This window comes from Arthrobacter sp. zg-Y179 (genome assembly GCF_020907345.1).
Classification (GTDB): Bacteria; Actinomycetota; Actinomycetes; order Actinomycetales; family Micrococcaceae; genus Arthrobacter_B; species Arthrobacter_B jinronghuae.
Window position 1 is genome coordinate 57,672 of the sequence record NZ_JAJJOB010000010.1, and the last position, 57,671, is coordinate 115,342.

48 protein-coding genes and 1 tRNA gene (2 of these 49 cut by a window edge) are annotated in these 57,671 nt (G+C 65.9%); 19 read left to right on the forward strand and 30 right to left on the reverse strand.

What is annotated here, in order from left to right; genetic code table 11:
* Window positions 1-889 carry the start of a transcription-repair coupling factor gene (mfd, locus tag LOC56_RS11520; protein WP_229952410.1) on the reverse strand. 2,711 nt of this gene lie to the left of the window's left edge, so only the first 889 of its 3,600 coding nucleotides appear in the window; its start codon is at window positions 887-889; its stop codon lies off the left edge, out of view.
* A gap of 278 nt (window positions 890-1,167) precedes the next feature.
* Between mfd and LOC56_RS11525 the strand changes: the two genes are divergently transcribed.
* The 4 genes from LOC56_RS11525 to nhaA all read left to right on the forward strand — a co-directional run bounded on the left by LOC56_RS11525 (window position 1,168) and on the right by nhaA (window position 4,238).
* Window positions 1,168-1,833: a hypothetical protein gene (locus LOC56_RS11525; protein WP_229952411.1), complete on the forward strand. Its 666-nt coding sequence runs from the start codon at window positions 1,168-1,170 to the stop codon at window positions 1,831-1,833.
* A gap of 128 nt (window positions 1,834-1,961) precedes the next feature.
* Complete coding sequence (locus tag LOC56_RS11530) at window positions 1,962-2,465, forward strand: DUF2505 domain-containing protein (protein WP_229952412.1); 504 nt, start codon at window positions 1,962-1,964, stop codon at window positions 2,463-2,465.
* Between the two features lie 3 nt (window positions 2,466-2,468).
* On the forward strand, window positions 2,469-2,690 hold the full coding sequence (locus LOC56_RS11535; protein WP_229952413.1) for an SCO4848 family membrane protein: 222 nt from the start codon (window positions 2,469-2,471) through the stop codon (window positions 2,688-2,690).
* Window positions 2,691-2,873: 183 nt separating this feature from the next.
* Window positions 2,874-4,238: a Na+/H+ antiporter NhaA gene (nhaA, locus tag LOC56_RS11540; RefSeq protein WP_229952414.1), complete on the forward strand. Its 1,365-nt coding sequence runs from the start codon at window positions 2,874-2,876 to the stop codon at window positions 4,236-4,238.
* Here the strand turns inward: nhaA and LOC56_RS11545 are convergent.
* The 5 genes from LOC56_RS11545 to LOC56_RS11565 all read right to left on the reverse strand — a co-directional run bounded on the left by LOC56_RS11545 (window position 4,235) and on the right by LOC56_RS11565 (window position 7,698).
* Window positions 4,235-4,831: a hypothetical protein gene (locus LOC56_RS11545; protein ID WP_229952415.1), complete on the reverse strand. Its 597-nt coding sequence runs from the start codon at window positions 4,829-4,831 to the stop codon at window positions 4,235-4,237. The two genes, nhaA and LOC56_RS11545, sit on opposite strands and share 4 nt — an antisense overlap.
* Window positions 4,828-5,787: a hypothetical protein gene (locus LOC56_RS11550; RefSeq protein ID WP_229952416.1), complete on the reverse strand. Its 960-nt coding sequence runs from the start codon at window positions 5,785-5,787 to the stop codon at window positions 4,828-4,830. Before LOC56_RS11550 ends, LOC56_RS11545 begins: the two co-directional genes overlap by 4 nt.
* Entirely contained in the window at window positions 5,787-6,530 is a 744-nt protein-coding gene (locus LOC56_RS11555) for a signal peptidase I (RefSeq protein ID WP_229952417.1), read from the reverse strand. The genes LOC56_RS11550 and LOC56_RS11555 overlap by 1 nt, the downstream gene beginning before the upstream one ends.
* 17 nt (window positions 6,531-6,547) lie before the next feature.
* Window positions 6,548-7,099: a hypothetical protein gene (locus LOC56_RS11560; RefSeq protein WP_229952418.1), complete on the reverse strand. Its 552-nt coding sequence runs from the start codon at window positions 7,097-7,099 to the stop codon at window positions 6,548-6,550.
* A gap of 86 nt (window positions 7,100-7,185) precedes the next feature.
* Window positions 7,186-7,698: an alternate-type signal peptide domain-containing protein gene (locus LOC56_RS11565; RefSeq protein WP_229952773.1), complete on the reverse strand. Its 513-nt coding sequence runs from the start codon at window positions 7,696-7,698 to the stop codon at window positions 7,186-7,188.
* 219 nt (window positions 7,699-7,917) lie between these two features.
* On the opposite strand from LOC56_RS11565, the gene LOC56_RS11570 reads away from it, so the two are divergent.
* From LOC56_RS11570 to LOC56_RS11585, 4 genes are all read left to right on the forward strand, one after another.
* Entirely contained in the window at window positions 7,918-8,496 is a 579-nt protein-coding gene (locus LOC56_RS11570) for an arsenate reductase/protein-tyrosine-phosphatase family protein (protein ID WP_229952419.1), read from the forward strand.
* Window positions 8,493-8,927, forward strand: coding sequence for a VanZ family protein (locus tag LOC56_RS11575; protein WP_229952420.1), 435 nt, complete (start codon window positions 8,493-8,495; stop codon window positions 8,925-8,927). Before LOC56_RS11570 ends, LOC56_RS11575 begins: the two co-directional genes overlap by 4 nt.
* A 148-nt stretch (window positions 8,928-9,075) precedes the next feature.
* Entirely contained in the window at window positions 9,076-9,570 is a 495-nt protein-coding gene (locus LOC56_RS11580) for an Hpt domain-containing protein (RefSeq protein ID WP_229952421.1), read from the forward strand.
* Window positions 9,571-9,678: 108 nt separating this feature from the next.
* Window positions 9,679-11,367, forward strand: a complete 1,689-nt coding sequence (locus tag LOC56_RS11585) for a sensor histidine kinase (RefSeq protein WP_229952422.1) — start codon at window positions 9,679-9,681, stop codon at window positions 11,365-11,367.
* Window positions 11,368-11,450: 83 nt separating this feature from the next.
* Here the strand turns inward: LOC56_RS11585 and LOC56_RS11590 are convergent, their stop codons facing one another.
* Entirely contained in the window at window positions 11,451-12,263 is an 813-nt protein-coding gene (locus LOC56_RS11590; RefSeq protein ID WP_229952423.1) for a response regulator transcription factor, read from the reverse strand.
* Between the two features lie 181 nt (window positions 12,264-12,444).
* Between LOC56_RS11590 and LOC56_RS11595 the strand changes: the two genes are divergently transcribed.
* Together LOC56_RS11595 and LOC56_RS11600 are read left to right on the forward strand one after the other, a co-directional pair.
* Window positions 12,445-14,058, forward strand: coding sequence for a sensor histidine kinase (locus LOC56_RS11595; RefSeq protein ID WP_229952424.1), 1,614 nt, complete (start codon window positions 12,445-12,447; stop codon window positions 14,056-14,058).
* Between the two features lie 67 nt (window positions 14,059-14,125).
* Complete coding sequence (locus LOC56_RS11600; protein ID WP_229952775.1) at window positions 14,126-15,439, forward strand: UDP-glucose dehydrogenase family protein; 1,314 nt, start codon at window positions 14,126-14,128, stop codon at window positions 15,437-15,439.
* 15 nt (window positions 15,440-15,454) lie between these two features.
* Here the strand turns inward: LOC56_RS11600 and LOC56_RS11605 are convergent, their stop codons facing one another.
* The 4 genes from LOC56_RS11605 to LOC56_RS11620 form a co-directional block, all read right to left on the reverse strand.
* Window positions 15,455-16,321, reverse strand: a complete 867-nt coding sequence (locus tag LOC56_RS11605) for a hypothetical protein (RefSeq protein ID WP_229952425.1) — start codon at window positions 16,319-16,321, stop codon at window positions 15,455-15,457.
* Window positions 16,321-17,397: a hypothetical protein gene (locus LOC56_RS11610; protein WP_229952426.1), complete on the reverse strand. Its 1,077-nt coding sequence runs from the start codon at window positions 17,395-17,397 to the stop codon at window positions 16,321-16,323. The genes LOC56_RS11605 and LOC56_RS11610 overlap by 1 nt, the downstream gene beginning before the upstream one ends.
* A gap of 63 nt (window positions 17,398-17,460) precedes the next feature.
* The gene (sufU, locus tag LOC56_RS11615) at window positions 17,461-17,910 is read right to left on the reverse strand and encodes a Fe-S cluster assembly sulfur transfer protein SufU (RefSeq protein ID WP_229952427.1); all 450 of its coding nucleotides are present in this window, start codon (window positions 17,908-17,910) and stop codon (window positions 17,461-17,463) included.
* Entirely contained in the window at window positions 17,911-19,227 is a 1,317-nt protein-coding gene (locus tag LOC56_RS11620) for a cysteine desulfurase (RefSeq protein ID WP_331460937.1), read from the reverse strand.
* A gap of 372 nt (window positions 19,228-19,599) precedes the next feature.
* Here LOC56_RS11620 and LOC56_RS11625 point away from each other — a divergent pair, with 372 nt between their 5' ends.
* Genes LOC56_RS11625 through LOC56_RS11650 form a run of 6 tightly spaced genes read left to right on the forward strand, consistent with a single transcriptional unit; the run spans window position 19,600 to window position 27,674 of the window.
* Window positions 19,600-20,280: a hypothetical protein gene (locus LOC56_RS11625; RefSeq protein ID WP_229952428.1), complete on the forward strand. Its 681-nt coding sequence runs from the start codon at window positions 19,600-19,602 to the stop codon at window positions 20,278-20,280.
* Between the two features lie 23 nt (window positions 20,281-20,303).
* Complete coding sequence (locus LOC56_RS11630) at window positions 20,304-23,138, forward strand: fibrinogen-like YCDxxxxGGGW domain-containing protein (RefSeq protein ID WP_229952429.1); 2,835 nt, start codon at window positions 20,304-20,306, stop codon at window positions 23,136-23,138.
* A 16-nt stretch (window positions 23,139-23,154) separates the two neighbouring features.
* A complete protein-coding gene (locus LOC56_RS11635) occupies window positions 23,155-23,901 on the forward strand; it encodes a CDP-alcohol phosphatidyltransferase family protein (RefSeq protein WP_229952430.1) in 747 nt (248 codons plus the stop codon).
* A 13-nt stretch (window positions 23,902-23,914) separates the two neighbouring features.
* Window positions 23,915-24,838: a glycosyltransferase family 2 protein gene (locus LOC56_RS11640; RefSeq protein WP_229952431.1), complete on the forward strand. Its 924-nt coding sequence runs from the start codon at window positions 23,915-23,917 to the stop codon at window positions 24,836-24,838.
* Window positions 24,835-26,115: an O-antigen ligase family protein gene (locus LOC56_RS11645; protein ID WP_229952432.1), complete on the forward strand. Its 1,281-nt coding sequence runs from the start codon at window positions 24,835-24,837 to the stop codon at window positions 26,113-26,115. Before LOC56_RS11640 ends, LOC56_RS11645 begins: the two co-directional genes overlap by 4 nt.
* Window positions 26,112-27,674: an oligosaccharide flippase family protein gene (locus LOC56_RS11650; RefSeq protein ID WP_229952433.1), complete on the forward strand. Its 1,563-nt coding sequence runs from the start codon at window positions 26,112-26,114 to the stop codon at window positions 27,672-27,674. The genes LOC56_RS11645 and LOC56_RS11650 overlap by 4 nt, the downstream gene beginning before the upstream one ends.
* Here LOC56_RS11650 and LOC56_RS11655 read toward each other — a convergent pair.
* Genes LOC56_RS11655 through LOC56_RS11665 form a run of 3 tightly spaced genes read right to left on the reverse strand, consistent with a single transcriptional unit; the run spans window position 27,615 to window position 29,554 of the window.
* Complete coding sequence (locus LOC56_RS11655; RefSeq protein ID WP_229952434.1) at window positions 27,615-28,181, reverse strand: glycosyltransferase; 567 nt, start codon at window positions 28,179-28,181, stop codon at window positions 27,615-27,617. The two genes, LOC56_RS11650 and LOC56_RS11655, sit on opposite strands and share 60 nt — an antisense overlap.
* Window positions 28,178-28,627, reverse strand: coding sequence for a PssD/Cps14F family polysaccharide biosynthesis glycosyltransferase (pssD, locus tag LOC56_RS11660; RefSeq protein WP_229952435.1), 450 nt, complete (start codon window positions 28,625-28,627; stop codon window positions 28,178-28,180). The genes LOC56_RS11655 and pssD overlap by 4 nt, the downstream gene beginning before the upstream one ends.
* Before the next feature lie 36 nt (window positions 28,628-28,663).
* Window positions 28,664-29,554, reverse strand: coding sequence for a YveK family protein (locus LOC56_RS11665; RefSeq protein WP_229952436.1), 891 nt, complete (start codon window positions 29,552-29,554; stop codon window positions 28,664-28,666).
* 249 nt (window positions 29,555-29,803) lie between these two features.
* On the opposite strand from LOC56_RS11665, the gene LOC56_RS11670 reads away from it, so the two are divergent.
* A complete protein-coding gene (locus LOC56_RS11670; protein WP_229952437.1) occupies window positions 29,804-30,700 on the forward strand; it encodes a glycoside hydrolase family 16 protein in 897 nt (298 codons plus the stop codon).
* Here LOC56_RS11670 and LOC56_RS11675 read toward each other — a convergent pair.
* From LOC56_RS11675 to LOC56_RS11730, 12 genes are all read right to left on the reverse strand, one after another.
* Window positions 30,670-31,122, reverse strand: a complete 453-nt coding sequence (locus LOC56_RS11675; protein WP_229952438.1) for an adenylyltransferase/cytidyltransferase family protein — start codon at window positions 31,120-31,122, stop codon at window positions 30,670-30,672. The genes LOC56_RS11670 and LOC56_RS11675 overlap by 31 nt on opposite strands.
* A 24-nt stretch (window positions 31,123-31,146) precedes the next feature.
* The gene (locus tag LOC56_RS11680) at window positions 31,147-32,661 is read right to left on the reverse strand and encodes a sugar transferase (RefSeq protein WP_229952439.1); all 1,515 of its coding nucleotides are present in this window, start codon (window positions 32,659-32,661) and stop codon (window positions 31,147-31,149) included.
* A 232-nt stretch (window positions 32,662-32,893) separates the two neighbouring features.
* A complete protein-coding gene (locus tag LOC56_RS11685; protein ID WP_229952440.1) occupies window positions 32,894-35,647 on the reverse strand; it encodes a helix-turn-helix transcriptional regulator in 2,754 nt (917 codons plus the stop codon).
* On the reverse strand, window positions 35,644-38,391 hold the full coding sequence (locus LOC56_RS16295; protein WP_229952441.1) for a helix-turn-helix transcriptional regulator: 2,748 nt from the start codon (window positions 38,389-38,391) through the stop codon (window positions 35,644-35,646). Before LOC56_RS16295 ends, LOC56_RS11685 begins: the two co-directional genes overlap by 4 nt.
* Before the next feature lie 305 nt (window positions 38,392-38,696).
* The gene (locus LOC56_RS11695) at window positions 38,697-40,940 is read right to left on the reverse strand and encodes a helix-turn-helix transcriptional regulator (protein ID WP_229952442.1); all 2,244 of its coding nucleotides are present in this window, start codon (window positions 40,938-40,940) and stop codon (window positions 38,697-38,699) included.
* A gap of 294 nt (window positions 40,941-41,234) precedes the next feature.
* Window positions 41,235-43,931 carry a helix-turn-helix transcriptional regulator gene (locus LOC56_RS11700; RefSeq protein WP_229952443.1) on the reverse strand — a complete coding sequence of 899 codons (2,697 nt, stop codon included), beginning with the start codon at window positions 43,929-43,931 and terminating at the stop codon, window positions 41,235-41,237.
* A gap of 27 nt (window positions 43,932-43,958) precedes the next feature.
* Window positions 43,959-46,565 (reverse strand): helix-turn-helix transcriptional regulator, encoded by a 2,607-nt coding sequence (locus LOC56_RS11705; protein WP_229952444.1) that lies wholly within the window; start codon window positions 46,563-46,565, stop codon window positions 43,959-43,961.
* 410 nt (window positions 46,566-46,975) lie between these two features.
* On the reverse strand, window positions 46,976-47,563 hold the full coding sequence (pth, locus tag LOC56_RS11710; protein ID WP_229952445.1) for an aminoacyl-tRNA hydrolase: 588 nt from the start codon (window positions 47,561-47,563) through the stop codon (window positions 46,976-46,978).
* A gap of 66 nt (window positions 47,564-47,629) precedes the next feature.
* Entirely contained in the window at window positions 47,630-48,238 is a 609-nt protein-coding gene (locus LOC56_RS11715) for a 50S ribosomal protein L25/general stress protein Ctc (protein WP_229952446.1), read from the reverse strand.
* Between the two features lie 251 nt (window positions 48,239-48,489).
* The gene (locus LOC56_RS11720; protein WP_104104432.1) at window positions 48,490-49,473 is read right to left on the reverse strand and encodes a ribose-phosphate diphosphokinase; all 984 of its coding nucleotides are present in this window, start codon (window positions 49,471-49,473) and stop codon (window positions 48,490-48,492) included.
* On the reverse strand, window positions 49,473-50,984 hold the full coding sequence (gene glmU, locus LOC56_RS11725) for a bifunctional UDP-N-acetylglucosamine diphosphorylase/glucosamine-1-phosphate N-acetyltransferase GlmU (protein WP_331460938.1): 1,512 nt from the start codon (window positions 50,982-50,984) through the stop codon (window positions 49,473-49,475). Before glmU ends, LOC56_RS11720 begins: the two co-directional genes overlap by 1 nt.
* A 76-nt stretch (window positions 50,985-51,060) precedes the next feature.
* Window positions 51,061-51,132, reverse strand: a tRNA-Gln gene (locus LOC56_RS11730).
* Window positions 51,133-51,258: 126 nt separating this feature from the next.
* On the opposite strand from LOC56_RS11730, the gene LOC56_RS16300 reads away from it, so the two are divergent.
* Window positions 51,259-52,338: a TetR family transcriptional regulator gene (locus tag LOC56_RS16300; RefSeq protein WP_331460939.1), complete on the forward strand. Its 1,080-nt coding sequence runs from the start codon at window positions 51,259-51,261 to the stop codon at window positions 52,336-52,338.
* A 23-nt stretch (window positions 52,339-52,361) separates the two neighbouring features.
* Here the strand turns inward: LOC56_RS16300 and LOC56_RS11745 are convergent, their stop codons facing one another.
* Genes LOC56_RS11745 through rsmA form a run of 3 tightly spaced genes read right to left on the reverse strand, consistent with a single transcriptional unit; the run spans window position 52,362 to window position 56,118 of the window.
* Window positions 52,362-54,257 (reverse strand): ABC-F family ATP-binding cassette domain-containing protein, encoded by a 1,896-nt coding sequence (locus LOC56_RS11745; protein WP_229952447.1) that lies wholly within the window; start codon window positions 54,255-54,257, stop codon window positions 52,362-52,364.
* A 6-nt stretch (window positions 54,258-54,263) separates the two neighbouring features.
* Entirely contained in the window at window positions 54,264-55,220 is a 957-nt protein-coding gene (locus LOC56_RS11750; protein WP_229952448.1) for a 4-(cytidine 5'-diphospho)-2-C-methyl-D-erythritol kinase, read from the reverse strand.
* A gap of 13 nt (window positions 55,221-55,233) precedes the next feature.
* Window positions 55,234-56,118, reverse strand: a complete 885-nt coding sequence (rsmA, locus tag LOC56_RS11755; protein WP_229952449.1) for a 16S rRNA (adenine(1518)-N(6)/adenine(1519)-N(6))-dimethyltransferase RsmA — start codon at window positions 56,116-56,118, stop codon at window positions 55,234-55,236.
* Between the two features lie 248 nt (window positions 56,119-56,366).
* Here rsmA and LOC56_RS11760 point away from each other — a divergent pair, with 248 nt between their 5' ends.
* On the forward strand, window positions 56,367-57,581 hold the full coding sequence (locus LOC56_RS11760; RefSeq protein ID WP_229952450.1) for a helix-turn-helix transcriptional regulator: 1,215 nt from the start codon (window positions 56,367-56,369) through the stop codon (window positions 57,579-57,581).
* Window positions 57,582-57,631: 50 nt separating this feature from the next.
* Here LOC56_RS11760 and LOC56_RS16210 read toward each other — a convergent pair whose 3' ends face one another.
* A protein-coding gene (locus LOC56_RS16210; RefSeq protein ID WP_269437983.1) for a resuscitation-promoting factor crosses the window boundary here: on the reverse strand, window positions 57,632-57,671 show its final stretch. Its footprint extends 1,058 nt past the window's final position; only the last 40 of its 1,098 coding nucleotides appear in the window; the start codon falls outside the window, past its right edge — the gene reads right to left on this strand; the stop codon is at window positions 57,632-57,634.

Sequence of the window (57,671 nt, forward strand, 5' to 3'; positions counted from 1 at the left end):
TGGAGTCCACCAGCACCGGAGCGAGGGATTCCATGCCTTCCACGGCAATGCCGCCGGCAATCTTTTCCAGCATGTCCGAGGCGGCCGGCATCTGGTCCTTGAGCTTGGCGGCGCGGCTCATGACCGACGGCGTGATCAGGATTTCCCGGCAGGGCGGGGCGTAGAGCTCGGAGGGGTGGGTGATGTGCTCCCCGGTAAGGGTCCGCTGGTCTGCGACCGCGAACCAGCGCATGGAATCCACTTCGTCGCCGAAGAAGTCGATGCGGATGGGGTGGTCCTCGGTGGGCGGGAAAACGTCAAGAATGCCGCCTCGAACGGCGAATTCGCCGCGGTGGGAGACCATATCCACCCGCGCATAGGCGGCCTCTGCCAGCGCCTGCACCACAGAGTCGAAGGGCTGCTCCTGGCCGACCTTCAGCGCCACCGGCTTGAGTTCGCCCAGTCCGGCAACCAGCGGCTGGACCACGGCGCGCACCGGGGCAACCACAATCTGCACCGGAGCGGTTTCGGGATGCGCCAGTCTGCGCAGCACCGACAGGCGCCGTCCGACGGTATCCGAGCGCGGGGACAGCCGCTCGTGCGGCAGGGTCTCCCAGCTGGGGAACTCTTCGATGCCTGCCAGGGGAAGATAGCTGCGCAGGGCTGCGGCCAGGTCCTCCGCCTCGCGGCCCGTCGCCGTCACGGCCAGCACCACCGGCGGAATGCCGTCGCTGGTTCCCGCCGCCGCCAGCCCGTCCACGACTTCAGCCAGCAGGGCGGCGCGCATGCCCTGCGGAGCCCCGATCTGCAGGTCTTCGCTGCGGCCTGCGGGTGGCCGGGAGGAAAGGGTCCGCACCCTTGCGTACGAGGGGTCCTCAGCGAGGGCGGCACGCAGTCCGTTCAGGCTCATGGGGTGTTTTCTCCTTCACGACGGCAACGCAAATACCCGAAGTCCACAAAACGGAACCCCGGGGTTTTCTTCCACATTACCTGCTGCCGGGACAGCGGTCCGGCGCTCGCGCTGAGAGCGGAATACATACGAAAACGGGAAGCCGTTACACCCGCCTGCAGCGCCGTTGGATCTGGATTTTCCCCGGGGCGCCTGCCACGCTGGAAAAGCACGGGCCACCCGAAGACGGCTGTCTCCCATTCGCCGGACTCGCCTTTCGACAACGTAAGGACTGCCCCATGGCACGCAAAGCGACTCTCCTGGGCACGGGATGTACGGTCTTCGCGCTGGCCTTCACCGGCTGCGCGGGCAACCCCGACGGCGACGGCTACAACGATCCCGAAGGTTCGGCTTCGTCTTCTTCGTCTTCCGGCCCTTCGCCCTGCGGCACCGATTCCCCGAACGCCAGCGGAGAAAACTGCCAGGCCGCCGGCGTTCCCGGCACCACTGCCAACCCCGACCGCTGCGGAAAATTCACTGCGTCCCCGACACCGGGCGGGATCATCGAGGGGACTTTCGGCCCGTACTGCGACGACGCCGTCGCGACCACCTACAGCACTGCCCTGATCCCGGATGAATCCGTCGCCATTGTCACCGTGGAGGAGAGCCCGGAGGACACCACTGTGCAGCTCCAGGCGCAGAGCTTCGCCGCCAACACGACGTACAGCGCCCGGCTGCATGAGGACGGTTGCGGAGCAGATCCAGCGGACTCCGGCGCGGAGTACCAGAGCGGCCAGGGCGGCCTCCCCCTGGACTTCACCACCGATGCGGCGGGCAATGCCACCGCGAGCACCACGGTTACATGGACGCTGCCCGACGACGACGCCGAGTCCCTCCTCATCCTCGATGCGGGGCAGGGCGGGGCCGCGGGAAGCCCGGTGGGTTGCATCAATCTGGTGCCCTGACCCGGTCCGGGACTCCCCGGCCCCGGTTTCGGGGCAGCTGGACGTGCGGTTTAGGATGAGGGTTGGCCGGCCGGCGGGCTGTACGAGCCCGCGGAATCCGGCATTACCGCTCACCTTACGGAGGACCTATGGCCCTGAACGCATCAACTATCCTGCCCTACGACGTACGGACCGTGACGGACACGTTCGCTGACGAGGGGTTCCTGCGCAGCATGAGCGAGCACGTGGGCGGCTCCCTGGTTTCCGCTTCCGTGGACGGTGACACCGCCGGGGCATTTGTCCTCACCGCTGTGCGGACGATGCCCACAGACCGGTTGCCGGACATGGCGAAGAAGTTTGTAGGTGCCACCCTGACCGTGACCCAGAAAGAGCAGTGGGCCGCACCGGCTGCCGACGGATCCCGGGAAGCTGCCGTGGAACTGTCCGTGGGCGGGGTGCCGCTGAAGGTCAACGCCGTGCAGCGACTGGTCAGCACCCCCGAGGGCACCCGCGTCGATGTTGACGGCAAGGTGGCGTCCAGCATTCCGTTCCTGGGCGACAAGATCGCCAAAGCCGCTGAACCGATGATCGGCAAGGCCCTCACGATCCAGGCAGGCCAGGCCGGCAAGTGGATTGAAAGCCGGAAGAGCTAACCCATGGTCCTCTCCACTCCCCTCGCACTGGTCCTGGTGATCGCCGGTCTCTGGTCCCTCATCGTCTGGCCGCCCTACCTGCGGGACGTCCTGAAGTCCCCGCAGGCGCGGGACGCCAACGGTGCGCCGACCCGGTACATGACCACGAACCTGATGAAGATCAGCTCGGCCATGGTCTTCGGCCTGGCAACCCTCGTCATCGGTGTCCGCGGCCTGCTCGGCTGAATTTTCCCGGTGACGCACGCCCCGGCAGCTTTCCTGCCGGGGCGTTTTGCTGCCGCGACGGTCTGCTCCCGGGGCGGCCTGCATCACACGCTGCCCACCTGATGTAGTTAGACTGGTACACGGTGCGCCGGGAAGTCTGGTCGGCAATAGTTTTGCCGTACCCGAATTTGATAGGAACCCTTCATGGCCTCTGATCCCTCCTCCCCCAAGCCCAGCGGCGCACGCACTGTCCTGGGCAGGGGCAGCTACAGCGAAACGCTTCGCATCAGCGAGATTCTCCGCAAGGAAACCGTCGGCGGCGTTTTACTGCTGATCGCTACCGTGGCTGCACTTATTTGGGCCAACTCTCCGGCTGCAGACACTTACTTTGCCGTGCGCGACTTTGAATTCGGTTACGCGCCGTGGCACCTCAAGCTGAGCATCGGCGCCTGGGCGGCCGATGGCCTGCTGGCCATCTTCTTCTTCCTTGTCGGCCTGGAGCTGAAGAAGGAATTCATCGCCGGTGACCTGAGGGACCTGAGGCAGGCGATCGTCCCGATCGCGGCGGCGGTGGGCGGTGTCATTGTCCCCGCCCTGGTCTACGTAGCCGTCAACCTTATTGCCGGTTCGGACGGCCTGCGCGGCTGGGCCATCCCCACCGCCACCGATATTGCCTTCGCCCTGGCAGTCCTGGCGGTCATCAGTTCCCACCTGCCCAGCGCACTGCGGATTTTCCTGCTGACCCTCGCCGTGGTGGATGACCTCATCGCCATCGCCATCATTGCCTTCTTCTACTCCGAAGACGTGCACCCGGGCTACCTGCTGTGGATGCTGCTGCCGCTGGCCGCGTTCACGCTGCTGGTCCAGCGTGTCCCGCGTTTCTTCGGCACCCGCCGCTGGGCCGCCTGGGTGATCCTGCTGCCCCTTGGTATCGCCGTTTGGGCGCTGATGCATGCCTCCGGCGTCCACGCCACCGTGGCGGGGGTGCTGCTGGGCTTTGCCGTTCCGGTGCTGCGCCGCGGTCCGGACCGGCAGAAACTGCCAGCCAACCCGGAAGCCCCCGGCCTCTCGGAAATCTTTGAGCACCGTTTCCGGCCTGTCTCCACGGGTTTGGCCGTTCCGATCTTCGCCTTCTTTTCCGCCGGCGTGGCCTTGGGCGGCTGGAGCGGTATGGGTAATGCGGTTACGGACCCGGTGGCGATCGGAATTATCCTGGGCCTCGTTGCCGGTAAGCCTATCGGCATCCTGCTCACCACCTGGGCAGTGACCACGGGCACACGCGCAAAGCTTGATGCGGATGTGCGCTGGATTGATCTGGCGGGCATCGGCATCTTGGGCGGGATCGGCTTCACCGTATCCCTGCTGGTCAATGACCTGAGCTTCGAGGTCGGTTCGCTGCACAACGACGACGCGAAGGTCGGCATCCTCGTGGCGTCAGTGTTGTCGGCCTTGCTGGCTTCAGCCCTGTTGACCGTCAGGAACCGGCGCTACCGGCTGATCGAGGCGGAAGACCGCCGAGACGATGACCAGGACGGCATTCCGGACGTGTACGAGGACCGGGAGAACTAGCGCGAGCAGGGGTAGCCCAGCAGGCCCGGCGGCGCGTAATAGAACATCTGCAGTGTGGCCGGTTGGGAAGCAGCCAGGACGTCGCTCTCGCTGATGGCGGTGACTACTGACGGGACCTTTTTGACCGTGGCGGTCCGCAGAGTGACCGCCATGGGCACGTTCTCATAGGGGGTCCTGCCCAGTGCCTCGTTCAGACCGCTCAGGTATAAGGGCTTGACCATAGTAGTGGTGCGCGGAACCGCATAGGTCTTGGTGCGCCCGTTCACGGTGAAGGACAGTACATAGACCACATCCGAGTCCACGTCCGATACGCCGGTCCAGCTGATCTGGTTGGGAAGCGTCCGCGCGTTGCATCCGGGCGCGGAGGGAGTTTCCACCTTGGCGGTCGGGAGACCCGAGATTGTCACAGCAGTCGACTGGCTCCAGTACGCATACGCGGCGGGGCCGCCCAGGCCCAGAACCACCGTCAGCACAAAGACCACTGCAGCCGTCCGGAAACCCGGCTGGGCACGAAGCCGCTTCAACGGGCCCGGACGGGTCTCCGTTACGGTGTCGGCGCCCACCGCAGCCCCCTGCTGCGTTTTCCTGCTCATCGGCTCCTGCTTCGTAGTCGGATTCCGGCGGCGGCGAAGAACGCGACCGACAGTACTATCAGGAGCGTACCGGAGAGCGAGCGGATGATGGGTTCGACGGTGCTTTCGAACGACGCCGGCGAAGACGCTTCCAGGCGTCCGGCTTCCACCGGCGGGACCTGGGTGTTGAAGCCCGGGTCCTGTGCCTGAGCGGGGGCAGCCGGGAAAGCGGCCAGCGCCGCTGAGCCGTCGGTTGGCGCAGTGCCTTGATCCGTACCAAGACCCGGCCGCGCCTGGCTAGCCTGCCGGCCTGTGGCCCCGGCGTTCCGGGTGTCCCCGGAGGCGTTGCCGGTTCCGCGCCCTTCGGCATCAGGTGTCCCCGGATCCGGTGTTCCCGGATCCGACGGCGGTGTGTGGCCATTATTGCCCAGTGCCTCGCAGGCGCTGGGGCCGGTGCCTGCACCGTCCGTGGACTGCAGGTAAAAAACGACGTCGAACCGGGCACTGCGGTTCATCGCAGCGTTGGGAGCTTCCGTGGCAAGACCTGCCGTGAGCTGGACGAGGACGGCGTCACCGGGGCCCAGTTCCCATCCCCGGTAAAGGTCGCTGCAGGCACCGGCAGCACCGAGGTACGCCGGCACGCCGCCTGCGGCACCGGCGGATCCGCTCACGCTGACCAGGCCCGACAGCTCCGGGTCCATCGCGGCGCTGACGGCGCCGGCGGAAAGATAGGCTGCCTCGGCGCCGTCGTTCCGGACCCACACGCTGCCGTCCGTGGATGTTCCCGGGACCAGCGTAACCGCCTGCCTAAAGACAGGCTGGGCCAGTGTTGGACTAAAGCCGACGCCGTCGGGGCTGAAGCTGAGGTAGCTGCCGGATGCGGAAGCGGCAGGGATGCCGGCGAGGGTGATGGTCGCCGCGGCCCCTCCCACGGCACCGACTGTCAGCCAGTGCCTCACCGGTTTGGAAATCCGCATTAGACGGTTACGGGCTTCCGCCGGCTGCGGACGTGCGGCTGTGCACTGTCGTGGTTGCAGTGCTCGCACTCTTCCAGGACGGCATCGTCATGCTCCAGCGGGCCCTGGGTGCTGAAGGCGAAGAACGGGGCCGCGCCGTCGTCGGAGGAATCATTATCCGGATCGTCGTTGCCTGCCTGCGGGGTTTCCCCGTCACCGCGTTTCTTGGCCAGCGCGCCGCGGACCATGGAGATGATCCCGTAGCCCAGGAGGGCGACGGCACCCCACTGGAGTGCGGCTCCGCGGTCCGAGTTGCCCAGGGCATTGGCGGCAAAGCCAACGAAGGGTACTGCGTAGAAGAGTTTGCCGCGGACCTGGACTTCGCGCACGGGCTCAGCGTCGGCAACGTCATTGTTGTCGCCCTTGGTGATCAGGGTGCGTTCGCCGTCCTGCGCGGTGCCCACGGACGTGATCCGGTGGGTGATGACGGCAGAGCTGCCGGACTCGATCTGGTAGGTGATCACATCGCCTACGCGCAGTTCCTCGAACGGGGTGGGCTTGACGACCAGGAAGGTGCCGGGGGCGTAGTGCGGGGCCATGGAGCTGGTGAGGACGCTGAACGTCTGCGAGCCGGTCAGAAGGGGAATGACTACGAGGACCAGGGCAACGAGGGCCGTGGCGCACAGGGCGATGTAGCTCAGACCGGCTCCGATGAAGCGCAGCGGGCTGGCGGGCTTCTCTGCTGTCCTACGGCCACTCGACATGGTTTTCCTATCCATCACTAAGCTGCCGGCGCGAGCTGCGCCACGCTGAGGTTTACCGGGATGTTGATCGGCGTTCCGAGCTGGTTTGCCGGGGTGTTCTGCTTGACTTCGACCTTGAAGCAAATGGTTTGGGTGGTTCCGGTGGCCAGCACCGGAAGGACCGGGGTTCCGGCCTGGTAGGCCAGGTTGGCGTCGCAGGTCGCCGATCCCTGTACAACTGCGGTGTGCACAGTCAGGTTTCCGTTGAGCAGGCTGCCGGGTACCGGTACCGAAACGGCGGGCTGCAGGACCAGCGGGGACTGCGCGGTGACGTTGGTGTTGTTGGTCAGCTTCACCGCGGTGATCGCAGGTACTCCGCGGTTCAGTTCACGAACGTCCAACGACAAGGCGGGCGTGTGGGCCATGTTGGCTTCATTTACCAAGATGTTGAAATCAGCGGCCTGAACGGTGCCGGCGTTCTGCGCTACTGCGGCGTTCCACAGGGCGTAGCTTCCCTGGACCGTCATCAGACCGAGTACCACAGCGGCCAGAATCAGGCCGGCTGCCTTCAGTACTCGGGAGCTCTTCACGGATTTTTTCCTCCAGGGGAACGGTTGTGCGCGGGACATGTGTTCCGCGCACAACCGGGGTTAGAACAAGGGGCTTGAGGGGAATGCTACTGGGCGACCTGGGTCAGGACGTAGCCCACGCGAGTGAGGTCCAGCTTGGCGTTGGTGTCCGTGCGGGCGCCCGTGTCCTTGTTGAAGACGAAGACGGCCTTGGCGGTGACCACTCCGGCCCTGTCGACGTCGTTTGCGGCGGTCAGGTTTGCCGCGTTCAGGGTCTTGCCGCCCTGGGTCAGGGTGGGTACCGGCTTGGCGCTGCCCGTGAAGCCGTTGGTGGCGTCCTCGTTGATAACCAGCTTCGCCTTCATCTGGTCACCGTCGAGCTGCAGGCTGACTTCCTGGGTGAAGGTCAGCTCATCGCCCGGTACAACCATGTACTTGGTGATGTCGATTTCGGCACCGGCCTTGTTGGTCCACGTTCCCGGCGCGGCGGTCACGTCAAGGTCACCGGCGACGATGGTGCCGGCGTTTGCCTTCTCGGAATCGTTCCAGACGGCGAGCGTTCCGCCGCCGCCGAGCAGCATTGCCGAGCCGATACCGATTGCCAGTGCACCCTTAGCCATCTTGTTCACGATGTTCCCCTTGTTCGAAAGTCTTGGCTCGGAAGGCTTTCCTCGCCGCTGGGTATTACTTTGCCGCCCTCCCCTCAAGAAACAACGCCGCCCAAACACAGGGTTCGTGAAACATTCCGGCAAACCTCAAGCGGCACACAAGGTACCCTCAACACCAGCGCAACCGGCCGCACCCGGGCCCCAAACCAGCCCTATCCGAAGCCTGAGGACATGAGAACCACCATCGCTCCGTTCCGAATCCTGACCGTCTGCACCGGCAACATCTGCCGCTCCCCGATGGCCGAGCGCCTGCTTCAAGCCGGGCTGGACAACGTTGCCCCCGGCGAATTCGAAGTCACCAGTGCAGGCACCGGCGCCCTGGTCGGATCCGGCATCGAACCGCACGTGGCCGGTTTCGTGAACATTTTCGGCGGTGACTCCTCCGGCTTCGTCTCCCGGCAGCTCACTGCCGGGATTCTCCAGGGCCAGGACCTCGTGCTGGCCATGACCCGGGACCACCGGAGCAGGATCGTGGACCTCGACCCGGCGTTGCTGCGGCGCACCTTCACGCTGCGCGAACTGGCCCGCCTGCTCCCGCTGGTCGACGCGGACCCCGGCGCCGCGGCCGCCGAACGGTGGCAGGCCGCAATGGCCCGGGCGCTGCGGCTCCGCAGCGCCCACCCGGCGGGACCGGAAGAAGACGACGTAGTGGACCCCTACCGCCGCAGCGACGCCGTCTACCAACGGATGGTCCGCGAGCTCACCCCCGCGGTGGATGAGCTGCTCGCCTGGGAACGCCGCTACCGATGAACCTGACCGTTCCGGGAACACAACGACGACGCCGGCTGGCCGGTCTGTTCCTGCTCTATATAGGTATCCTGGCTCTCATCGCGTTCTGGCCCTCCCCGGTGGATGCCGGACCGGCCGGCACCCTGCGCGCTATCCTGGCTGCCCTGAACGGCCACGGTATGCCCGGATGGATCAACTACACCCTCGTGGAGTCCGTCGCGAACGTGGCCCTGTTTGTTCCCTTCGGTGTCCTGGCCGCCGCTTACCTCAGCGACCGTTTTGCCTGGTTAGCCGCCGTCGTCGGCATGGCTGCCTCCTGCGCCATCGAAGCCGGGCAGCATCTGTTCCTGCCGGCCCGCTACGCCACTGTCCACGATGTCCTCGCCAATTCCCTGGGCGCGGCACTCGGCACGTTGGTGGTCTATGCCGTCCGCAACCGGAAGGACCGCTAACCCCGGGCTGCAATATTGCTTCGATCTTGAGCGTTGCAGGCAACTTTTCCTGAGGTTCGGGTGAGACCGTGGGACATCAGCCGGGAGTAATCGGCTGGCTTCCATCAGGCACCGAACGCCCGACGGCGACCCCACTCCGAAGGATATTTTGTTTGTCTCCCACTCCCCCGCAGCCCCCACCGGTCTGGCCAACGAGCCCGCCCGCCGCTGCACAGGCAAGGCCGCGGACGCAGAACGCCGCTGCCCGTCACCGCAGGAGCCCCAGCTGATGACGCCTCAGGAAGAACTCGAGGCGAGGCTGATCTCCATGGACAGGCTGCGGGAACTAAGCGACCAGGTTGGCGTGGAATCCTGTCGCCGGTTCGTCTCCAACTTCACTTCCATGTGGGAAGGCCGGTTCACCCGCCTTCACCATGCGGTGCAGGGCCGGGACTTCGACGCCGCCATGGATGTGGTCCTCAGTATCAAGATTTCCAGCCACATGGCCGGGGCCGAACGGCTATCCGCCCTGGGCGCCGCGGCACAGGACCTCGTAGCACGCCGCGATGTGCGCGGCCTCGAGGAAATGGTGACCGCTGTCCGCGCCTGCGGTGCCGAAACCATGGCCTATTTGAACGAGTTGGACCTCTTTTCGGCCGCATAAGTCCCGGCCTTCCCAACCGTCCGCCGGTGCTCCATCGTGAGCGCGGTCACGGTTGGGGCATACCGCCGGTATCGTTAGACCCTGTTGCGTTTTACGAGGGGGTCACGCGTGTCGCGGTTGTCGCAGTCGACGCTGAAGTTTTTCGGCATTTCGTCCCAATTCCATGAGCTGCCGCTGCGGTACCGGACTGCCGTGAGCCAGGCACCGCTGGTCGTCGTGGTGGCGCTGATCTGCGCTGTTGCCGCCTGGCAGTTGCCGGAGGTCTTCCAGCGCCGGGAATTCGTGGCCGGCCTGGTCACGCTGGCCGTTGTCACCGCCGTGTGCATCGCCCTTCCCTGGAACCGGCTCTGGTATCCGTCCTACTGGATCATCCCGCTGCTTGATTTTGTGGCCATCGCCCAGCTCCAGCACGGCAGCGCCGGCATCCTTAACGGGCTGAGCCTGCTCCACGTGTTCCCCGTGTTTTGGATGTCCTGGTCCCGCGTCTCCCCGCCGGCCGCCCGGTACCTGAGCTTTTTCTGCCCCCTGCTGTCCGTATGGCACCCTTTCATCCTCGGCACGTCCGGTCCGGTCAGCGGCGCGGACCTCTCCGCTCCCCTGCTCGTTCCACTGGTGAGCCTGGGCGTCGCGATCACCGTGTCCGTGCTGCGCGAAGACATCCGTTCCCAGCGCGAGACGCTGGAGAATAAGGACCGGCTGCTCGAGGCCGCGCTGGCGGAGAGCAAGCGGCAATCCCAGCAGCTCGACGGGGTGTTGAACGCCATCAACGTCGGCGTCCTCCTGGTGGACGAGGACGGCGTGCCGCGGCATATGAACCGGCGCCAGCGCATGCTGCAGGAACGGGCACTGCCCCCGGACGCGGTCAACCCGCATGAACGCGATCTGTTCCTCTACACAGGTGACCGCACTACCCCCGTACCCTTCGAACAGCGTCCCGTGGCCCGCGCCCTGCGCGGCTCAGACTTCAGCGACGTACAACTGTGGCTGGGACCGCCCGGCAGCCAGATCGCCATGAACGTCTCCGGGGCCGTGCTGCGCAATGAGGGCGGTAGCTTCAACGGTGCGGTGATCGTTTTCTCCGATGTCACGGCCATGGTCAGTGCACTGGCTGCAAAGGACGACTTCGTGGCAAGCGTCTCGCACGAACTGCGCACCCCGCTGACGTCGATCATGGGTTATCTGGACCTGGCCCTGGACGAGGCAGAAGAGACCGGGTTGCAGGGCTCCATTCCGGGCTCACTGCGGGTCGCGCTGCGCAACAGCGAGCGGCTGCTCCGCCTGGTGTCGGACCTGCTCACCGCAGCCTCGGGCACCGTCCAGCTGGAATCCCGGCCCATGTGCCTGGCCGAGATCATCCGCACCAGCCTCCGCACAGCGGAGACCAGGGCCCGGGAGGCCGGCGTCGACCTGGTCAACGATGCCCCGGCGGAGCTGCCGATGTTCGCGGACCCGCACCGTATCGCGCAGGTCCTGGACAACCTGCTTTCCAACGCCGTCAAATACTCCCCCGACGGCGGCACGGTGACGGTCAGCGCGTGGCGCGATGGAGACCGTGCGGTGTTTCGTGTGGCAGATACCGGCATGGGTATGTCCGCGGAAGACGTGGATGATGTCTTCGAAAAGTTCTTCCGCACCGGCACGGTTCGGCAGGCGGGCATCCCCGGCGTCGGCCTCGGCATGGCCATCAGCAGGGACATCGCCGAGGCGCACGGGGGCAGCATCCGGGTGGAGAGCACACTGGGCCGCGGCACCAGCTTTACCGTCGAACTCCCCGCCGGCGTGCCCGCGGGCGTTTAGCGGCGCACCCGGCACTCACGCGGCCAAGGGGCCGGGGACTCAGGGGCCCTTGGCCGGGAGGATCGAGCGCCGGGGCCGGCGGGTCAGGCCTGCGGAGCCAGACGGTAGCCGACGCCGCGTACGGTTTCGAGCCAGCGCGGTGCCTTCGAATCGTCCCCGAGTTTGCGGCGCAGGTTACCCACGTGCACTTCCACGGTCCGCTCATCGGCGTCGCTGATGAAGGATCCGGTGTCGTATTCCTCGCCGCGCAGCCGCCGGACCAGGTCCGTCTTGGTCCGCACCAGGCGGCCGCCCTCCAGGAGGGCCTGCAGCAGGTCAAACTCGGTGCGGGTCAGTTCTACGCCCTTGCCGTGGATTTCAGTGGTGCGCGTACCCGGGTTCAGGGTCAGACCGTTGTGGGCAAGCGTGCCCGGGGCGGCTGCGGGGGCCGGTGCCGGTGCCGGTGCCGCGGGGGCCGCGGTTCCCTGGCCGGGGGCTGAAGGAGCATCAACGGAAACGGTCGTCTCGGTGTCGCTGGCTGACTCCCCGCGGGGACGGCGGAGCATGGCTGAAATCCTGGCCCGCAGTTCCCGGGGCCGGAAGGGCTTGGTGATGTAGTCGTCCGCGCCGGCTTCAAGCCCCATAAGGGTGTCAAGCTCCTCGGCGCGGGCGGTGAGCATCACGATGTAGGCATCACTGAACTGCCGCAGCTGCCGGATCACCTCGAACCCGTCAATGTCCGGAAGGCCCAGATCCAACGTGACCACGGTGGGGTTGTGCAGCCGCACTGCTTCAACACCTTCGGAGCCGTTCGGGGCAGTAAAGACGTTGAAACCTGACTGCTGCAGAACTGCGTTGAGAAGATCGCGGATATCTGCGTCGTCTTCGATGATGACGGCTACACGTTGAATTTCCATGTTTTTACTTTTTCCTGTCCTGCGAGACCTTCTGAATCCCCGCTCCCCTTGCTCGGTATCCTACAGGAGCACCCCTATACTCTGAGCTACCACTACAGGAATCCGGGGGTTCCCTTTTTTCATGTCCAGTCTCAAAGACCGAGTGGCCACGCTTCCTGTTATCAAATCGCAGTTTAATGAATTGAGTCTTCGGCGCCGGCTGCTGGTGAGCCAGCAGCCGCTGCTGATATCGGTTGCCATAGCGATCGTGATTACCGCGGTGGTGGCCCCGACTCTACTTCACAGCCATAGTTTTCAATTCGCGCTGGTACTTCTTGCCGCATTGACACTGGCATGCGTAGTGGTTCCGTGGGAACGGTATTCACCATTGGCTTATTGGTGCATCCCGGTGCTGGATTTCGCGGTTGTGGGCGGCCTCTATTACGAAGGCCGCAATTCGGTGATCGGGCTTAGTCTTCTGGCGGTCTTCCCCGTTTTCTGGATGGCCTGGTCCGGTGCTGCACCGCGCCTGGCGTGGATACTCAGCTATCTCTGCACCACGTTGCTGCTTTGGGCTCCGCTGTTTATGCAGGCGGGCGGTTTCCCCAACCGCGAGGATCTGGTGGCCCCCCTCCTCGTCCCGTTCATCATGTTTGCCATGGGTGTGGTGATTTCGACGATGGAATCGGATACCACCTCCCAGCAGAAACGGCTTGTGGCGATTGAAACCGAACTGCAGGCCAGTCTGCAGGAGACCCGTCGACGCTCACAGCTGCTGGACGCCGTGCTGGAAACGGTCGATGTGGGCGTGATGGCGGTGGACGCTCAAGGCCGGACCATCCTGATGAACAGCCGCCAGCGGATCAACCATGCGCTGGCCGGCCTCACTGATGGAGCAGACACGGGCAGCGACGCCCGGATTTACGGTCTGGACCAGCTCACCCCCGTGACCCAGGCGCAAAGGCCTTCCCAGCGGGCCATGCGCGAGGAGTCTTTTTCGGACGTCATTGTCTGGGTTGGAACCGGGGAACGGCAGCGTGCCCTCGCCGTCTGTGCCCGCGCCATGCACGAACAGGGCGAATTCGCCGGGTCTGTGCTGGCCTACAGCGATGTCACGGAGATGGTTAACGCACTCAATGCCCGGGAGGACTTTGTCTCGAGTGTCTCCCACGAGCTGCGGACCCCGCTGACCTCGATCATCGGCTACCTCGACCTCGTGATCGACGACGAAGAGACCTCGGGCCTTCCGGGGCACCTCGTGAACGCCCTGGAGGTAGCCCAGCGCAACGCCGAACGGCTGCTGCTGCTGGTGGCGGATCTGCTGACCACGGCCTCCGGAACGATGCACCTGCAACGCTCCGAAACCGATGTGGCCGAGCTGGTGCGCGTAGCCCTGGATTCCGCCCGCCCCCGAGCCACCGCCATCGGCGTGGACCTGGGCTGCGACTGCGAAGCGGAGCTGCATGCGTTGGTGGATCCGGGCCGGATCTCCCAGGTACTGGACAACCTGCTCAGCAACGCCATTAAATACTCCCCCGACGGCGGCAAGGTCACCGTCCGCTCCCGGATGGAGGAAGGGAACCTGATGCTGGAGGTGGAGGACAGCGGTATCGGCATGAGCGAGGCCGACCAGCGGGACGTGTTCACCAAGTTCTTCCGCACGGGCCAGGTGAAGAAGGCGGCCATTCCCGGCGTGGGCCTGGGTCTGGTCATCACCAAGTCGATAGTGGAAGCCCACGGCGGGCGGATCTCGTTCAGCTCGGAGCTTGGTGTGGGGAGTACATTCCAGGTGGAGCTGCCTGTGACGGTGCCCTGATTCGATAGGCACCGCATGAAGGATAAGGTTGTTGGCGGTAAAACAACCGTGAGGAACTAGGGTGACAGTGCGTATTTCCGTTATTGGCTGCGGCTACCTGGGGGCCGTACACGCGGTTTCCATGGCCAAGCTTGAACATGATGTTGTAGGGATCGACGTCGACGCCGCCCGGATCGAAGACCTCGCCGCCGGCCGCGCCCCGTTCTTCGAACCCCGCCTGCCCGAGCTTCTTGCCGAAGCGTTGGAGAGCGGCCGCCTGAAGTTCAGCACCGACCTGGCAGACGCCGCCGGCGCTGACGTCCACTTCGTCTGCGTGGGAACGCCCCAGCGGAAAGGCGAGTACGCAGCGGACATGCGGTATGTGGATGCGGCCGTCGCCGGCCTCGCGCAGTACCTGTTGCCGGGCAACATAGTGGTTGGCAAGTCCACCGTCCCGGTGGGCTCCGCGGCACGCCTGGCCGATCAGCTGACCGAAACCGCGCCGGAAGCGGTCCTGGCCTGGAACCCGGAATTCCTGCGCGAGGGTCACGCAGTGCAGGACACGTTAACCCCTGACCGCTTTGTCTACGGCGTGCCCGACGGCGCTGCCGGAGCCGCCGCCGTCGCCGCACTGGATGAGGTGTATTCCGTTCCTTTATCCACCGGAACCCCTCGCATGGTGGTCGACTACGCCACGGCCGAACTGGTCAAGACCGCAGCCAATTCCTTCCTGGCCACCAAGATCAGCTTCATCAACGCCATGGCGGAGGTCTGCGAGGCGTCGGGTGCGGACGTCACGGCCCTGGCCGACGCCATCGGCATGGACGAGCGCATCGGGCGGAGCTTCCTGAACGCCGGCGTCGGCTTCGGCGGCGGCTGCCTGCCCAAGGACATCCGTGCGTTCATGGCACGGGCCGGGGAACTGGGCGCCGACCAGGCCTTGACCTTCCTGCGTGAGGTGGACGCCATCAACATGCGCCGCCGCTCCAAGGTTGTGGAAATGACACGCGAAATCTGCGGCGGCTCCCTGCTGGGCAAGCGGGTGACCATCCTGGGTGCCGCCTTCAAGCCGGAGAGCGATGACGTCCGCGACTCCCCTGCCCTGAGCGCCGCGGCCCAGATGCAGCTCCAGGGCGCCACCGTCACCGTGGCCGACCCCCAGGCCCTGCAGAACGCCAAGGGCCGCTTCCCCGAACTGAACTACGAACCGGACACCGCGAACGCGCTGCTGGGTGCCCATGCCGTGGTGCTGTTAACGGAGTGGAAGGAATACCGGTCCCTTGACCCGGTGCCGGTCAGCGCCCTGGTTGCGGATAAAAACATTATCGACGGCCGCAATGTCCTCGACCCGACCGCATGGCGGGCCGCCGGTTGGAACTACCGCGGCATGGGCCGGCCCTGACACTACGCCCGGGACTCAGGCCTTCACCGTCGACGCAGGATGGTGGTACCGGGTTGCGGCAACCATCTCGGCGGTCTCGTCCTCATCCTCGTCGCCGGTTTCCAGGTCCTCCACAACCACCCGCGGCTTGAACTTCGTGGGCGTGAAGCTGAACCGCACGGCATAGCCGGGGCGGACCCGGGTCTTGGCCAGTGCCTCCAGATCAGGAAGGCTCTGGATCCAGGCGGCAACCGCACGCCGGGCTTCCTGCCGCTTCTCCTCGAGGGACACCGGTGCAGCACCGTCTTCCGGTTCGTCCAAGGCCACGGAGTAGCTGATTTCCGGTTCCTCGGCTGTCCCGCCGATAGTCATTTCGACCTCGGACATCGGCCAGCGCTCCAGTTCCGCGGCCAGCATGTCCTCCCACCAGGTGACCAGGCGGCGGGCGGCGGGCACGGCGTCGTCGCGCGCCACCCCGCTGACGGTGAACCCTCCGTAGGAGCCGTCCACCAGCACCGACGCCCTCGGGAACCCTGCCAGCAACTCCTCATGCATCCGCACGAGGAAGGCGAGCACGTCCGCGTCCCTATGTTGCCCGATAATCAGCAACGAGGAAAAAGGGGCATCGGGAGCAGCCGACTCCTCGATCCGCACCTCCAGATCATCGGTGCGGCCCAACCCGTGGATCGCCCCGTTCAGCCGGGACACCAGGATGGGCAGCTCCCGGCGGGAACCGGTAACCGCTGCGGTGTACGTCGTGGTGCCAACACCCCAGGAACGCGCCGACACCGTCGCATCCTTGGGAAGAGCAGCGGTTAGGTCAGCCACCAGTGCCTCCGTGGCTGCTGCCGCCGAGGCTTTGGCGGCACGCTTGGTACCGTCCAGGAAATCGAGAAAACCCATTAGATCAGTCCGTTCAGTGGTCCGGTAAGGAGCAAACGCGCCAGCACGAGGACGGCGAAACCGGCCAAGGTCCAGATCAGTGCGGGGGTAAGGGTGCGGCGTTTAAGCGTGCGGCCTTCCGGAGGCACCGTTTGCGCGGCGCCACTGGCGAACCGCTGCGCGGACACCGGGCCGTTCGCCATTCCCACCAGTGCCGCACCGGGCCCGAAGATGACCTGCGAGAGCCGTTCCCAGGTTCCTTGGCTGCCCAGATCAAGTTCCCCGCGGGTGAAGAAGACGATGGAATCGTCCACGGTTTCGACGTCGAACCCCGGCGCTTCCGCGAGCAACCGGCGCAGGACCTCCGGCGTGAAGACGGCCAGGGCCGCTGCTTCGTGCCCCTCCGGGGCGTACAGGGTGAAGTGGCGGTCCAGGTCCTCCGGCAGTGGAACCTGCTGCGACTTCGCGAGGCTGACCGGCACGCTGGAGCCAAACCAGGGGTCGTTTCCCTTGGCATCGAGCAGCATCCGGGGCAGCCGCCGTTCCGCGGTGACCGCGGCGTAGGTCCAGGTTATGACCGAGGGCCGGTCGTTCCGGTTCCGGGACCGCGAGCCCGTCCGGTAGGAGAAATGCGCGACCTCGAACGGAAAAGGATGGGCAGGTCCGTTGCGGAACCGCTTCGAGGACTGCGGATGGTGGCCCTCTCCGAAGATGGTGGCATCAATCCTGGGAAGCTTGGGGTCCTCCTTGTAGGACAACCCGTTCCGCTGTACGAACCGGCTCAGCTTTGCGGCCGTGATCCGCGGATCCTCTTTCGCGCCTTGGAGCAGGAAACCGACCGCGGCGGCCAGGAGTCCGGCCAGGAAGATCCCCGATCCCACATTGACCGCTGACGCGTCCAGATTAAAGGAGTCCACCGCTGCTTCAGCAATACCCATCGAGCAGACCAGCCATACTGCCAGGCAGGCGGCTGCGAAACCCGCCAGGAACAGCCTGGACCCCGCAACCAGTCCGGCAATACCGGTGGGCCGCTGGGCTGCAATCTCCTCTGCGGGCACGGGGTCGCGGAAGACGGAGGTATCCAGTTGGCTGGTCATGCCGCCACCCTACGGACCCAACTCCTCGCCCGACGTCGGCGACACGCCGCCGCACGCGGAGCGTCAGTTTGCCGCCAGCAGCGCTTCCTCCAAAGCAACCCAGGCGAGCATGGCGCACTTGACCCGCGCCGGGTAGCGGGCCACGCCCGCAAAGGCCGCGGCGTCGCCGAGCACTTCCTCATCCGGTTCAATGCTGCCCCGCGAACGCATCAACGTGCGGAATTCGTCCACCAAGTGGAGTACGTCGTCCCGTTCCAGACCGGCCGCAAGTTCGGTCAGCACAGAAGCAGACGCCATTGAGATGGAGCAGCCCTGTCCTTCCCAGCTGATGCCGTCCACGGTGGAACCGTCGACGGCGGCCCGCAGGGTGATCTCATCGCCGCAGGTGGGGTTCAACTGGTGGGACTCCCCCGAAGCAACCCCGTCCGGGGCCGTTGCCAGGCCGTCGCCGCGGCGCCGCTTGGCGTGTTCCAGGATGATCTGCTGGTAGAGCTGCTGCAGGTCCGAACTCATTTACTTCACTCCAAAGAACGGACGGACGCCGGCCACTGCGGCAAGGAACGCGTCAACGTCGTCCGTGGTGTTGTAGAGGTACGTACTGGCACGGGTGGTGGAGACCAGCCCCAGCCGGCGGTGCAGCGGCTGGGCGCAGTGGTGTCCCACGCGCACGGCAATCCCCTGGTCGTCCAGGAACTGGCCGACGTCGTGGGAGTGGACGCCGTCGACGTCGAACGCCGCCAGGCCGATCCGCTCCTCGCCGGCCTTCGGACCCAGCACGCGGATCCCGTCAATCTGCTCCAGGCCCTGTACCAGGCGCTGGCCGAGCGTGGCTTCCCAGGCGTGGATGCGGTCCATCCCTGTCTCGGTGAGGTAGTTCGCTGCCGTGCCCAGGGCCGTTGCCTGCGAGATCCGCTGGGTTCCGGCCTCGAAACGCTGGGGTGCCGGCAGGTAGGCGGCCTTTTCCATCGTCACCGTGGTGATCATGGACCCGCCGGTGAGGAACACCGGCATGGCATCCAGCAGTTCGGCCTTGCCGTAAAGGGCGCCGATGCCGGTGGGCCCGAGCATCTTGTGCCCGGAGAAGACCAGGAAGTCGACGTCGAGCGCCTTCACATCAACCGGCAGGTGCGGCACGGACTGGCATGCGTCCAGCACCACCAGGGCGCCGTGGCGGTGCGCCATGGCCACCAGGGTCTCCACCGGGTTGATGGTGCCGAGCACGTTGGAGGCATGGCTGAACGCCAGGATCCTGGTGCGCGGCCCGATGATGTGCTCGGCCTCCTCGAGCCGGAGCGCGCCGTCGTCGTCCACCGGGATGAACCGCAGAGTTGCTCCGGTGCGGGCCGCGAGCTCCTGCCACGGGATCAGGTTGGCGTGGTGCTCCATTTCGGTGACGACTATTTCGTCTCCGGGCTTCAACGCGAACCGGGCTGCCGCTTCTCCCCCGCGGCCCAGGGAAGCGTTGGAAAACGAGTAGGCCAGGAGGTTCAGGCCTTCGGTGGCGTTGGAGGTCCATACCAGCTCATTGGGGCGGGCGTTGATGAAGGCCGCCACCGTTTCGCGGGCCTGTTCGTAGACGTCGGTGGCCGCGACGGCAAGGGTGTGCGCGCCGCGGTGGACCGCGGAATTGCGCTGCTCGTAGAACTCCTGCTCGGCTTCGATGACGCTCAGCGGGTTCTGGGAGGTGGCGCCGGAGTCAAGGTAGACAAGCCGGTGCCCGTTGACCTCCTGGTCGAGGATCGGAAAGTCGTTGCGGATCCTCTCCACCTCGGCATTGTCCAGGGGACCGCCGACGCGGCGGAGGCTGGCGGGAGTGGAAACAACAGGCACGAAAGAATCTCCTCAGCTAGAGACCGACCAACACCCTGCGGGCATTACGCAAAACAAGTCTGCGCTAATCATTCCACGGTGTGAACACCAGCCGCACCTGAGTCCAGCCTTAGTTCGACGGACCTGCTCCGGGCGCGCGCATCCCCGGTTACTTGTGAGTACGCTCCGGCACCGTCCGAAATGCTCAGAACTACGTGCGTGGATAGCCGTACTTCACCCGTTTTTTTCGATCCGACTCTTGACCTGCACGAAAACCCTTCCCCGACTGCGGCTGCCTCCCTATGGTCACCCCTAGGTCTCACAGATTTCGAGGTACACATGCGTAATCCTCCTCCCCGTACCGCTAGCGGGGGCACTACCCGGGCGTCCCGAATGAGAACCGTCTACGTCCTGGCGGCAACAGTCGTGGTCGGCCTGCTCAGTTTCGGGGCCTGGACTGCCGTTCCACACGCTCCCGGCCAAAGTGCGGATCCCCGCGACGCGTCGGGATCCACTCCCGTTGCTGAAAAACCGCCTGCAACGGGCGGACCTGCGGAAGCAGTCACCGGGACCGACAACGAGGGCCCCGAAACCGACGGCGGTGCCACCCCCGTGCCGGAGGGCACCGAGTCCCCGGCCTTGTGGGAACTGCCGGAACCCGCCCGCGAGGCTTTGCTGGGCTTCATCGAGACGGCGTCCGCCATGCGGGTGGAGCCGAACGAAAACGAACGCGGTACCCCACCCGACTACTCCCGGATCGCGGACGGATCCGCGCTCGGCGAGCTCACGGGACAGTTCGAGGAATTCCAGGACAACGGATGGATCCAATCCGGTCCCGCCGAAGTGTTGTCCGTGCAGGCAGTAGAGGACCTGGAAGCTGAGGGCGGACCGATCCGCAGGCTGTCCATCTGCATCGACTCCAGCGCCATGGAATTGAAGGACCAGGACGGACAAGTGCTGCTGGCGGCAACGGAACCCGGCAGCCGAAAATCCCTCAATTACTACGACCTCCAGGAACGCGACGGCACCTGGAAAGTCGTATCCCACAGTTTTCCAGACGACCCTGCCTGCTGACCCACCTGCCCAAAGGACCAACAATGAAAAACCTGCCCCGCCCCAGGAGATCCGCCGCATTGTGTGCGGCCCTGGCTGCGCTCGCAACCACCGCCACACTGGCTACCGCCCTTCCGGCCAGCACGGCGGAACCGGCCGCGGTCGACGGGGCATCTTCGGCATCGGCGGCTGCCTCCTGCTGGGAGATCAAACAGACCAGCCCGTCCGCGCCGTCGGGTGTGTACTGGCTGCTCACACCAGCCATGGCCGCACCGGAGCAGTTTTACTGCGACCAAACCACCGACGGCGGCGGCTGGGTGCTGATCGGACGCGGCCGCGAGGGATGGAAGGAACTCTACGAAGGCGTCGGCACACCTGCCCAGGTACGCGGGACGGTGACCGGCACGGGCGCCTTCACCCCACGCCAGTTGCCGTCAGACCTGGTGGACGGGCTGCTCAACGGACAGGCGCCCGACGAGCTTGAGGACGGCGTCCGGCTGCGGCGGGCCTTGGATAAGACCGGCAGCGAATGGCAGGAAGTACGCTACCGCACCGATAACCAGCCCCGCTGGTCCTGGGCACTGGGATCCGCCACACCGGTCACCTCCGGCAGCTTCGGGACCACCGCCTTTACCGGCGGCCGGACCGCCAGTTTCGGTACGGATCAAACCTATTCACGCGTGGTGACCTCCGAAGCCGAAGCGCAGGCCTGGACGCAGGGCTTCGCTTACGGCAGCCAGGCCCGCGGCGAGAACTCGGCTTCAACCTATATCTGGTCGAATACCGCCACCGCCGGCAACCCGCGTCCGTTCACCCAGATTTATCTGCGGCCCAAGCTGACGCAGGCGAACGCGGGGTTCACTGCTCTCCCGGCATCGGGTACGCCCGGCAACACCCAGCAGGCCCGCCCGGAGACCGGCGCCGTACCGACGTCGTGGGGAGTTACCGGGCTGGCCAACGGATCCGGTGAGTTGAACTCCGAGGTGCAGGCCTTCGCACAGATCGGCAACACCGTCTACGTGGCGGGGAACTTCCGCTATGTCCAGAAGGACTCCGCCGGCACCGGGCGCGTGGAACAGTCCTACCTCGCCGGTTTCGACGTAAACACGGGCGAATGGATTTCGGGTTTCCGGCCCAACCTCAACGGCCAGGTCAAGGCCCTGGCCGTACTCCCCAACGGAACCCTTGCCATCGGAGGCACCTTCAGCACCCTGAACGGTCAGCCTGCCGGTGCGGTCACCGCAATAGATCCCGTCAGCGGTGCCGCCGCCCCGGGGTGGCGGCTTGGCGTCGAAAACCGGGTCAGCGGCGGCGCGGTGCAGATCCGCAGCCTCGAGGTCAGGGAGGGCTGGCTGTACGTCGGCGGCGCCTTCACACACCTCACCGGCGCCACCGGCAACCCCGTCTACGCACGGTCCGCTGCAAGGGTGGCCGCAGCCACCGGCCAGCCGGACGGCACCTGGAACCCGGCCTTCAACGGGACAGTCGTGGATGTGGACCCCTCAGCAGACGGCCAGCGCCTCTACGCGGCCGGCTATTTCTCCACCTCGAACACGGCCAACACTTACCGTGCCGCCGCCATCGGCACCGGAGCCGGCGCCTCGGTGGTGCCCTGGGACTTCGTCCCCAGCTCGGGTGACCGAGCGGGATACCAGCAGGGTATTGAAGAAGTGGGCAACCGCGTATGGGTCGGCGGTGCGGAGCACTCCCTCTTCAGCTTCGACACCGCTACCCTCACCCGCCAGTCCACGAACATCACGTTGTCCGGCGGAGATTTCCAGGATGTCAGCGCAGCCAACGGCATTGTCTACGGCTCCTGCCACTGCGGGCACTGGAACTACAGCGGGGCGTCCACCTGGCCCAGCGTCGGATCGAATTTCCAGATGGCGGACAAAATCAACCTGATCGGCGCTTGGGACGCCGGCACCGGTGAGTACATTCCGGGATTCAACCCGGTGATGAAGGGACGGGCCGGGTACGGAATCTGGTCCGCATTTGTGGACAGCCGCGGCATCCTGTGGGCGGGCGGAGACCTGGTCTCCTCCGTATCCTCCGCCGGCAGAAACCAGTGGTCGGGCGGCTACGCACGGTTCGCCCCCGCCGATGCCACGGCCCCTTCCACCCCGGACGGGTTCACTGTCAGCAGCGCCGGTGGAAACGACACGCTTCGCTGGTCCGCTGCAGCGGGCTCTCCCGCTCTCTACCATGTGCTGCGCAACGACCGCGTGGTAGCCACCACCACGGCCACCACATTCTCACTGCCCGCCGTCGCCGGGGCCCGTTACTACGTCCGCGCTGCGGACGCCGCCGGCAATTTCTCGGCGACGACGGCGGCGGCCGGGTCGACGGGCGTTGTTCCCCCTGCTCCGCAGGCACTGATTCCAGCCGGCAGCCAGTGGAAGTACCGGTTCAGCGGGGAAGCGCCTCCAACGGGATGGACCGGCACCGCCTTCAATGACGCCGGCTGGAGCACCGGAACTGCTGCGCTCGGCTGGGGCACCACGAATCTGGGCACAACCCTGACGGCCAGCGGCACCAAACCGCTTTCCAGCCACTACCGCAAAACCGTGCAGGTTCCCGACCCGTCGCAATTAGCCTCGGTAACCCTGACCACCAGGGCCGACGACGGCGTGGTGGTCTATGTGAACGGCGTGGAAGTAGCGCGCGCCAATATGCCTGCGGGAACACCCAACCACAACACCTACGCCACTGCAGCCCCCAGTACGGCCGCAGCGGTGGCCGCACCCGTGGTGGTTACCGTGCCCGGAAGCGCTTTTACCGCCGGCACCAACGTGATCAGCGCGGAGGTCCACTCCAACTACCGCTCCACCCCGAGCGCCAGTTTCGATCTCACCGCGTCCATGAACCTGCACCGATGAAATGCGGGGTCGGGAGTTGAACAGGGCACCTGCCGCCGAGCGGGATAGGACCGGCGGGGTATCCTTCCGCGACTGCCTGGCGCAGCTGGACGAGGCGCAGAAGCCGGGAGCAGGCGTCCCTGCCTATACCCGTTGGATCAACCGCAGGCTCGCGCGCTATGCCGCCGCTGCTGCCGTCGCCCTGCGGATTTCTCCCAACATGGTGACGGCGGCGAGCGCAGCAGTGTCCCTGTGCGGGCTCCTGCTGCTGCTCCTGCGGCCGCCCGGGGTCATCACAGGTATGGCTGCCGCCGTGCTGCTCGCGGCAGGCTACGTGCTGGATTCCGCTGACGGCCAAGTGGCACGGGTGACCGGGCGCGGCGGCCCGGCCGGAGAGTGGCTGGACCACGTGGTGGATTCCGTCCGGACCCCGGCCGTCCATCTGGCTGTATTAGGCGGATGGGCGCTCCACACAGATGCCTCCCGCCTGATGCTGGCGCTGCCGGTGCTGTACTGCCTCCTGTCGACCGGGCACTTCATGAGCCAGATCCTGGCGGAGCAATTAGTCCGCCGGCACCGGCAGGCCGGCCGCCCGGAGCCGGCGCCGTCACGGCTGCGTTCCTTCCTGCTGCTTCCCTCCGATGCAGGCGTCCTGTGCTGGGTGTTTGCCTGCTGGGGTAACCAGGGTGGGTTCCTCATCGCCTATGGCTGCCTGTTCCTGCTCAACCTCTTGGCCGGTGCTGCCTCAATGCGCCGCAAGTACCGCTCCTTGGTCTCGTTGTGAAAGGAATCCTGCCGTGAACAACTCCAGCTCTCCGACCGTGAGCGTGGTGATCACTACGGTGGACCGTCGGGTCCTCCTGCGCCATGCCGTACGTGCCGCCCTGGCACAGGACTACACCGGGGAGGTCGAGGTCCTCGTAGTCTTCGATCGAGTGTCCGCGGATCCGCTCGACGATGTTCAAGTCCCGCCGGGCAGGACACTGACCGTAATGACCAACCACCGCTCCCCCGGACTTGCCGGCGCCCGCAATACCGGCATCCTCGCTGCCGGGGGTGTGTATGTGGGCTTCTGCGACGACGACGACGCGTGGGAACGAACCAAGCTAAGCCGCCAGCTTGCCGCCTGGAGCCTGGACACGGCAGCGGTGGCCATCGGCGCCGGCCTTCGGCTGATTTCGGATACCTCCATGGCCGTCCGCACCCCTCCATCCAGGGTCGGATTCCGGGACCTGCTCCGCTCGCGGGTTACCGCCGTCCATTCCTCGTCCCTGCTCTACCGGCGGGCCGATCTCACTGGACGGATCGGGCTCGTTGACGAAACACTGCCCGCCTCCTACGGGGAGGATTATGACCTGCTCCTGCGGGCCACCCGCTTCGGTCACGTCCGCTGCGTGCAGGAACCCCTGGTGCTGGTGCGCTGGGGCGAACACTCGATGTACGCCGGAAAATGGGAGATGCTCGTCGCCGGCCTGACGTATCTGCTGCGGAAGTTTCCCGAGTTCTCCACCAGCGCTGTGGGGACGGCCCGGATTGCCGGGCAGGTAGCCTTTGCGCACGCCGCGTTGGGGCACCGGAGCGAGGCCTGGAGGTGGGCCCGCAGCGCCCTGCGACGCGATCCTGCCCAGGTCCGGGCCTATGCCGCAGTCCTCGTGGCAACGGGTGCCGTCTCCGCGGACACCCTCCTGGCGTTTGTGCAGAAGAGGGGGCGAGGGGTTTGAGCGCCACTGCGCTGACGCGGCGGGACCTGAACTTTTCGTCTCCGGCAGCCGAGCTGGTCCGGCAACCGCTTCCAGCCTGGCCTTTGATGCTGTTGCTGGTTGGCTTCCCCCTTTGGTGGGCCCTGGGGGCAGCAGCCTTTATGCCGTTGATCCTGGCGGGAGTCATGGCTGTACTGATGCTGGCCCGCGGAGGCACGCTGCTGGTCCCGGGGATCCTGCCGTGGGCCGCTTTCCTGGTCTGGGTAGCGGCAGCCGGCATCAACCTGCTCTCCGGAGCTTCACTGCTGGCCTACGGACAGCGCAGCGGGATCCTGTTGGCAGTGGGAATTTTCCTGCTGTACGTCATCAATGCCCGGGATAGCCTGCCGGTGCGCAAGGTGGTTTACGCTCTGCTGGCGATGTGGCTGGCGATTGTGCTTCTCGGGATCACCGCCATCTACTTCCCCGACTACCGCCTCACCACTCCCGTGGGGCTGATTCTTCCGGATGCCCTGCTCGAAAACCCCCTGGTGCGGAACCTGGTTCTGCCTCCCCTTGCCGAGGTCCAACACCCCGGAGGCGCCCCGGAAGCCTTCAACCGCCCCGCAGCACCGTTTCCCTACGCCAACAGCTGGGGCGTTATGTTTGCGGTCCTGACCCCGGTAGCCTGCGCCGCCGTCGCCCTGGTCCGATCGCCGCTCGCCAAGGCCCTGCTGGTGCTGGGCATGGCGGTGTCCTTCTGGCCGGCGCTGGCAACCAGCAACCGGGGAATGCTCGTGGGCCTGGGCGCCGCCGTGGTCTACGTGGTCATCCGTCTGGCCTTCCGGGGACGGATTGCAGCGGCAGCCCTGGGCCTTGCCGGGGTGCTGCTGGCCGGCGGAACGATCGTGGCAACTGGCTCTCTGCAGGAGATCCTCGACCGCCAGCTGTACAGCGACAGCACCTCGGGTCGCCTGAGCCTGTACCGGCAGACATGGCAGGCAACCTTGGAACGGCCGCTGCTTGGCTACGGCACCCCGCAGTTGGAAGAGACCATCGGGGTTTCCCTGGGTACGCAGGGGTATCTCTGGATGCTGATGTTCTCCTACGGTCTGGTGGGATTGGGCCTGTTCCTGTATTTTCTGGCCGGCGCCGTACTGCGCACCTGGCATACTCCGTCCACCGTCGGACTGTGGCTGCACAGCGTTCCAGTGGCAGCGCTCGTGATGGTCCCCTTTTACGGATTTGACGTTATGCAGCTGACTGCAGTGTTCGTGGTCCTGGCACTGCTCCTGCGCGGCCGCTACGGAGCGGAGTGAGTGCCGCCGGGCAGCCGGGCGGAGGTCCGGCCCGGCCCCCGGGCGGCACACTGGCCCGCACGGGGACGGTTTCGCTGCTCCTGGTTCTCTCGGGATCCGCTCTGGCCTTCGGCACTACGCTCCTGGTGAGCAATAGGCTGGGCGCCGAAGGGGCAGGCGTCTTTTTCCAAATCAGTGCTTCCTTCGCAATCCTCACCACCCTGTGTACGTTTGGTGCAGATACCGGGCTGGTGCGGTTCCTCTCCGCCGGCCGGGCGATGGGCCGGGAGCATGAGGCTGCTTCCCTGTTGTCCACGGCGCTGGTACCGGTTGCGGTTGCCGCTACCTCAGTAGCTGTTGCCCTGTGGGTGGCGGCTCCTGCCGTAGCGGACCTCTGGGGTGCCGATGTGGAAGCAGGCATCCGTTCCGCTGCCCCGTTCATCATTATCGGAAGCCTGATGACGGTCTTGTTCGGCGCGCTGCGCGGCAGCGGAGAAATCATCCGGTTTGCAGCGCTCCAGAATCTGGCCCTGCCGTTGCTTCGGCTGGCAGGGCTCTGTGCGGCCATCGGGATAGGTGCCGGCATCGGCGCCCTTTCCGCCGCTTGGTCCGTCCCGGTACTAATCGTCTGTCTTGCGGCGGCCCTGCTTCTGCGGCGCACGCTCAGGATCCACCGTACTGCCCCAGAACCACAACAGCCACGGACCGGTTCCGGCGCCCCGTCCCGGCGCACGTTCTGGTCTTTTTCCGGTGCACGTGGAGCGAGCTCCGGAGTGGAGATCCTGCTCGAATGGGTGGATGTATTGGCCGTGGCGGTTTTCCTCGGTCCAGCAGCTGCCGGCGTCTACGGGGTGGTCAACCGGTGCATCAGGCTGGGAAGCATGCTGGACCATACCGCACGGATTGTTTCCGGCCCCTCACTCAGCGCGGCCCTCGCGGTGGGAGACGTGGCTTCGGCTGCCCGGCTCTTCAATTCCGTCACCCGGTTGCTGATCCTGGGGGCCTGGCCGCTGTACCTTGTCTACCTTCTTTTCGGTGCTCCGGTGCTGCGCATCTTCGGCGAGGGGTTCGATGTAGCTTCCGGCGCGTTCACCGTTATTGCCGCCACCATGCTCCTGGTGGTTTCCGCGGGCGGAGTCCAGAGCGTGCTGCTGATGTCCGGACGCAGCCGTTGGCAGCTCCTGAATAAAATCGCGGCCCTTGCCGTGGCTCTCATTCTGAACCTGTTCCTGGTTCCCGCCCTGGGCCTGTACGGAGCTGTGATTGCCTGGTCCTCTGCGGCCCTGGTGGACACAGGCCTGGCCGCTTTCCAGGTCCGGGTCTTCCTGGGTATCGGACTGCGGCTCAACGTAGTGGCGCTCCCGGCGGCTTTGGCGTTTTCCGTTTTCGGTCTCGGTGGCTGGTTGCTGCGCTGGGCAACGGGTCCAACCTTCCACGGACTGCTGCTTCTCCTCGTGTGCGGCGGCACCCTTTACGCGGTGTTGCTGGCCGCCCTGCGGCGTCCTTTGGGCCTGGCTGCGCTAGCGGCGAAGCCACACCTGCCGCAACCGTCGGAGGGTATGCCGCTGGGGCGGCGTTGAAACGAGGTCGGTGACAGCCCGGCCCAGTACCCCGGCTGCTTCCGCCCCGCCAGGGGGCCGCGGCACTGTTCGTGCCTGTCCCGGGCTCCGCAGCACCGCCTCCCCCAGCAGGATCAACTCTTCCAACCGGGTGGCCATCACTGCCTCCCCCCGTTCCTGCATGGCCTTGGTGAAGGCGAGCTGGTGCGCGTCGACCACCTCATCAAGCTGCGGTAGCCGAGGGACAGCTACCGGAATATGGCCCGCTTCCCTGGCATCAAGAATCGAACCGGGACCGCCCTGCACCACCACCAGGTCAGCGTCCCGGTAGAGGTCCAGAAGTTCGGAACGGGGCATGCGGTCTATGCCCTTCGCCAGCTGCGGGGCGATGCTGGAACCGTGCTGCACCAGACAGGACGGCGGTTCCGCGAACAGACCGAGCCAATGGTCGATCCAATGCACCAGCCGGTCAAACCGGTGATAGTCAGTACCGAGGGACACAATAATCCGATATTCCGGGGAATTCACAGCAGGGGCCCTATATTGACTGCATCCGGATAAAATTCTCTCTGCTCTTCCCACTGAATACAAAAAACGTCAGACAGCGGATAACAGATCCGCCCGCTCAGTGTCGGTAATGTGATCCGATCAAAGCATTCGATATATACGGTGCGAATTCCCAGAATTTTTCCCATGATAAAGAACGGAACGCTGACGCCGGCGCCCGCGGAGACGAGGATATCGGGCCGAAAGTTCCTGAGGGTGGGCCAGGAAAGAAACAGGTTTCGCAACGCATTCGGAACGCTCCGGGTGGTGGGAAAGTGCGCCCAGACCACGCTCTCGCCGGACAACGTGTTTTCCACTTCGCTTTGGCGAACGGAAACCCATCGCCGCTCCTGCTTTCCCCACCATGGACGCAGGGGCAGTAGTTGGGCCAGATGCCCGCCGCCGGAACTAACTAATAGGATCCTCATACCGTTCCTCCCCCGTAGATTCCGGCGCTGCCGGCCCTAGACCTGGACCCGGTTGCCCGTTGCTTCGCGGCCTGGATTATCGGCCGGACCGGCAGGCCTGTCCGCGCCGGTGCGATGTGCTCCGACGGCTCCCCCGCCATCGCGCACATCAGCGGGCAGGGAATCGGAATGACGCTTACCGCGCTCCCCGGACGTGCTCCTTCGGCTACTCCTGGCGCCCGCCAGCGCCAACGTGCAGCCCACGAGCAGGCCGAGCGCCACCCCGGCCGTCGTGTAAACCATGACCCCCGGGGAAGCCGGGGCAGTTGGAACGGCGGCGGAGGAAATAACGCGGCCTGGAATTTCACCGACAAGGCTGAGCTCGGTCAACTGCTCGTGCAGCGCGGACAGCTCATCCCTTTCCGCTTCCGACAGGGAATCGGCGGACGTCAACTCCGCGACCTGCTGATTCAGCAGTTCGATCTGCCCTGCGGCGATTTCACCGGCGCCAGCCCTTCGGAAATCGAGGTAGGCCTGGGCCAGTGCATTGGCCCGGTCAGCAGCCGTTCGCGCGTCTGCATCCCGCACACTCACCTTCAAGACCTGCGAACCCGTGGGCGCTGCGACGGAAGTCTGTTCCATCAGCTCATCCACAGTCACATCGTCCAGGCTCTCAGCTGCAGTTTGGGCAACTTCCCTCGAGGCCATCACTTCGCGCTCGGTGGCCATGTTCACCTGCTGCGGCGCCGAGGAGGCGAACGGTGAGGTAGTGAGCGGTGCAACGGTCAGCGATGCGCCGGCTGAGTAGGTCACGGGCACGGCTACTCCGAGGACAAGCCCTGCCGCCCCAAAGAGCAGCGCCATTGTCACTATCAGAAGCCATCGGCGCATGATTACCCCCACAATAACTCTCAATTCAATGACTGAGACGAATGAATTTTTACCCATGCTGTTTTCCCCCAGCGAAGCAGTGGCGCGTTGATACAATTCATCCTAGAGTTGGCAGGGAGGCGCCGCACGAGTAAAAATAACCGTTCTGGAAATGCGATGCTCATCTTTATACCCGGGCGCCGCGGTTCGCCCCCCAAATTTACCCGAGTAGTACCGCAATAGATACAAATAGGCACCGCGGGGGACGATGTGGATTTAAGGGCCGAAATAACAAAATTGACCCCGCCGCCGATCAGGGCGGCGACGATGCTGCTGGTACCCGGTTTGTTCCTGATTGCGTTCCTGCTTGTTGCGCTGCCTTCTGGCGGGGACGCCGGACGGGAAAGCCGCACCAGCGATTTAGTCCTTGATCGTGCGCTTGGCGCGGACGAGGCTTACCTGCCCGAGTGGGGCATTCCCGTCCACCGGGACGAGTTCGACTCGGGCCTGGAGCGGTGGACGGTTCGAGACCGGTCCACGCACGGCTCCCTCAGCTATGACCGTGCCCTGATCGCCAGTAGCCAGGTGGCCGTCCGAAACGGGATGCTCACCATCACCGGTCAGCGCCTTGAGGCGCCGATCCCAGGCAACGAAGACCGTCCGTTTGTCACGGGATATGTGGACAGCGCCGGTATTTTTTCGCAGGAGTTCGGTCGGTGGGAAATCCGTGCAAGGCTGCCGCTGCCTCCGGGCTCGTCCCAAGGCATCTGGCCCGCCTTCTGGCTCCGTCCCGACAACAGCGCCACCGAAGGAGAAATCGACATCATGGAGGCGTACGGGACCGCGGCATCCTCCCCGTATAGTTTCTCAACCCGCAGCCGGACGCAGGCGTCACTGCATTTCGACCAGTCCGGACAGAACAAGACCAGCGGGTGGACGCCGGCAATCCCGGGGCTGGACACCGAGTTCCATGTCTGGGCCTTCGAATGGACGCCCACGGGCATGGCGTGGTACATCGACGGACTGCTCTATAAGAAGGTCCTGCGGGAAGATTATCCGGCCTACGACGTTGCGTTTGGAACGGGAGCGAAGTTCCACATGCGCTTGAACCTTCAGTACGGCTCGAAGTATTGGGGCTATCCGGATCCGGTTGATCCCTCGGTCACCGTGGATCGCGCTCCCTTCGAAATCGACTACGTCAGGGTCTGGGAACTCCCCCGCTGACCGGTGGACAGTACTTCAAGTGCCCGCCGCAGCACCGTGCTCGAGGTGTGGACCGTATAGGGGAAATACACCACTTCCACGCCGACGGCGGCGAAGCTGCGCTCAATGGCCCTGCCCTTTGCGGTGTCCTTCCAGTCGTCTCCCTTGAAGAAGACATTGAATCCCACTTCCTGCCAGATCCGCAGGCGGTCCGGCGACGTCTCGCTGACAACCCTGTCCACCAGGTCGATGTGCCGCAGTATCTCCATGCGTTCGTTCAGGGGAACCACGGGGAGCCGGCCTTTGGTGGCCAGGCAGAGTTCGTCCGAGACGGCACCCGCGACGAGGACGTCGCAATGCGTGCGGGCCTGACGAAGGATGTTGAGGTGGCCTACGTGGAACAGGTCAAACGCGCCGGCGGCATAGCCTATTCGAATGCCCATGGTTTCTCCTTCGTAGGACGTGGGTTAGTAGGATCCAAGCGGCTTGAACATCTGGACCACGGTGCGCCAGAGGATGATCAGGTCCCCTGTCAGGGACCAGTTCTCGACGTAATAGAGGTCCAGGCGCACGCTGTCCTGCCAGCTAAGGTCAGAGCGGCCGTTGGTCTGCCACATGCCCGTGATGCCGGGCTTGATATAGAGGCGGCGGTGCACCCGGCTGGGGTAGCCGTCCACTTCGCGCTGCAGGGGTGGCCGAGGGCCCACCAGTGACATGTCCCCGATGAGGACATTCCAGAACTGCGGCAGCTCGTCCAGGGAGTAACGACGCATCCAGGCACCCACTTTCGTGACCCTGGGGTCTGCACGGATCTTGAACATCAGCCCGGCGCCTTCATTGCGGTCCAAGAGGCCGGCCAGATCATCCTCGGCCGTTTCCACCATGGAACGGAACTTCAGCATCAGGAATTTGCGTCCTCCGCGTCCCACCCGTTCCTGCCGGAACAGGGCCGGGCCGGGACTGTCGCGTGTGACCAGCATGCCGAGCAGCACCATAAACGGGAGCAGAAGAACGAGTGCAACACCCGAGACGGCAATATCGAAAATCCGTTTGACGGCGTGCCGCGCCCCGGAGTACTGCGGCAGTTCCACATGCATCAGGGGCAGGCCCTCGACGGGGCGGGAATGGATCCGAGGGCCGGCGACATTGGTCAGGCCCGTTGTCAGGATCAGTTCGGTTGCCGATTCTTCCAACTCCCACCCCAGTTCCTGGACGTATTGGCTGCCGCCCTTGGTAGGCCCCGCAACAATGACGGCATCGGCACCCACGCGGCGGACGGCGTCGACCACTGACCGCTCGTCCGAAACCACCGGCAGCGATTCACCGTCCACGTCGAAGAAACTGCGCGGCTTCCCGGTCAGCGCCACTCCCACAACCTGGTACGCGGACTTCCGGGCAATCTGGTGAACCACGTATCGCACGTCCCGTGCCCGTCCCAGAACCACCACCTTCGAGAGATAATCCCCCTGCCGCCGCTGGGCCCAGAGCCATCTCCGCAGCAACCAGCGGCTACTGATCAACCCGGCGGCGCCCGCAGGCAGGACGAAGCCGAAGTAACCCCGGGCGATGTCCACATCGAAGACCACGGCCGTGAACGCCAGGCTTCCCGCCAGGGTGACTGTCGCATTGACGACGCGCTTGTATTCGTCAGTGCCGATGCCGGTGATCCTCGCATCCCGGCTGCGGTAGATATGCAGCGCCAACATCCAGGCCGCGCTGATAAAAAGGGAGACCCACAGGTACGTGAACGGCCCCACCCGCGCACCGGCTGGTTCGGGGCCGAACCGCCAGAGGTATCCGGCCAGTACGGCAACGGACACCACGACGGCATCAGAGGCCGCGAGGATACGGCGGTACCGCCGTCTCCACGCAGCTGCTGTGGGTTGCCCGGCCCTGCCAAAGATCCCCTTGGTGGTGAAGCTCGGAAAGGTGTAGCCCGGAGCCTGCCGGACCTCAGCCGCTGGTTCTTGTACCGCCGTCATCATTCGTCCCCCGTGAACCACCCGAAAAAGACCTGTTTGATACTGGATCGGGCCAAGCCTAGGAGCTGGGAAATCAGTTGGCACGAGTACCGGATACCCGGCCATGGGCCACAAACTTGTGCCACGTGCAGCCAACTACCCAATTTGGGAGATGAAACTCTTGGGCCGCGGCGTTCCGCATAACCGACGGGAATTCCGGCCCCCGTATTGCCCGCTGCCCGGACAGCAGCCGCTAGAGCAGGGAACTGCTGCGGGGGCCTGGTTCCAGGGCACGGTAGGCAGATTCCAGATCCGCCCGCCGGCTGATCCCCAGCTTGACGTAAATCCGGTATACATGCCCCTCCACGGTCCGTTGGGACAGCGTGAAGTGGCCTGCAATGTCCTTGGTGGTGGCCCCGGACAGCAGCAGGGCCACAATCTCGTGTTCCCGCCGGGTGAGGCGGACGAGATGCAGCGAGGGACTCAGGTACGAGACGGTCACTCCCGCCAGTTCCTCCCTTCGCCGCCGCAGCTGCTGGATAAGCGCGCGCTGACGGCGCAGGTTTCCGTGGTTACCGTAGAAGCGGATGGCATGGCCGATGCTCTCCACAGCCACCAGGTACTTTTGTGCTCCGATCGCGTCCTCGGCGGCGGCAACCATACGGTCGGGGTTGCCGGAGGCAACCGCCGCAGCGTAGGTGTGCAGGGCCTGGGCTTCTGCGCCCTCGAAGTCCGCCGTCAGCTCGGCCAGCCGTCCCACCTGGGTCAGGTCCCCCACGGCAAGGCACAGTTCCAGGATGTCCTTTTCGCTGCTGCGCAGCCCGGCCGCCCGTGCCTCGGCGGCAAGCACCGCCAGCCTGCCGGAAGTGGGCCCCTCGGTGGACTGGGAGGCTTCAGCAGCCGCCGCATAAGCCTGGGCGGTAAGCCACAAATGCCGCGGACCCGGGTAGCCTGCGGCGGACACCTGAGTGCCGAACCCGGCGGCAGGAGTTCCGTCTCCGACGACCGTCGAAGCGTAGCCGGCCAGGCCGAGGGCGTAGGGAAGCATCAGCTCGGGATCGTTGTCGCGGAGCGCTTCCACGGCCGGACGCAGCCGCTGCAGTCCCTCCTGCAACCGCCCCCGGTGGATTTCGAGGGCAGCCTCGAAAACGCCCATTGTTCCTCCCAGCACGGTCAGCAGGTGCTGGGGTCCGGTGTGCATCTTGGCAATCAGCTGTTCCAGTTGGGCAAACCGGCCGCCGTGGAGCAGGGCGAAGGCATGGCGCACAAAAACGAACCCGGAATAGCTCCGGAACCGGCCGGCGCTGCCCGCGAGGATGTTCGCGGCGGCCTGCGCCTGCTGCAGTGCCGGTCCCACCTCGCCGCACGCTCCCAGCACTTCCGCATAAAGTCCATGGATGATCAGGGCCCGCTCGACGTCGTCGGCAGACTGCGGTTCTGCCTCGTCGCCTGCGATGGCGGCCAGCCGCGTGCGGGCTTCGGCGTAGTCCCCCTTGAACACCAGTGCGGCGGCCGCAAGCATTCCCGCCCCCGCGGTAACACCGGGCGGCGTGCCGGCGGAAGCCATCTCCCTTACGGCAGCCCCTGTTGCCACGTCGGTCCAGCGTTGCGCCAGGGCAATCATTTCCTCGGCGTCCGCGTTGCTCTGGCGGAGCATCAGCGCACTTGTGAAGGCAGCCCGCTGCAGGCTCCGCTGATCCCAGGTGCCGATCTCCCCCGGGCCCGTCTTGAGTGCTTCGAGATGGGTCCGAGCCCGTGCGTAGCTGCCCTGTTTGGCACAGGAAACTGCGAGCTCCACTTCTGCGGCCCTCCGGAAGGCCGGCAGGTGAACGGCGGCAGCGAAACGCTGGCCGCGTACTGCGTCCCCCATTCCGTTTGCCGCACGTGCCGCCGCCAGCAGCTCCTCGGGGGAAAGCCGTTCGCCGCAGTCGAGAGCCCACTCCGCATATCTAAGCGGGGTATCCAAGAAAGCCGGTTGCACCGTGTCCAGCAGCGATCCGGGCTCGTAGCGCCCCAGGATCCGAGCGCGGATCTCGGCACTGCGGGCAGCCGGAACCAGGCTCCGGATGATCTGCTCGTGCAGCGGCTGCACCAGATGCACGGATTCATCCCGGTCCGGCAGGATTTCCAGGATCCCGTCGATCAAGAGCGAGCGGACGGCATCGTCGTCGGACACCGCCGACAGAACGGACCGCGGCAGCCGTTCGGCGAGCGCGACCGTCTCCAGGACATTTCGTTCTGCGGGATTGCGCGAAGCCAGCATGCCCTTGACCAGATCCACCAGGGAGGTGTCGAGGCTGTCAGGCTCTTTCCCCAGATACCAGGCGCCGTTCATTTCCAGGAGCCGCTGCTGCCGCTGGGCCCGGGTCAACAGTTCCTTCACATACAGCGGGTTGCCGCCGGACATCCGGCTCAACAGTGTGCTGGAGGCTTGGAGCACCGGTCCTCCGAGGACGCTGACGCAGAACTCGTGGACGGCGTGCCGGGACAGCGGTCCCAGGTCTATCCGGGCCAGCAGGCCGTCCCGTGCCAGTGAGAGCAGCTCATGGATCCTCGGTGCACGGGCACGGGAAATGACCATCAGACGCAGTTCTCCGGACATGGCCAGCTGGGTAAGCAGGTGCGCGCTGGCTTCGTCTATGTGCTGGGCGTTGTCCACCACCAGCAGGGTCTGCATCCCGCTGGTTTCCGCCAGCCGCTGGAAGTGCGCCCGCACCGTCCGCAGGACCGCAAGCGGGGACTCCATTTCTGCAGCCGTGGCGGATCCCAGGTAAGTGGACAGGATGCCGTACTGCATCCGGGACAGCACCGGGGACCCGCAGACATAATACGGAACCATGATGGAGCTCAGGCGCTCAGCCGCCAGCTCGGCGAGGGAGGACTTGCCGATCCCCTCGGCTCCCAGCAGGACCACGCCGCGCAGTCCCGGGTCCAAGAGCCGGCTGGTCACCTCTGCAAGTTCGCGTTCGCGGCCGAACAGTTGGCGGCCCTGTCCCCAGTGCGTCATTTCTTCGCCCCTGACTGCTCGGCAATAGTTCGGGCCAGTTCCCGCCGGCTTCCCACATGGAGTTTGGAGTACACCTGATAAAGATGTCCTTCGACCGTCCGGACGGAGATACCCAGTTCCTCTGCGATCTTTTTGTTGCTGGTGCCCGCCACGGCCTTCCGGGCAATGGAGCGTTCCCTGGCGGTAAGTGCGCCAAGGAACTCGTCGGCGGCTTCGGCCGGAGAATCGGGAGCTGCCACACGGCGGCTGCGGTGGATAAAGCGGACGGTGGCGCGGTCCCCGGCCCCCGAGGCGATGCTCAAGGCATGTTCCGAGATTTCCCGGGCCAGCAGCACATGCCCGATTCCGGCGGCTGTCTCCGACGCCCGGAGCAGTACTTGGGAGTCCCCGTTGCCCAGCCCCTTGGCATACAGCTCGCACAAGGACGCGAAGTCCCCTTCCTGGTGGGCCGCAACGGAGAGGACGTCATCCAGGCTTTCCTCGTCGCCCAGCCGCATGGCGGTCAGCCGGGCCAACAGTTCATAGGCGTAGGCCCCCCGCCTGTGGTCCTGCGCCGCGAGTGACGCAAAGCGGGAACTGCCGGTCTCCGATCCCAGTGCTGCCTCGGTCAGGGCCGCGAAGTGCCGGGTACCGCGGCGAGCCGTCCAGGGGCCGCCGTCGGCCGCCGAACGCTGCACCTGCAGGTATCGGCGCGCCTCCTCACTCCGCCCCTCCACCGCGTGGCAGTACGCTGCCGCGGCAGCAGCGAGCGGAAGGAACGCCGCGGGTCCGCTAACCGTCAGCTGGTTGACCCCGGGGGTCAGTGCGGCGAGCGCCGGTTCCGGCCTGCCGGCGAAGGCATGCAGCAATCCTTCAGCCAATTCCGCGTACGTGCCCTCCATGCCCTCGGCAGCGGACCGCTCAAGCAACCGCTCGCAGGCGGGCAGTGCCCCGGTGAGCGCGTAGGTGTGCAGCAGCCTGCTGACCACGCGGGCACGGGTACCGGCAGTGAGCTCAGCTCCCTGAAGGAGCCGCTCCACCTTTCCCGCCAGCTCGACGGCGTCATCCTGGCGGTTGGTCATGCTCCACGCCTCGGCCTGCCAGGCGGCCCGCAGTATCCTGAAGCCTGCATCGGGGATGTCCAGGTCAGCCAGGTAGGTGGCATTGGCCAGGAACCGGCCATGGGCGGAGTGGCATTCTGCGCGGGCCAAAGCAAGTTCCCGGACCAGATCGGCGGTATCTCCCCCGGTCCCGTCACGGAGGTCTGCGATTTCCCGTTCCGCCTGCTCAAAGAGATCCGTATGCCGCATCCTGGCCGGCTCCGCGGGGACTTCCGCGGAGCGGGGATCACGCAGTCCGGTCGCCTCGATGCACATCACCTTGCCCTCGGCGAGCAGCAGCCGGATCCGGTCCTGCCCGGACGGCACCGATTCGCTGCCGCGGAAACGCGCCAGCACTCCCATTGCGGCTCCGTATTCGCCCTGGGCTGTGCGTGCACGTGCGAGTTCGACGACGGTCCCTGCGTTTTCCTCGCCGTCGATGACCCCGGAAAGCAACCGGACGGCGGTCTCCGGCTGCCCCGAGGCGGTGGCAAGACGTGCGGCCCGGAGCACCAGTTCCAAGGCCGGCTCTTCGCCGATGGCACTCAGCCAGCTGGCCAGGACGAGCGGATCCAGGACCAGTCCGGTGTTCAGCGCCGGCGCAAGTTCCTCGAAGAGCTGCCGCTGCCGCGCCGGGGTAAGGCCGGCCCGCACGGACCGTGCCACTACGGGACTGGAGATCAGCACATCAACAACTGGACGGGCAGCGAGGGTCACGATTCCCTTTTCCTGCAGCGCGTCCAGATCCGCGTTGTCCAACCGGGAAAGGACCACAGGCAGCGGGAGCGACTGTGCCATCGACAGCAGCTGGAGCAGTTTAATCTGGGCGGGCGGCAGGTCGGCGAGGTTGCCCATGACTGCTGAAGCGACCCGCCCTCCGCGGATTTCATCGCCCGGGGCAAGGATCCAGCTTCCGTTATGCAGCTTCAGCCGGCCGGCATCCTGGAAGTCTGTCCGCGCCAGCGCCAGCAGATGCGGGTTGCCTCCGGCGTGGTCGTGGATGGCGGCTGCTGCTGCCCTCGAGACCGTCCCGCCCAGGAGCGCACCGAGGTAGGCAGCTGTTTCGGGGACGCTCAACGGCTCAAGATCCACCCGCGCCAGGATGCCGTCCCGCCACAGTCCGGCAAATTCCGCCGGGGCGGAACTGAAATCCCGGAACGCCACGAGCATACCGGCGCTGCGGTTAAGCACCATCTGGGTCAGCACCATGGCTGAAAACTCGTCCAGCTCCTCTGCGTTGTCCACGGACAGGAGCACGGGCCGTCCTCCGGAACGTTCCGACACCAGCTGTGTGAGCCCGCGCAGGATCATCACCGGATGGTTGGAAAACTCCGGGTCCAGGTCCGAGAGCAGGAACGTCAATGCACCAAACGGCGTCCGCCCCGCAAACTCCGAGCCGCGCACCTGCACAATGTACGTGTCTTCCTGCAGGTTCCGGAGCACGTGCTGCATCACGGCGGTCTTGCCGATACCGGCCTCCCCCACAAGCAGGCAGCCGGTTCCCTGTGCACCCCCGGACAGGCTCCGCAGTATTTCTTCCAGCACCTGTTCCCGGCCGACGACGACGGGCTGGGCCTGCTGCCGGGCTTCTGTGCCCGCTGCGGCATCCGGCGTGTCTGCGGCGGTTAGAAGGGGGAAGGTTGGTTGATCATCATGAAGCTGCACTTTGAGACCCGTTTTCTGTCGGCTAACGTTCTTCGGTTCAGGTACAAGCGGTTCTGGAACAGGTTCGGCAAGGGAGCTGCCGCCCCCAGGCGCCGTCGGCGTGCAGGTTCCGCGGGACTGGAGGCTCTGCTGCCTTGCACCAGAGTAGAAAGGGAGCGTCTGCGCTACACGAGTAGCGCTCCCTAGTAACACCACCTGGGCTACTTGGTAATGAAGTGCCGGTACGGCCCGTGTCTACGTGGTTTCTCCGTACCAACCACCTGCAACGCCGCCAACAACGCCGCCGCCGAGGGAAATGCGCCGCATCAGCTACGCGGGCGCTCCGACTCGAGGCACTCCCTCAGTTCTGTGCGCCCCGAAACGCGTAGTTTCTGAAAGATGCGGCCGAGGTGCCAGTCCACTGTCCTTGGTGAGAGGTGCAGGCCACCCGCCAGTTGTGAACTGCTCTTCCCTGCTGCAGCCCCGAGTGCCAGCTCCCGCTCAAAGTCCGACAATTCCGGTAACCGGTCGGCCACCGAGTTTGCCGCCCGCAGCAAGCGGTAACTGGCATTCTCGATTCGCCGCGCAGCACGCAGCCGCGCGCGGTCGGACTGCTCGCGTGCCAGGCGGACTGCCCCGCCGGCTGCCCCGTAGGCCGTCAGGTACTGACCCAAGCTGTGCGCCGTTTCCGCTGCCCTGAGCAGGCTGGCGGGTCGGCGCGCCGTGAGCCCCTCGGCCAGCTCCAGGTACATCTGCGCGGAATCCCCGCTGCAGCCGGCCGCTGCCTCCCGCAGTTCCTCCGCTGCCCCCTGCCTGCCGTGCAGAGCCGCAGCGGCCAACACAAGCATGGACATAGAAAGGTCCTGTGGGGCGCCGCTGGCGGCGGCTTCAGTAAACCCCGCGTTGTCCTCGGGGACCGTTACCCCGTGAACGGCGCACAACCCGGAAAAGCTACGGGTGAGGGCGGTTTCCCAGTCGGAGGTCCGTGCGCCGGTGTCCGTGGAAGAAGCATTGGCACCGCCCCTACGCTGCCGGGTACCGCGGCCGGCCGCCGAAAGGTAGCTGCGGGCAGCATCGCCGTCGTCAAGCAGGACGCATGCATAAGCCGCAGCCGTTCCGGCCAGGGGAACCAGGTCCCCTGTTCCTTCTTCCTCGAACTGGGCAAGCGCCCGCTGCAGGGAGTCCAAGGCACGGTCAGCGCGGCCGCCCAGGACCTGCACAATGCCCTCGCACAGATCGTTGCCGCCTCGAAGTTCCATTCCCTCGACTGCCTCATCTGTTTGGGCCAGGACATCGGCGGCATGGCGCAGCTCGCCGCAGCGCAGGAACACACAGAACAACTCCGACAGGAGGTCCCGCCGCTGGCCGCCGGTTATTCCACACCTGTCTGCCAGCTCCAGCCCGGCCCGTGCCGCTGCGCCGGCTTCCGTCCACCGGCCGTAGCGGGACAAGTCGCCTGCTTCCTGCACTGCTGCCCGTGCAGCAGCTATGTCCGCGGCATGCGGGGGGTTCCCGGTGTATTCGGCATGCTGCCGGCTCCGGACCGCGTCAAGCCGGGCCCGGATGTCTGCGGCGCGGCCCGGCGGGACCAGTGCTGCCGCGGTCTCGGCGAGCAGCGGATCCTTGAACCGGAGGGTACCGGCCGATCCGGAGGAGACCAGCAGATCCTGTTCAAGCCGTTCCACAGCCGGTGGATCGGCAATCTGCAGAAGCAAAAGAACGGGCAGGGCACCGCAGACCGCGAGCACGTCTGCAGCGAACCGTTCCGCGGTGGACAGCCCGCCGGTCTCCGCCTCCACCCGCTCGGTCAGGGCGCCGGAATATGACACCGACCCCGTCCATACCCATGTTCCCCGCCGGCGGACCACTGTCCCGGCGTCCATTTGTTCCTGTAGGAACACTGCAGAAAGCAGCGGGTTGCCCCGGCTCCGCGCCTGTACCTGGACCACCAACCGGTTGGAAACCGTTGCCCCGGCCAGTCCTTCCAGCAACACCCGGGTTCCGCCGGGATGCAACGGCTCCAGGCCTTCCCTGTGCACTGACCCTTCGGACCACCATCGGACGAACTCGCCGGTGCAGGCGGAGAGGTCCCGGACAGTTGCCAGCACCAGGGCACTGCCTGTCCTGCACAGTTGGAGAAGAACCGCGACGGTTGCCTCGTCCATGTCTTCCACGTTTTCGATTGCCAGTACAAGACGCCGTCCGGCTGCCTTGTCTTTCAAGACCCGCCGGAGGAACTGGAGCACGTAAACCGGATCGGACAGCGTCTCAGGCGGCAGCTCACTGAGCAGCCAGAACAGCCCTGCGAAAGGCCTTCCGGCCCATGAAGCCGCGCCGCGCAGCTGCAGCACCGAATAGCTGTCGCCGAGGCCGGCCAGGATCCCGGCCATCGCGGTGGTCTTACCTGTTCCCGCTGCCCCCGTCACCACCACGCTCCGGTCTTCGGACAGTGCTTCGAGGGCTCCTGCCACCGCGTTTTCCACCTGCGCCAGCAGGGGTTGGTGGGTGCCGGTTTTCCTTCCGGGGTCCGGGCTGCCGCTGAGAGTCCGGCTGCGTCCGGCAACTTCCATCGAACGGCTCCTTCACCGGCGTCGTGCAAACCTGGCGTCACGCCCGTAGTGCGGGGGTCTTGCTGCGGGCGCATGGAATGCACCCGGGAAGGAGCCGACGGCGGCTGGGGGGACGCCCCGGTCTCAGAGGGCATCGACGCCGCCGGCTCCGTATGTGGGACCCGAGGTACCGGTGCGGCAGAAGCGGATGGAAACCCGCTGCCGTAACCGTGTTGACCTTGAGTAACATGCACAAGGCTACGAACCCCGGAATGGCAGCGCCCGAGTAAAACCTACTGGTGTTCCCGGCGGAAATTACTCGGCCGGAGCAGGCCGGTTCCAGCCTCCGGCGGGGCGGTCAAGCAGGGGAAACCGTTCCCTCAGTTCTTCCCGCCGGCTGATCCCCAGTTTCTCGTACGTCCGGTAGATATGTCCTTCGACAGTACGGACGGAGAGGTTCAGCGTTCTGGCGATTTCCGCGTTGCGCTTCCCGTCGGCGACCAGGGCAGCAACGTCTCGCTCCCGCCGGGTCAACTCCGGAAGCATGCCGCGGTTCCCGCCGCCGTGCCGTCCCGTCAGCCGATGGATCCGGTTCAACAAGGCACGGTCGTTGTTCCTGCGTGCCAGCCGCTGGGCTTCGAGCAGGCATTGCCGGGCCAGCTGCAGGTCGAGTTCCGGCTCCGGGTCCGAGCCCAGTGCCACCAACGCCGCACTGTCCTGGTCAACGAAGGCCCTGGTCACCCGGTTCAGCACGAGGGCCTGCGGTCCTTCGAAACCCTCTGTCACCTTCAGCAGGCGGCCGGCCTCGGAAAAGTCCCCCAGCCGCAGGGACAGAGTGCGCAGGGTGAATTCCACCGCCGTGAAGGAGCGCTCCTGCGCCGCAGCGGCCGTGTCGCGCAGCTTTTGAAGGTAAGAACCATCGGAATCCAGTGCGAACCGTCCCCCGGCGAGGATGCCCTCAGCCAGAAGCCGGTATTGTTCCGGTCCGCGCGGCGGAGTCCTTCCAGCGGAGGCAAGCAGCCGCCCGGCAGCTTCCCGCTGACCAAGGCTCGCGGCGGCAAAGGCAGCCAATGCCAGGGACAGCGGAAGAATCCCTTCGGGATCATTGCGGGTTGCTGCTTCCACTGCAGCGGAAAAGTCCTTCACGGCCTCGTGCAGGTTGCTGGAACGCAGGTGGCTCAGGCCCATCGCAAAATCCGCCACTCCGCCGGAATGCAACAGCGCGCGTTGAACAGGCGAATCCGCGGAGGCAACGGACCGCTGCAGCTGTTCCCATTCCCCTAGCCAGAGCAGCGCGGTGAGATGCCGGTGGAGGACAAACGGGGCGAGAAGCGGTGCACCGGCAGTGGTTTCAGGTAATAGGTCCATGGCGGCCGTGCTGTGTTCAAGCGCGGTTTGTGCCCTCCCTGTCGCAATTTGGACCTCAGCCGTCATCGCTTCGGCAAACAGGATTGCTTCGGTGTCGGCGCTTTCACGTGCTTTGCGGAGTACCTCAGCCAGTTCCAGTTCCGCATGGGCGTATTCACCCGCCCAAACCCGGGACAGGAGACGGAGCATCTCTGCCCCGCAGCGGGCCGGCTCAACCGCTTCCGCCGGCTGGCTCCCGGACAAGCGGTCTATTGCCCGTTTCCACTGCCTGGCCAAGGGAACCTCCCAGCCGGTCCCGGCTGTGGACTGCTGCGCCAGCTGGACGTGCACCATCATCGCCTGCTTCACGGTGCGCAGGTCTGCTGCCTGCTCGAGTGTGCCCTCCAACGTTGCCGTTGCCTGGTCTGCTTCGCCGAGCAGCAGCAATGCGCGCGCCTCCTGGATGCGTGCCGGTATGCGCAGCGCCCCTCTTCCTGCAGCAGCGGCAGCCCTCAGTGCCAGCCGGGGATCGGATCGGTTGTTTGCCGTTTCCGCGGCATACAGCAGCTCCTGCTCCGGAACCGGCGCCCCGAGCGCCAAGGACCACGAGACAAGGTGGAGCTGCCCTTCCTCCCCCATGTCCACGCCTGCCAGCACGGCCTGCAGCTGTTTATGCAGCCGCGCACTGCGGGCAGCCGGAACCATCCCCCGGACAACTTCTCCATAGATCGGGTGCAGCGGACGCACAACCTGTCCGGCGTCGGACGTGCCCGAAACCGTCGCCAGGAGGAGATTCGCCAGACGGTCCACCGAGGCATGCAGTCCCAGCCGGAAGGCAAGCCGCAGCGGCAGCGGTTCAGCAAGCGAAATGATCTCCAGCGCCGTGCGGTCCGCCGGGTCCAGACCCCGGACCTGGGCTTTGACGAGGTCTCCCACGCGTCCTCCGACGGGCGTCTCGCTGTCTGTAGTTCCCCAGATGCCCTGCCGCTGGACCAGGAAGCCGGTGCGCACCGCCTCGTCGAGCAAAGCAAGCAGGTACATGGGATTTCCACCGGTGAGGCGGGCCAGCTCAACCGCGGCAGTGGTGCTGACCTGGCCCTGGAGCTCCTGCTGGCACAGCTGAAGGACCTCCCGTTCGTCCAGCGGCAGCAGCTGGTGGCGGGTTACCTGCCCGTCCCACATTTGCGGCAGCACCCGTGAAATGTCCTGGAAGGTCCTGGTCAGGACGAGCAGCCTGATGTGGCGGGCGTCAAGGAGCTGGACGAGTAGATCGAGGCTGGGGTCGTCAATGTCGTGCGCATCGTCGACAACCACCAACGGTGCGCTGCCCGGCCGGCCTGCGTGCGCTCCGCCCTCCGGTGCCCGGGGAATGATGCGAGCCATCAAGGCACGCATCACTGCAAGGGCAGACCCCGTCTGTCCCGGCGCGAGGTCCGGCAGTAGCGCAGCCAGTGCACCGTACGGCACGGTCTTCAGGGCGGGACTGGAGTACACCCAGTAGACGGGCATCTCGGCGTGCATTTCCTGGGCGGCTGCCGTTGCTATGGCAGTCTTGCCCAGTCCGGCTTCCGCAGCCACGGCGGCACCGTGTCCAGCGGGGCGGCGCAGGCTCTCGAGCACGGAGGCAAGGACGATATCCCTGCCCGTCAGCAACCGTGCGTTCAACCCGTGCATCCCATCCCCCGTCGGTCCCTAGGCCAGGATCTCGGACAGCTCGGTGCGGCCGGAGACGTGGAGCTTCGCGAAAATCTTTCCCAGATGCCACTCGATGGTTCGGGGAGAGAGGTTCAGATCCCCGGCTATCTGCGTGGTGGTGGCTATCGTAACCGCCCTACGCGCAAGATCTGCCTCAAATTCGCTCAGTTCTGCCAGTGTTTCTGCGCGGTCACCGGAGTGCTGCATACGACGCATGCTTGCATTTGCCACTTCACGGGCCGCTCGTGCCAGTGTTTTCCGCTCACCTGCGGTGCAGTTGGTCAGACGGTGCTCAGCAGCCCGGGCGGCATCCCGGGACAGCAGGTACTGACCGCACTCAATGAATCCCTTTGCCGCGGCAACCAGCCGGGCAGGATCATCGTTGAGCAATCCGGCAGCGAAGTCCGCCATCAGCCCGCTGAACCTTCCGCTCACGTCCTTGGACACCCTAATGACATCCTCGGCGGCGTCCTTGTCACCGGCCCGGACAGCTGCCGACAGGAACAGCAGTGCCGGTGCCGCGTACCCTGCCGCATGGGCGGACGCAGCTTCTCCGCGGAGGCGCCCGGAGCGGATTCCGTCGTCGGCATCTTCGGACAGGATCGCGAAATAGCGGAGGAGGAACCCTCGGAAGTAGCCGTAATATTGCCTTCCGGCGCGTGCCTGCCGAAGCATCTCGGCGGCTTCGGGGCGCCGCTCGCGATGGATATAGGCAGTGAGGGTCCGGGCAAGGGGAAGCATATCCTGCGGGTCATGGATGAGGAGCTGCCCGATAGCGCCGGTCAGCGCATCCCGGGTTCCCCGCTCCTGCCCTTGCCAGGCCGCCAGGACGGCCACGGCCAGCTCACCTGCGCTGCCTTGGTAGGAGGGCCGGACCCCGGCCTCATCGAAGGCCCGAACGAATTCGGCGGCCCGGGCCAGCTCTCCCGAAAGGACATAGGTATCGAATATGCGGGTGCAGACTTCCCCGGCATTCGCGGCATTGAGAGCGTAGTTCTCCGGCTGGCCCAGCTGGTCGAGGATGTGCAGTGCTTCGCCGGTCCGCCCGGCCAGGGCGAGGACATGGGCGGACAACGCCGCTGCCTGCATCCGAGTGGCCTGCCCCAGTTTTCCGTCCCCGGCGAGGCTCGTGAGGCGGTCCGGGACCAACGGAAGCCGGCCCCCGTCTGCAGCCAGTGCGGTGCGGGCAATGACCAGCGCGGCTTCCAATTCCGGTGAATCCCCCTCTGCCGGGCATGACTCCTCAATTGCGGCAAGGGCCTGTTGGGGGTCTCCTGATCCGGGAACACGGGCCAGGAGATGGCTGTAAAGCAGCATCAACGGCACAAAGCTGGACCGCTTCTCCGATGCCAGGCGTGGCTGCGCGTCGCGGAAAACGCGCAGTGCCTTGTCGAGCTGCCCCACACTGTGCAGGGCGCGGACCTCTTCAAGAACCATCTCCTGACTGGCGGCCTTCGAAGGCACTGACCGGACAAACCGGAGCGCGGCCGCTGCATCCGCACGGTCGTTGGCCGCACGCGCGGCGCGGAGGGCGTCCGCCGGACGAACCTCCTCACCGCAGGACAGGGCCCAGCCCAGGAAAGCGGTCAGTTCCTCCCCGTCCATGTCCGTGGGGTCAATCCGGACTGCCACGTCTTCCCACAGTTCCCGCCTCCGGCCGGGCGCCATACTCGCCGCTATCACTGACCCCGGAGTTCCACCACCGAGCCTCACTGACGGCGGGTCGCCGCCAACAGAAATAACCTGCTGCTCTTCGAGTGTCTCGACGGCGGCTGCCGGTACCAGTTCCAGGACGCTGGATAAAGGCAGGCTGATGCACAGCGCCAGGACCTCCACCAGCCGGCGTTCGTGTGCGCCCAACCGGTCCAGTACGGTGTCGAAAACCTCGCTGACCTCGCCGGTGCGGACAAAGGGGGCTGTCCGGACCCATATGGTTTCCCGACGCACCAAGGTTCCGGAGCGCACCTGTGCACCTGTCATGAGCCGGATGAGCCGGGGGCTGCCCGCTGTTTCCTGCCACATTGTGCCCGCGGCAAGGGAGGATACGGGTCCTCCGAGCAGTTCCTGCATCAACTGGCGGGTTTGCCGCTCTGTAAGCAGTTCAAGGTCCACCCGTTCCACTAGGCCTTCGCTCCACAGGCCAACCAGCTCATGGTCTGCGTCCATCGGCTGGGAAGCAGCAGCCAGCACGGCAATCTTTCCCCGCCGTAGCAACTGGGACAGCACCATGACGGAAAATCGATCCAACCGGTCCGCGTTGTCCACCGTGACCAGCACGGGGTTTTCCTGCGCTTCGGAGTCAAAGGAGCGGCTCAGTTCCTGCAGCAGCTGAAGCGGATCCTGGTCCGAGCCTTCGGGCAGGCCGCTTACAAGGTAGGCCAGGGCCCCGTACGGAGTCTCGGCGGCGATAGCTGTGCCGCGGACCGGAATCACGTGGAAGTCTGCCCGCAGGCGGTCAGCGACGGCATTAAGCACGGCAGTTTTCCCGGCACCGGGTTGACCGAGGATGACTGCTCCGGCTCCGCCGGCAGCAAGTGCCGAACACAGATCGTCAAGAAGGTCATTGCGTCCGATTAACCCGGCGGCAAGTGAAACACTTTCCATCAACCAGCCCACGCCCCCCACAACGCCAGCACGGTATCCGGATTCGGGATGCCGCGTCTATCGGTAGCAACTGCTCAGTGGAATGGAGCATACGCGCGTAAGTAGGCAGCGTCTAGATACAAAAGCATGTTTCCGCACGGCACGCCGGATGGACGCGCCGAACCGGCTTCAGCCTGGCTCCAAGGCATCGGGCTGCACCCGGGCTGAGGCGGAAATGCGGTGATAATAAGGGACCGACGCCGGGATGGGGGTGGCCCAGTCTCGGAGGCCTCCCGACGTCGGCCCCGCTTTGGGAGCCCTGAAGGCTGGTTCCATTTTAGGCCCGGTAACCGAACCGAAACAATGGTCCCCCGGCATTCGGGACGCTGGAAAACTACTCCATTCTGCCCCGCTCCTACCTAGCTCTGAGGTCAGGCACCTGTGGCATGAAACTTCTGCTGAGCGGCGGTAAGGCCATCGGACAGGAGCAGCTCCACGGCGTCGGCAGCGTCGCCGACGAGGAACGGAAGCTCCTTGGCCTCAGTACCGGAAAAATCCTTGAGTACGTAGTCTGCGGTGTCCATACGCCCCGGCGGGCGGCCGACGCCTACCCGCACACGAAGATAGTCCTTGGTGCCCAGGGCCTTGCTGATGTCCCGGAGACCGTTGTGTCCGCCTTCTCCCCCGCCGAGCTTGAGCTTGATGGTGTTGAAGGGGATGTCGATCTCGTCGTGGACGGCCACCACCTGTGCGGGGTCGATGTCGAAGAACCGCGCCAGGGAGGAAACGGGACCGCCGGACAGATTCATGTAGGTCAGGGGCTTGGCCAGCACCACGCGCGGACCGCCGATGCCGAGGCGTCCTTCGACAATGGACGCGTGGGACTTATGGGTCTTGAACTTTCCACCCATGCGGGAGGCAAGTTCATCCAGGACCATCTGGCCCACATTGTGCCGGTTACGGCTGTAGCCGGGCCCGGGGTTGCCGAGCCCGGCTACAAGCCAGGTATTGCTGCTCACTACTGGTACTGCTCCTTCAATGAGAACCGGACGGCTCCGTTACGGGGAGCAGACCCCGGAAGTGGGTTACGCTTCGGCGCCGACTTCAGCAGCTGCAACAGCAACCTGCTCGTCAGACGGAGCGCCCAGGTCCTGGACGGTGGGCTCGGAGATGTTGATGATCATGGTCTCCGGATCAAGCAGCAGCTCGACGCCGGCAGGCAGGACCAGGTCGGAGGCGTAGATGTGCTCGCCGGCCTTGCGGCCTTCGATGCTGACCACGATGGTTTCCGGCAGATCGGTGGCGTCGGCGGCAACCAGAACGGTGTTGGCTTCCTGGTTGTAGACCGAGTCGCCTGCCTGCAGTTCGCCTTCAACGTGGACGTTGACCTCAACCTCGACCTTTTCGCCCTTGCGGACGGTCAGGAGGTCGATGTGCTCAATGATCTGCTTGATCGGGTCGCGCTGGATGTCGCGGGCCAGAGCCAGGTGGGACTCGCCGTCGACGTCGATTTCCAGCAGGGCGTTGGAGGTGCGGACGGCCAGCGTGGTGGCCTTGGCCGGCAGCAGGATGTGCATGACATCGGCGCCGTGGCCGTAGATGACAGCCGGGATCTGGCCGGCGGCGCGGGCCTTGCGGGCTGCACCCTTGCCGAACTCGGTGCGGGCGGTTCCTGCGAGCTTCTGCTCAGACATTGCTACTCCTGTAAGTGGTGTTCCGTGGTTGCCTCAGGCGCCGGTTTCGGAACAGTGCACCGTACGGACCGGATAACAGTCCCTTGTACGATCAGAAGTTGCCAGCCACCGTCGATAACGGAGTTCGTCCGGAATTCTCCGGGCCGCTCCCTCGCCTAGGCATCGGTCTCAATGCTACCAGCACAAGTCCGCCCGCCCGAACGGCGCCGACGCGCAGCCCGGGCGGGCGGTTATCGGGGTGCTGTTAGTGCCTAGGCCTTGCCGTCGAAGAGGCTCGTGACGGATCCGTCTTCGAAGACCTCCTTGATGGCCCGGGCAATCAGCGGGGCAATCGAGAGCACGGTCAGCTGGTCAAAACGCTTGGCAGCCGGAATAGGCAGGGTGTTGGTGACAACCACCTCGCGGGCGCCGGACTCGGCGAGGGTCCGCGCCGCCGGGTCGGAGAACACCGCATGCGTGGCAGCGATGATGACGTCCTTGGCGCCGGCTTCCTTGAGCACGCGAACGGCACCGGCAATGGTGCCGCCGGTGTCGATCATGTCGTCGATGAGGACGCAGGTGCGGCCTTCAACCTGTCCCACGACCTGCTTGGAGACGGCCTGGTTCGGGACGGTGAGGTCGCGGCTCTTGTGCACGAAGGCAAGCGGCGCGCCTCCCAGGCGCTCGGCCCACTGCTCGGCAACGCGGACGCGGCCGGTGTCCGGGGACACTACGGTGACGTTGGAGACATCCACCCGGGTGCGGATGTAGTCGGCCAGCAGCGGGATGGCCATCAGGTGGTCCACGGGACCGTCGAAGAAGCCCTGGATCTGGGAGGTGTGCAGGTCCACGCTCATGATGCGGTCTGCGCCGGCGGTCTTGTACAGGTCTGCGATCAGGCGGGCAGAGATGGGTTCGCGGCCGCGGCCCTTCTTGTCCTGCCGGGCGTACGGGTAGAACGGGGAGACCACGGTGATGCGCTTGGCAGAGGCCCGCTTCAACGCATCCACGGTAATCAGCTGTTCCATCAGCCAGTTGTTCATCGGTGCCGGATGTGCCTGGATCACGAAGGCATCGGTGCCGCGGACACTCTCACCGGGACGGACGTAGATCTCGCCGTTCGCGAAGTCATAAGAAGCCAGCGGCAGCAGGTCCGTGTCAAGACAGCGTGCAATCTCCTCCGCCAGCTCCGGGTGTGCCCGGCCAGTGGCAAGGACAAGCTTCTTTTCACCTTGTGCGGTGATCTCGCTGCTCATTAGTGATCGCTTTCTCGCGTGGGGGAATCAGTTTCGGAGGAAGAAGTGTTGGTGGCGGAAGCCGCGGCGGCTGCCGCGGCGGCCGTGCCGGGGCGCTTCTCCAGCACCCAGCCGTCGAGGTTGCGCTGAGGCGCCACATTGATCGCCAGGGCACCGGCGGGGACATCCTTGCGGATCACCGTTCCGGCTCCACTGTACGCTCCGTCGCCCACCGTGACGGGTGCCACGTACATGTTGTCGCTGCCCATGCGTACGTGCGAACCGATGGTCGTATGGTGCTTGTTTACGCCGTCATAGTTCACGAAAACCGAGGCCGCACCGATGTTCGACTGCTCGCCGATGGTGGCATCCCCCACATAGGAAAGGTGGGGGACCTTGGATCCGGCGCCGATGTCGGCGTTCTTGGTTTCCACGAAGGTTCCGATCTTGCCCTTTGCGCCCAGCACCGTTCCGGGGCGCAGGTACGCGAACGGTCCCACGCTGGTTCCGGCGCCCAGTACGGCATCGCTGCCGTGGGTCCGCACCACCGAAGCGCCCTCGCCCACGGTGACGTTGGTCAGCGTGGTATCCGGCCCGACGACGGCGTCCCGGGCAATGCTGGTGGAACCGTGCAGCTGCGTGCCCGGCAGGACAGTGACGTCTTCAGCGAGGGTCACGGTCGAGTCGATCCAGGTGGTGGCCGGATCCACGACGGTGACACCGGCGCGCATCCACCGGTCCAGGTTGCGCCGGTTGTGTTCTGCGTTGAGGGTAGCAAGCTGGACGCGGTCATTGGCGCCTTCCACCTGCCAGGTGTCGTCGGTGACAACCGCGCTGATCCGTCCGCCCGCCGCGCGGGCGATGCCCAGCACGTCGGTCAGGTACATCTCGCCCTGCGAGTTGGAGGTGGTCACCGATTCCAAGGCGCTGCGGAGCACCGCGGCGTCGAAGGCGTAAATACCGGAGTTGATCTCGTTTACGGCACGCTGCTCATCCGTGGCGTCCTTGTGCTCCACGATTCCGGTCACGGTGCCGTCTTCTGCCCGCAGGACCCGTCCGTAGCCCGTCGGGTCCGCAAGCCGCGAGGTCAGGACGGTCACGGCGTTGCCGTCCGTTTCGTGCACCGCGACCAGGTTGCGGAGTGTCTGTGCTTCGAGCAGCGGGGTATCCCCGTAGGTGACTACAACGGTGCCTTCGAGCGGGGCGACGGCGTCCAAGGCAGAGAGTGCCACCTGTACCGCGCGGCCGGTGCCGGGAACCGCATCCTGGTCAACGATGACGGCCCCGGGGGCCTGTTCAGAGGCATGAGCGGCGACGAGGTCCCGTTCGTGGCGCACCACGACGGCCAGGAAACGGGGGTGCAGCTCGGAGGCTGCGGCAAGTGCATGGCCAAGCATCGAGATGCCGCCCACGGGATGCAGGATTTTCGGGGTCCGGGACTTCATCCGCGTTCCGGCGCCGGCTGCAAGGACAATCACCGCGGACAAAGCGCCGGTGGAGGCCTCGTTGGTTCGGACATCGTTGGTGGTCACGAAAATGGCGCTCCTCGGTGGTACGGCCGGCGTATATCGGCTCCGCGGCAGCCCTTCACAGGTCCGCTGCGCAGCGTTCCGCCCATAGGATTCGAACCTATACTCCACGGCTCCAAAGGCCGGGGTGCTGCCATTACACCAGGGCGGATCATGTGCGCGGCTTGCCGCGCACACAAGAGTTTAGTCTGCCACGGGAGCCGATGCGTTCGCGAGTTGAGCCCCCAGGCGCGGCGTTGCCGCCGAACAGGCGGGGGTGCGTGGGTAGACTGGTCCGGTGGTAAAGACTTCCGCCGGCGGCACACGCCTGCGTATGACCGGCGTCCAGCGCCGCGCCCAGCTGATCGAGGTGGCACGCGGGCTGTTTGCCCTGCGCGGCCTCGACGGCGCGACCATCGAGGAGATTGCCGCCGCAGCGGGTGTTTCCAAACCGGTGGTCTACGAGCATTTCGGTTCCAAGGAAGGCCTCTACACGGAGGTGGTGGACATTGAGTTCCGCCGCCTGCTCGAAGTGATGACCGAGTCGCTTAGCGCCGACGCCGGCCCCCGGGTCCTGCTCGAACGGGCCGCCTACGCCTTGCTGGACTACATCGAGAACCACACCGACGGTTTCCGGATCCTTACCCGGGACGCACCGCCGTCGCAGCCGGAGGGGACGTTTTCCACCCTGCTGTCCCGGATCACCCGCCACGTGGAACACATCCTGTCCAAGGAATTCGGCAGCCGCGGCCTGAGCGCCGAGGTGGGCGGGATGTACGCGCAGATGCTGGTGGGCATGGTTGCCATGACCGGCCAGTGGTGGCTGGACACCCGCACCCCGGATAAGGCCACCGTGGCGGCGCATCTGGTGAACCTTTCCTGGAACGGCCTGGCCGGCCTGCAGAAGGATCCCCGGCTTTCCCACATGCCCGCCGGCTCCGCCATACCGGAGGCAGGCTCCGGCGGTCCGGCCCCGGCGGTCCTTCGGCTTTCGGCTGTCCTGGTACACGACGACGCCGGCCGGATCCTCCTGGTGCGTAAGCGGGGCACCTCGCGCTTTATGCAGCCCGGCGGGAAGCTCGAGCCCGGGGAGACCTTTGCGGAAGCAGCAGCCCGGGAGGTGGGCGAGGAACTCGGACTTGCCGTAGCAGCCGCCGATCTCGAGGATCTGGGCCGCTGGTACGGTCCGGCGGCGAATGAGGAAAACACCTTCATTGACGCCGGCCTGTTTGCCTGGACCCTCCCCGCAGACGGCCCGCAGCCCGCCGCCGCGGCGGAGATCGAGGAACTGCTCTGGACGGCACCCGCAGACGCCGCGGAACGCACCGATCTCTCGCCGCTGCTGAGCACGCACATCCTGCCGCGCCTGCTGGGCTAGCTGCCGCTTAAGGGCAGCGGATCCTACTCGAGGATCTCCGAAGCCTCGAGCCACTCCATTTCCAGCTCCTCCTGCTCGGCCGCAACGGCCTGCAGCTTGGCGTTGAGCTCGCCGATGAGTTCAAAGTCCGCGCCGCCGGCCTTCTGGGTGGCATCGTTCATCTGGGCGTTGATTTTTTCGGCCTGTGCGGTGAGCTTGCTCAACTGCCGCTCAATCCGGGTGAGGTCCTTCTTGGCCGCCCGCTTTTCAGCTTCGGACGCACCGGAGCCGGCCAGCGCCGTCGTCGTTCCGCCCGGCGCGCCGGCTGAAGCGGCCGCGGAAGAGCCGCCGGGACGCGAGGCCCCGGCCGCAGCCGCGCGGGCCGCCTGGGATGAACCGCGGGCAGCGGTGGAGGCAGACGAGTTGGCGGCCAAGGCTTCGCCGCGCAGTTGCAGGTACTGGTCCACGCCGCCGGGCAGGCCGCGAAGCTTGCCGTCACCGAGGAGTGCCATCTGGTGGTCGGTGACCCGTTCCAGAAGGTAGCGGTCGTGGGAGACCACCACGAGCGTGCCGGGCCAGCCGTCCAGCACATCCTCGACGGCAGCCAGCGTGTCGGTGTCCAGGTCATTGGTCGGTTCGTCGAGCATCAGCACATTCGGCTCCCCTACCAGCAGGCGCAGCAGCTGCAGCCGGCGCCGTTCGCCGCCGGAAAGCTCACGGACAGGGGTCCACTGCCGCTGGGCGCTGAAGCCCAGCTGCTCCACGAGCTGGCCGGCGGACAGCTCGCGGCCGCCCACGTTGAAGACCCGCTTCTCGTTTTCGATGACCTCGATGACGCGCTGGTCCGCGACCTCGTCCAGTTCCTTAACTTCCTGCGACAGCACGGCGGTCTGGACCGTTTTGCCGCGCTTCAGCCGGCCGGAGGTAGGTTCAATGTCGCCGTTGAGCAGGCGCAGCAGGGTGGTCTTGCCGGCGCCGTTGACACCCACCAGGCCCAGCCGCTCCCCCGGGGCCAGGCGCAGCGTGATGTTCCGGAACAGGTCGGTGTCCCCGAGCGTCAGGGAGACGTTCTCCAGGTCCAGGACGTCCTTGCCCAGGCGCGCGGTGGCCATCTTGTTCAGGGACAGCGTGTCGCGGGGTTCGGGGACGTCCGCAATCAGGTTGTTCGCGGCCTCGATGCGGAACTTGGGCTTGGCGGTGCGGGCCGGGGCGCCGCGGCGCAGCCAGGCCAGTTCCTTCTTGACCAGCTGCTGGCGCTTGCCTTCCACCACTGATGCCATCCGGTCTCGCTCGGCGCGGGCCAGCACGTAGGCGGCGTACCCGCCGTCGAACGGATCCACCATGGCATCGTGGACCTCCCAGGTCCGGGTGCAGATTTCGTCCAGGAACCAGCGGTCGTGGGTGACCACCAGCAGGCCGCCGTCCGTGGGCCGCCAGCGCTGCTTCAGGTGCTTGGCCAGCCAGGCCACACCTTCAACGTCGAGGTGGTTGGTGGGCTCGTCCAGCATGATGACGTCGTCGTCGCCGGTGAGCAGCTTGGCCAGCGCCACGCGGCGCTTCTGCCCGCCGGACAGGGAAGAGACGGACGCGTTCCAGTCCACTTCCTGCACCAGGCCGCTCATCACATCGCGGATCCGTGCGTTGGACGCCCATTCGTAGTCCGCCGCGTCGCCGACGATGGCCTGGCCGACGGTCAGATCCCCGTCCAGGACGTCCGTCTGGTCCAGGTAGCCCACGGTGACATCCCGACGGCGGGTCACGCGGCCGTCGTCGGGGGTCTGCCGCTCGGCCAGCAGGCTCATCAGGGTCGACTTGCCGTCGCCGTTGCGGCCGACCATGCCGATCCGGTCGCCTTCCTCGAGGCCGAGCGAAACGCCGTCCAGGATGGTGCGCGTGCCAAAGGAAATGCTGAGGTTTTCAGCACCAAGCAGGTGTGCCAATCGGTACTACTTTCTGTACGTCTGATGTGCGGTGGTGTCGGCAGCCGTGACGGCGCCCTCGGCCGGCCCGTAAACGGCCAGGGCCGAATGGCCTTCGGTGCGCAGTGCGGCGGCCAGGGCGGACGCAGCGGTTTCATCCGCCACCAGGAAGGCCAGGGTGGGGCCGGAACCGGAGACCATGCCGGCGAGGGCGCCGAGCCGGGTCCCCGCCTCAAGAACGGTCCCAAGTCCGGGTGCAAGTTCCAAGGCCGCCGGCTGCAGGTCATTCACTAGAACGCCCGCCAGTACGGAGGTGTTCCCGTCCGCCAGGGCGGCGAGGATCACCGGGTCCACTTCCGTGGGCTCGGCGACGTCGGTCCCGGCGCGGAGGCGGTCGACGGCGGCATAGACCTGCGGGGTGGAAAGCCCGTAGGGTGCCGGGACGAGGACCCAGTGCAGCCGGTGCGGTGCCGGTACCGGGGTGAGCCGGTCCCCCACACCGAGCCCGGCAGCAGCGCCGCCGAGGAGGGCAAACGGCACATCGGCACCGAGTCCGGCCGCCAGCCCGGCCAATTCAGCCGGTGTCAGTCCCGCGTTCCACAGTTCATTGCAGGCGACCAGCGCGGCGGCGGCGTCCGCAGAGCCGCCCCCCATGCCGCCGGCCACCGGTACCCGTTTGGTGATGTGCAGGCGTACGCCTGCCTGTGCCAGGCCGGCCCGGGACGCCACGGCCCGGGCAGCACGGGCGGCCAGGTTATCCCCGTCCAGGGGTATGCCTCCCTGCGGAAGACGGCCGTCGGGATCGCTGAGCGTCAGCTGTATCTCATCGGTTTCCAGCGCCGTGGCCGTTACCTCCTCGAAGAGGGACACCGCCAGATAGACGCTGGCCACGCTGTGGTAACCGTCCGGACGCAGCGGTCCCACCTTCAGGGACACGTTGATCTTGCCGGGGGTCCGGACGGTGACGGAGCGCGGGGCGGCCATGGTTCCCTTTTCCTCAGGCAATGAGCGGCTTCCGCGCCTCGGCGATCCGGGCAAACGCCGTGATATCCAGGACCTCGCCGCGGGCACTGGGATCCACTCCCGCAGCGCGCAGTGCCTTCTCCGCCTCGGCGGGACTGCCGGCCCATCCGGCCAGGGCGGCGCGCAGCGTCTTGCGGCGCTGTGCAAAGGCAGCGTCGATGACCGCGAAGACCTCTTCCCGGGTGGCACGCGTCTGCGGCGGTTCGTGCCGGACGAACCCGACCAGTCCGGAGGCAATCTTCGGAGCGGGCCAGAAGACGTTCATGCCGATCACGCCGGCCTTGCGCATCTGCGCATACCAAGCGGCTTTCACCGACGGCACCCCGTAGGTCTTGGAACCGGGTTTGGCGGCCATCCGGTCCGCCACTTCGTCCTGGACCATGACCAGGCCGTGCTGCAGGGACGGGAAATGCTCCAGCAGGTGCAGCACCACCGGGACGGCCACGTTGTAGGGCAGGTTGGCTACCAGCGCGGTCGGTTCCTTGGGCAGCTCGGTGATCCGCATGCCGTCGCCAAGTACCACGTGCAGCCGGCCGGCCGCTTCCGGACGCCGCTGCGCAACCGTGGACGGCAGTTTGCCGGCAAGGACGGGATCGATCTCCACGGCCACCACCGATTCGGCGGCGTCAAGGAGTCCGAGGGTCAATGAGCCGAGGCCGGGCCCAACCTCCAGCACGGTCTCCTCCGGAGCGATGTCCGCTGCAGCCACTATCCGACGGATGGTGTTTCCGTCAATAACGAAGTTCTGGCCGAGGGTCTTGGTGGGGCGGACTCCGAGTTCCTCTGCCAGCGCCCGGATATCCGAGGCACCGAGGAGTGCGGGAACAGGTGTTCGGGGGGCGGGTTCGGATTCTCTCACCCAGTAATACTAGCCGAGCGGGCGTCGCCGCCGGCGCCGCGTGCGGGACTGCGCGGCCGTCCGGTCCACTCCCCCGGACCGTCTTCCCTCTGCTCGAGCGGTGCGTCTCGGAGGTGGAGAAATCGAGTTCGCGGTTTTGCCCGCCATAAGCGCGGACTGCTCTGCCGACCGCCCGTTTCCGCCGGTAGCATCGAGCGCATTGCCGGCACCGGTAACAGTGTGCCGCACCCGCGGATCGGGGGTTGACGATGGGCAAATCATTCGGTGAAAAGCTGCGTTCGGCGCGGCAGGAGTTAAACCTGACGCAGGCTCAGCTGGGCAACGGGACCTTTCCGCCCCGTGAGATCGCGCTTTTGGAAGCCGGGCGGAGGGAACCCGCTCCGGGCGCGGTCAGCCTGCTCTCCGACCGCCTGTCCTCGGGCGGCACCACGGACCGGGCAGGGAAACAATCGGCCTTGTTCCTGGAACTCAGCGCCCGCCAGGCGCTGGATGAGCGTGACTACGGCGCGGCATGCTCACTGGCGGGCGCCGCCGCGGATGCGGCACTGGCGCAGGGGCAGCCGCGGTCCTGGTGGGATATGACCTATCTGGCAGCCCACTGCCTTTGCACCACGCACTCCTACCGGGACTGCATCGGGAAGGCGTCCCTGCTGGCCCGCCATCCCCTGGCGGCGGAGTACCCCGGCCTCAGGGCACAGGCGGAAACGCTGCTCGCCACCGCCTACAGGGGCGCCGGGGAACTGGGTTCCGCCGTGGCCCATGCCCGCAGCGCCGTAGACCGGGTGCAGGAATCCAGGCTCGGCGCAGGGGCCTTCCTTGAAGCGTGCGGGGCGCTGGTCACCACGCTGGCCGAGGCGGGCGGACTGAACGAGGCCTGGACATACTGCCGCACGCTGGTGCTGCCGTTGCTGGAGACGGGGGTCGGCCGGCAAATCGAGGGTAAGGCCCGCTGGGCAGTGGGCACCGTGGCCTTTCGCCGCGGGGACATACACGCCGGGCTAATGCACCACCGTATTGCTGCGGACCTCCTGGAGCCGGGCGTCGACGTCGAGCTGTGGGCCCGCTTCAATAACGCCACCGCCGCCATGCGGCTCGGGGCGGGCATCCACGATAACGAGACGCTGGCCTGCATAGAGCACGCCGAAGCGGCAATGTCGGTGGTCGGACTGTACGGTCCCGAGCGGCTGGAAGCGGATCACAGCCGGGGCATCTGGCTGGACCTCAACGGCGAGCATACGCGGGCTGTCTGGATGCTCTCCGGTGTGTACGCCCACCGGGGCGAGCTCTCACCTCAGGACTCGGGCGAGCTGGCCCTCCACCTCGGCCTGGCCTTGGCACGAACCGGTATGCCCGACGCCGGATCCGCCTATCTGGCGGACAGCGAACAGCGCTTCCGCTCGGCCGGAGCCAAGGACCGCGCAGCACACGCGGCTGCCCTGGCCCACGAGATGGCAGCCGGGTGAGGCAGGGCAGCCGGGGTTGAGCAGGGCAGCCGGGGTTGAGCAGGCTTGGGTTAGAGCAGGCCGAGCTTCGAGGCGCAGGACGGCCAGTGG

Excerpts from the sequence above, each read along its gene's own strand:
- LOC56_RS11525 (WP_229952411.1), top strand. The coding sequence starts at position 1,168 with ATGGCACGCAAAGCGACTCTCCTGGGCACGGGATGTACGGTCTTCGCG.
- LOC56_RS11530 (WP_229952412.1), top strand. The coding sequence starts at position 1,962 with ATGGCCCTGAACGCATCAACTATCCTGCCCTACGACGTACGGACCGTG.
- LOC56_RS11535 (WP_229952413.1), top strand. The coding sequence starts at position 2,469 with ATGGTCCTCTCCACTCCCCTCGCACTGGTCCTGGTGATCGCCGGTCTC.
- nhaA (WP_229952414.1), top strand. The coding sequence starts at position 2,874 with ATGGCCTCTGATCCCTCCTCCCCCAAGCCCAGCGGCGCACGCACTGTC.
- LOC56_RS11545 (WP_229952415.1), bottom strand. The coding sequence starts at position 4,831 with ATGAGCAGGAAAACGCAGCAGGGGGCTGCGGTGGGCGCCGACACCGTA.
- LOC56_RS11550 (WP_229952416.1), bottom strand. The coding sequence starts at position 5,787 with ATGCGGATTTCCAAACCGGTGAGGCACTGGCTGACAGTCGGTGCCGTG.
- LOC56_RS11555 (WP_229952417.1), bottom strand. The coding sequence starts at position 6,530 with ATGTCGAGTGGCCGTAGGACAGCAGAGAAGCCCGCCAGCCCGCTGCGC.
- LOC56_RS11565 (WP_229952773.1), bottom strand. The coding sequence starts at position 7,698 with ATGGCTAAGGGTGCACTGGCAATCGGTATCGGCTCGGCAATGCTGCTC.
- LOC56_RS11570 (WP_229952419.1), top strand. The coding sequence starts at position 7,918 with ATGAGAACCACCATCGCTCCGTTCCGAATCCTGACCGTCTGCACCGGC.
- LOC56_RS11575 (WP_229952420.1), top strand. The coding sequence starts at position 8,493 with ATGAACCTGACCGTTCCGGGAACACAACGACGACGCCGGCTGGCCGGT.
- LOC56_RS11590 (WP_229952423.1), bottom strand. The coding sequence starts at position 12,263 with ATGGAAATTCAACGTGTAGCCGTCATCATCGAAGACGACGCAGATATC.
- LOC56_RS11605 (WP_229952425.1), bottom strand. The coding sequence starts at position 16,321 with ATGGGTTTTCTCGATTTCCTGGACGGTACCAAGCGTGCCGCCAAAGCC.
- LOC56_RS11610 (WP_229952426.1), bottom strand. The coding sequence starts at position 17,397 with ATGACCAGCCAACTGGATACCTCCGTCTTCCGCGACCCCGTGCCCGCA.
- sufU (WP_229952427.1), bottom strand. The coding sequence starts at position 17,910 with ATGAGTTCGGACCTGCAGCAGCTCTACCAGCAGATCATCCTGGAACAC.
- LOC56_RS11625 (WP_229952428.1), top strand. The coding sequence starts at position 19,600 with ATGAGAACCGTCTACGTCCTGGCGGCAACAGTCGTGGTCGGCCTGCTC.
- LOC56_RS11630 (WP_229952429.1), top strand. The coding sequence starts at position 20,304 with ATGAAAAACCTGCCCCGCCCCAGGAGATCCGCCGCATTGTGTGCGGCC.
- pssD (WP_229952435.1), bottom strand. The coding sequence starts at position 28,627 with ATGAGGATCCTATTAGTTAGTTCCGGCGGCGGGCATCTGGCCCAACTA.
- LOC56_RS11665 (WP_229952436.1), bottom strand. The coding sequence starts at position 29,554 with ATGGGTAAAAATTCATTCGTCTCAGTCATTGAATTGAGAGTTATTGTG.
- LOC56_RS11670 (WP_229952437.1), top strand. The coding sequence starts at position 29,804 with ATGCTGCTGGTACCCGGTTTGTTCCTGATTGCGTTCCTGCTTGTTGCG.
- LOC56_RS11675 (WP_229952438.1), bottom strand. The coding sequence starts at position 31,122 with ATGGGCATTCGAATAGGCTATGCCGCCGGCGCGTTTGACCTGTTCCAC.
- LOC56_RS11680 (WP_229952439.1), bottom strand. The coding sequence starts at position 32,661 with ATGACGGCGGTACAAGAACCAGCGGCTGAGGTCCGGCAGGCTCCGGGC.
- LOC56_RS11685 (WP_229952440.1), bottom strand. The coding sequence starts at position 35,647 with ATGACGCACTGGGGACAGGGCCGCCAACTGTTCGGCCGCGAACGCGAA.
- LOC56_RS11695 (WP_229952442.1), bottom strand. The coding sequence starts at position 40,940 with ATGGAAGTTGCCGGACGCAGCCGGACTCTCAGCGGCAGCCCGGACCCC.
- LOC56_RS11705 (WP_229952444.1), bottom strand. The coding sequence starts at position 46,565 with ATGGAAAGTGTTTCACTTGCCGCCGGGTTAATCGGACGCAATGACCTT.
- LOC56_RS11715 (WP_229952446.1), bottom strand. The coding sequence starts at position 48,238 with ATGTCTGAGCAGAAGCTCGCAGGAACCGCCCGCACCGAGTTCGGCAAG.
- LOC56_RS11720 (WP_104104432.1), bottom strand. The coding sequence starts at position 49,473 with ATGAGCAGCGAGATCACCGCACAAGGTGAAAAGAAGCTTGTCCTTGCC.
- LOC56_RS11750 (WP_229952448.1), bottom strand. The coding sequence starts at position 55,220 with ATGGCCGCCCCGCGCTCCGTCACCGTCCGGACCCCCGGCAAGATCAAC.
- LOC56_RS11760 (WP_229952450.1), top strand. The coding sequence starts at position 56,367 with ATGGGCAAATCATTCGGTGAAAAGCTGCGTTCGGCGCGGCAGGAGTTA.